This window comes from Acidisarcina sp. (genome assembly GCA_035539175.1).
Taxonomy (GTDB): domain Bacteria; phylum Acidobacteriota; class Terriglobia; order Terriglobales; family Acidobacteriaceae; genus JANXZS01.
Map to the genome: position 1 here is coordinate 1 of DATLIY010000012.1, position 56,808 is coordinate 56,808.

General features: G+C 59.4%; 60 protein-coding genes, 1 tRNA gene and 1 riboswitch (1 of these 62 only partly in view). Of the genes, 21 read left to right on the forward strand and 40 right to left on the reverse strand.

Annotation, left to right across the window (positions count from 1 at the left end; genetic code table 11):
- The 21 genes from VM554_15095 to VM554_15195 form a co-directional block, all read right to left on the reverse strand.
- Positions 1–909, reverse strand: a 909-nt coding sequence (locus tag VM554_15095; protein ID HVJ09702.1) for a phage portal protein, incomplete at its 3' end; no start/stop codon positions are given.
- 8 nt (positions 910–917) lie between these two features.
- Complete coding sequence (locus VM554_15100) at positions 918–2,585, reverse strand: terminase TerL endonuclease subunit (GenBank protein HVJ09703.1); 1,668 nt, start codon at positions 2,583–2,585, stop codon at positions 918–920.
- Between the two features lie 6 nt (positions 2,586–2,591).
- Positions 2,592–3,029, reverse strand: a complete 438-nt coding sequence (locus tag VM554_15105) for a hypothetical protein (GenBank protein ID HVJ09704.1) — start codon at positions 3,027–3,029, stop codon at positions 2,592–2,594.
- 217 nt (positions 3,030–3,246) lie between these two features.
- A complete protein-coding gene (locus tag VM554_15110) occupies positions 3,247–3,513 on the reverse strand; it encodes an HNH endonuclease signature motif containing protein (protein ID HVJ09705.1) in 267 nt (88 codons plus the stop codon).
- Positions 3,514–3,599: 86 nt separating this feature from the next.
- Complete coding sequence (locus tag VM554_15115; GenBank protein ID HVJ09706.1) at positions 3,600–3,839, reverse strand: hypothetical protein; 240 nt, start codon at positions 3,837–3,839, stop codon at positions 3,600–3,602.
- Positions 3,840–4,011: 172 nt separating this feature from the next.
- The gene (locus VM554_15120) at positions 4,012–4,353 is read right to left on the reverse strand and encodes a hypothetical protein (protein HVJ09707.1); all 342 of its coding nucleotides are present in this window, start codon (positions 4,351–4,353) and stop codon (positions 4,012–4,014) included.
- Between the two features lie 33 nt (positions 4,354–4,386).
- A complete protein-coding gene (locus VM554_15125) occupies positions 4,387–4,590 on the reverse strand; it encodes a hypothetical protein (protein HVJ09708.1) in 204 nt (67 codons plus the stop codon).
- Complete coding sequence (locus VM554_15130) at positions 4,590–5,081, reverse strand: hypothetical protein (GenBank protein ID HVJ09709.1); 492 nt, start codon at positions 5,079–5,081, stop codon at positions 4,590–4,592. Before VM554_15130 ends, VM554_15125 begins: the two co-directional genes overlap by 1 nt.
- Positions 5,082–5,336, reverse strand: a complete 255-nt coding sequence (locus VM554_15135) for a hypothetical protein (GenBank protein ID HVJ09710.1) — start codon at positions 5,334–5,336, stop codon at positions 5,082–5,084.
- A 27-nt stretch (positions 5,337–5,363) separates the two neighbouring features.
- Positions 5,364–5,813 carry a hypothetical protein gene (locus tag VM554_15140; protein HVJ09711.1) on the reverse strand — a complete coding sequence of 150 codons (450 nt, stop codon included), beginning with the start codon at positions 5,811–5,813 and terminating at the stop codon, positions 5,364–5,366.
- A 381-nt stretch (positions 5,814–6,194) separates the two neighbouring features.
- Positions 6,195–7,091, reverse strand: a complete 897-nt coding sequence (locus tag VM554_15145) for a helix-turn-helix domain-containing protein (GenBank protein ID HVJ09712.1) — start codon at positions 7,089–7,091, stop codon at positions 6,195–6,197.
- The gene (locus VM554_15150; GenBank protein HVJ09713.1) at positions 7,088–7,441 is read right to left on the reverse strand and encodes a hypothetical protein; all 354 of its coding nucleotides are present in this window, start codon (positions 7,439–7,441) and stop codon (positions 7,088–7,090) included. The genes VM554_15145 and VM554_15150 overlap by 4 nt, the downstream gene beginning before the upstream one ends.
- Positions 7,438–8,124 (reverse strand): hypothetical protein, encoded by a 687-nt coding sequence (locus VM554_15155; GenBank protein HVJ09714.1) that lies wholly within the window; start codon positions 8,122–8,124, stop codon positions 7,438–7,440. The genes VM554_15150 and VM554_15155 overlap by 4 nt, the downstream gene beginning before the upstream one ends.
- Positions 8,121–8,594, reverse strand: a complete 474-nt coding sequence (locus VM554_15160; protein ID HVJ09715.1) for a hypothetical protein — start codon at positions 8,592–8,594, stop codon at positions 8,121–8,123. The genes VM554_15155 and VM554_15160 overlap by 4 nt, the downstream gene beginning before the upstream one ends.
- A gap of 213 nt (positions 8,595–8,807) precedes the next feature.
- Positions 8,808–9,110: a hypothetical protein gene (locus VM554_15165; GenBank protein HVJ09716.1), complete on the reverse strand. Its 303-nt coding sequence runs from the start codon at positions 9,108–9,110 to the stop codon at positions 8,808–8,810.
- A 578-nt stretch (positions 9,111–9,688) separates the two neighbouring features.
- Positions 9,689–10,429, reverse strand: coding sequence for a hypothetical protein (locus tag VM554_15170; protein ID HVJ09717.1), 741 nt, complete (start codon positions 10,427–10,429; stop codon positions 9,689–9,691).
- Positions 10,430–10,473: 44 nt separating this feature from the next.
- Positions 10,474–10,848, reverse strand: a complete 375-nt coding sequence (locus tag VM554_15175) for a hypothetical protein (protein HVJ09718.1) — start codon at positions 10,846–10,848, stop codon at positions 10,474–10,476.
- Between the two features lie 24 nt (positions 10,849–10,872).
- Positions 10,873–11,205 carry a hypothetical protein gene (locus VM554_15180; GenBank protein ID HVJ09719.1) on the reverse strand — a complete coding sequence of 111 codons (333 nt, stop codon included), beginning with the start codon at positions 11,203–11,205 and terminating at the stop codon, positions 10,873–10,875.
- A gap of 301 nt (positions 11,206–11,506) precedes the next feature.
- Complete coding sequence (locus VM554_15185; GenBank protein ID HVJ09720.1) at positions 11,507–13,219, reverse strand: ParB/RepB/Spo0J family partition protein; 1,713 nt, start codon at positions 13,217–13,219, stop codon at positions 11,507–11,509.
- Entirely contained in the window at positions 13,216–13,851 is a 636-nt protein-coding gene (locus VM554_15190; GenBank protein ID HVJ09721.1) for a hypothetical protein, read from the reverse strand. The genes VM554_15185 and VM554_15190 overlap by 4 nt, the downstream gene beginning before the upstream one ends.
- Positions 13,852–14,033: 182 nt before the next feature.
- Positions 14,034–14,110: transfer RNA gene (locus tag VM554_15195), tRNA-Arg, on the reverse strand.
- A 66-nt stretch (positions 14,111–14,176) separates the two neighbouring features.
- Here VM554_15195 and VM554_15200 point away from each other — a divergent pair.
- Positions 14,177–14,410: a hypothetical protein gene (locus VM554_15200; GenBank protein HVJ09722.1), complete on the forward strand. Its 234-nt coding sequence runs from the start codon at positions 14,177–14,179 to the stop codon at positions 14,408–14,410.
- A riboswitch (cobalamin riboswitch) is annotated at positions 14,371–14,577 on the forward strand. (Overlaps the previous gene by 40 nt.)
- A gap of 26 nt (positions 14,578–14,603) precedes the next feature.
- Positions 14,604–17,135: a TonB-dependent receptor gene (locus VM554_15205; GenBank protein ID HVJ09723.1), complete on the forward strand. Its 2,532-nt coding sequence runs from the start codon at positions 14,604–14,606 to the stop codon at positions 17,133–17,135.
- A 115-nt stretch (positions 17,136–17,250) separates the two neighbouring features.
- Here VM554_15205 and groL read toward each other — a convergent pair whose 3' ends face one another.
- Together groL and VM554_15215 are read right to left on the reverse strand one after the other, a co-directional pair.
- Positions 17,251–18,918 (reverse strand): chaperonin GroEL, encoded by a 1,668-nt coding sequence (gene groL / locus VM554_15210; GenBank protein HVJ09724.1) that lies wholly within the window; start codon positions 18,916–18,918, stop codon positions 17,251–17,253.
- A gap of 141 nt (positions 18,919–19,059) precedes the next feature.
- Complete coding sequence (locus VM554_15215) at positions 19,060–19,374, reverse strand: co-chaperone GroES (GenBank protein ID HVJ09725.1); 315 nt, start codon at positions 19,372–19,374, stop codon at positions 19,060–19,062.
- A gap of 302 nt (positions 19,375–19,676) precedes the next feature.
- Here VM554_15215 and VM554_15220 point away from each other — a divergent pair, with 302 nt between their 5' ends.
- Positions 19,677–20,180, forward strand: coding sequence for a carboxypeptidase-like regulatory domain-containing protein (locus VM554_15220; protein ID HVJ09726.1), 504 nt, complete (start codon positions 19,677–19,679; stop codon positions 20,178–20,180).
- 137 nt (positions 20,181–20,317) lie between these two features.
- Positions 20,318–21,043, forward strand: coding sequence for an SDR family oxidoreductase (locus tag VM554_15225; protein ID HVJ09727.1), 726 nt, complete (start codon positions 20,318–20,320; stop codon positions 21,041–21,043).
- A gap of 29 nt (positions 21,044–21,072) precedes the next feature.
- On the opposite strand, the gene VM554_15230 is transcribed toward VM554_15225, so the two are convergent.
- Entirely contained in the window at positions 21,073–21,870 is a 798-nt protein-coding gene (locus tag VM554_15230; protein ID HVJ09728.1) for a CpsB/CapC family capsule biosynthesis tyrosine phosphatase, read from the reverse strand.
- Between the two features lie 30 nt (positions 21,871–21,900).
- Positions 21,901–22,596, reverse strand: a complete 696-nt coding sequence (gene purQ, locus VM554_15235) for a phosphoribosylformylglycinamidine synthase subunit PurQ (GenBank protein HVJ09729.1) — start codon at positions 22,594–22,596, stop codon at positions 21,901–21,903.
- A 124-nt stretch (positions 22,597–22,720) separates the two neighbouring features.
- Between purQ and VM554_15240 the strand changes: the two genes are divergently transcribed.
- The 5 genes from VM554_15240 (at position 22,721) to VM554_15260 (ending at position 27,003) form a co-directional block, all read left to right on the forward strand.
- Positions 22,721–23,206 carry an AI-2E family transporter gene (locus tag VM554_15240; GenBank protein ID HVJ09730.1) on the forward strand — a complete coding sequence of 162 codons (486 nt, stop codon included), beginning with the start codon at positions 22,721–22,723 and terminating at the stop codon, positions 23,204–23,206.
- Positions 23,207–23,385: 179 nt separating this feature from the next.
- Positions 23,386–24,135: a YebC/PmpR family DNA-binding transcriptional regulator gene (locus tag VM554_15245; GenBank protein HVJ09731.1), complete on the forward strand. Its 750-nt coding sequence runs from the start codon at positions 23,386–23,388 to the stop codon at positions 24,133–24,135.
- Between the two features lie 111 nt (positions 24,136–24,246).
- Positions 24,247–24,999 carry an acyloxyacyl hydrolase gene (locus tag VM554_15250; GenBank protein ID HVJ09732.1) on the forward strand — a complete coding sequence of 251 codons (753 nt, stop codon included), beginning with the start codon at positions 24,247–24,249 and terminating at the stop codon, positions 24,997–24,999.
- A 31-nt stretch (positions 25,000–25,030) separates the two neighbouring features.
- Entirely contained in the window at positions 25,031–25,999 is a 969-nt protein-coding gene (gene ftcD, locus VM554_15255; GenBank protein HVJ09733.1) for a glutamate formimidoyltransferase, read from the forward strand.
- Positions 26,000–26,058: 59 nt separating this feature from the next.
- The gene (locus VM554_15260; GenBank protein HVJ09734.1) at positions 26,059–27,003 is read left to right on the forward strand and encodes a hypothetical protein; all 945 of its coding nucleotides are present in this window, start codon (positions 26,059–26,061) and stop codon (positions 27,001–27,003) included.
- A gap of 97 nt (positions 27,004–27,100) precedes the next feature.
- On the opposite strand, the gene VM554_15265 is transcribed toward VM554_15260, so the two are convergent.
- The 4 genes from VM554_15265 to VM554_15280 are packed head-to-tail and all read right to left on the reverse strand — an operon-like array spanning position 27,101 to position 29,881.
- A complete protein-coding gene (locus VM554_15265) occupies positions 27,101–27,490 on the reverse strand; it encodes a hypothetical protein (GenBank protein ID HVJ09735.1) in 390 nt (129 codons plus the stop codon).
- Positions 27,487–28,299 (reverse strand): response regulator, encoded by an 813-nt coding sequence (locus tag VM554_15270; GenBank protein HVJ09736.1) that lies wholly within the window; start codon positions 28,297–28,299, stop codon positions 27,487–27,489. The genes VM554_15265 and VM554_15270 overlap by 4 nt, the downstream gene beginning before the upstream one ends.
- Before the next feature lie 39 nt (positions 28,300–28,338).
- Positions 28,339–29,352, reverse strand: a complete 1,014-nt coding sequence (gene lpxD, locus VM554_15275) for a UDP-3-O-(3-hydroxymyristoyl)glucosamine N-acyltransferase (protein ID HVJ09737.1) — start codon at positions 29,350–29,352, stop codon at positions 28,339–28,341.
- Positions 29,353–29,386: 34 nt separating this feature from the next.
- Positions 29,387–29,881 (reverse strand): hypothetical protein, encoded by a 495-nt coding sequence (locus VM554_15280; protein ID HVJ09738.1) that lies wholly within the window; start codon positions 29,879–29,881, stop codon positions 29,387–29,389.
- A 222-nt stretch (positions 29,882–30,103) separates the two neighbouring features.
- Between VM554_15280 and VM554_15285 the strand changes: the two genes are divergently transcribed.
- Positions 30,104–32,143 carry a hypothetical protein gene (locus VM554_15285; protein HVJ09739.1) on the forward strand — a complete coding sequence of 680 codons (2,040 nt, stop codon included), beginning with the start codon at positions 30,104–30,106 and terminating at the stop codon, positions 32,141–32,143.
- Between the two features lie 76 nt (positions 32,144–32,219).
- Here VM554_15285 and VM554_15290 read toward each other — a convergent pair whose 3' ends face one another.
- Complete coding sequence (locus tag VM554_15290; GenBank protein ID HVJ09740.1) at positions 32,220–32,678, reverse strand: DUF2141 domain-containing protein; 459 nt, start codon at positions 32,676–32,678, stop codon at positions 32,220–32,222.
- Between the two features lie 226 nt (positions 32,679–32,904).
- Between VM554_15290 and dnaE the strand changes: the two genes are divergently transcribed.
- The 6 genes from dnaE to VM554_15320 all read left to right on the forward strand — a co-directional run bounded on the left by dnaE (position 32,905) and on the right by VM554_15320 (position 41,204).
- Positions 32,905–36,420 (forward strand): DNA polymerase III subunit alpha, encoded by a 3,516-nt coding sequence (dnaE, locus tag VM554_15295; GenBank protein HVJ09741.1) that lies wholly within the window; start codon positions 32,905–32,907, stop codon positions 36,418–36,420.
- A 219-nt stretch (positions 36,421–36,639) separates the two neighbouring features.
- A complete protein-coding gene (locus tag VM554_15300; protein HVJ09742.1) occupies positions 36,640–37,491 on the forward strand; it encodes an acetyl-CoA carboxylase carboxyltransferase subunit alpha in 852 nt (283 codons plus the stop codon).
- Between the two features lie 81 nt (positions 37,492–37,572).
- Positions 37,573–38,685: a type II CAAX endopeptidase family protein gene (locus VM554_15305; GenBank protein HVJ09743.1), complete on the forward strand. Its 1,113-nt coding sequence runs from the start codon at positions 37,573–37,575 to the stop codon at positions 38,683–38,685.
- Positions 38,686–38,769: 84 nt separating this feature from the next.
- Positions 38,770–39,945 carry a hypothetical protein gene (locus tag VM554_15310; protein ID HVJ09744.1) on the forward strand — a complete coding sequence of 392 codons (1,176 nt, stop codon included), beginning with the start codon at positions 38,770–38,772 and terminating at the stop codon, positions 39,943–39,945.
- Positions 39,946–40,051: 106 nt separating this feature from the next.
- A complete protein-coding gene (locus VM554_15315) occupies positions 40,052–40,960 on the forward strand; it encodes a glycosyltransferase family 8 protein (protein ID HVJ09745.1) in 909 nt (302 codons plus the stop codon).
- Between the two features lie 64 nt (positions 40,961–41,024).
- Entirely contained in the window at positions 41,025–41,204 is a 180-nt protein-coding gene (locus VM554_15320) for a hypothetical protein (protein ID HVJ09746.1), read from the forward strand.
- A 90-nt stretch (positions 41,205–41,294) separates the two neighbouring features.
- Here the strand turns inward: VM554_15320 and pyrF are convergent, their stop codons facing one another.
- Together pyrF and VM554_15330 are read right to left on the reverse strand one after the other, a co-directional pair.
- Positions 41,295–42,080, reverse strand: coding sequence for an orotidine-5'-phosphate decarboxylase (pyrF, locus tag VM554_15325; protein ID HVJ09747.1), 786 nt, complete (start codon positions 42,078–42,080; stop codon positions 41,295–41,297).
- A 49-nt stretch (positions 42,081–42,129) separates the two neighbouring features.
- Positions 42,130–42,663 carry a septal ring lytic transglycosylase RlpA family protein gene (locus tag VM554_15330; protein HVJ09748.1) on the reverse strand — a complete coding sequence of 178 codons (534 nt, stop codon included), beginning with the start codon at positions 42,661–42,663 and terminating at the stop codon, positions 42,130–42,132.
- Between the two features lie 198 nt (positions 42,664–42,861).
- On the opposite strand from VM554_15330, the gene thiD reads away from it, so the two are divergent.
- The gene (gene thiD / locus VM554_15335) at positions 42,862–43,749 is read left to right on the forward strand and encodes a bifunctional hydroxymethylpyrimidine kinase/phosphomethylpyrimidine kinase (GenBank protein ID HVJ09749.1); all 888 of its coding nucleotides are present in this window, start codon (positions 42,862–42,864) and stop codon (positions 43,747–43,749) included.
- A 7-nt stretch (positions 43,750–43,756) separates the two neighbouring features.
- Here the strand turns inward: thiD and VM554_15340 are convergent, their stop codons facing one another.
- Both VM554_15340 and VM554_15345 read right to left on the reverse strand, forming a co-directional pair.
- Positions 43,757–45,028, reverse strand: coding sequence for a hypothetical protein (locus VM554_15340; protein HVJ09750.1), 1,272 nt, complete (start codon positions 45,026–45,028; stop codon positions 43,757–43,759).
- A 90-nt stretch (positions 45,029–45,118) separates the two neighbouring features.
- Positions 45,119–45,589, reverse strand: coding sequence for a hypothetical protein (locus VM554_15345; protein ID HVJ09751.1), 471 nt, complete (start codon positions 45,587–45,589; stop codon positions 45,119–45,121).
- Positions 45,590–45,876: 287 nt separating this feature from the next.
- Between VM554_15345 and VM554_15350 the strand changes: the two genes are divergently transcribed.
- From VM554_15350 to lysA, 4 genes are all read left to right on the forward strand, one after another.
- Positions 45,877–47,112 (forward strand): hypothetical protein, encoded by a 1,236-nt coding sequence (locus tag VM554_15350; protein ID HVJ09752.1) that lies wholly within the window; start codon positions 45,877–45,879, stop codon positions 47,110–47,112.
- A gap of 128 nt (positions 47,113–47,240) precedes the next feature.
- A complete protein-coding gene (locus VM554_15355) occupies positions 47,241–47,588 on the forward strand; it encodes a PspC domain-containing protein (protein HVJ09753.1) in 348 nt (115 codons plus the stop codon).
- 35 nt (positions 47,589–47,623) lie between these two features.
- Positions 47,624–48,424: an alpha/beta fold hydrolase gene (locus VM554_15360; protein HVJ09754.1), complete on the forward strand. Its 801-nt coding sequence runs from the start codon at positions 47,624–47,626 to the stop codon at positions 48,422–48,424.
- Positions 48,425–48,568: 144 nt separating this feature from the next.
- A complete protein-coding gene (lysA, locus tag VM554_15365) occupies positions 48,569–49,801 on the forward strand; it encodes a diaminopimelate decarboxylase (GenBank protein ID HVJ09755.1) in 1,233 nt (410 codons plus the stop codon).
- A gap of 24 nt (positions 49,802–49,825) precedes the next feature.
- Here lysA and VM554_15370 read toward each other — a convergent pair whose 3' ends face one another.
- From VM554_15370 to truA, 6 genes are all read right to left on the reverse strand, one after another.
- Positions 49,826–50,314, reverse strand: coding sequence for a peptidoglycan-binding domain-containing protein (locus VM554_15370; protein HVJ09756.1), 489 nt, complete (start codon positions 50,312–50,314; stop codon positions 49,826–49,828).
- Between the two features lie 143 nt (positions 50,315–50,457).
- A complete protein-coding gene (locus VM554_15375; GenBank protein ID HVJ09757.1) occupies positions 50,458–52,095 on the reverse strand; it encodes a Do family serine endopeptidase in 1,638 nt (545 codons plus the stop codon).
- Positions 52,096–52,245: 150 nt separating this feature from the next.
- Positions 52,246–53,163 (reverse strand): DMT family transporter, encoded by a 918-nt coding sequence (locus VM554_15380; GenBank protein HVJ09758.1) that lies wholly within the window; start codon positions 53,161–53,163, stop codon positions 52,246–52,248.
- Positions 53,164–53,291: 128 nt separating this feature from the next.
- On the reverse strand, positions 53,292–55,073 hold the full coding sequence (locus VM554_15385) for an amidohydrolase (GenBank protein HVJ09759.1): 1,782 nt from the start codon (positions 55,071–55,073) through the stop codon (positions 53,292–53,294).
- An 82-nt stretch (positions 55,074–55,155) separates the two neighbouring features.
- Entirely contained in the window at positions 55,156–56,412 is a 1,257-nt protein-coding gene (locus VM554_15390) for a M20/M25/M40 family metallo-hydrolase (GenBank protein ID HVJ09760.1), read from the reverse strand.
- Positions 56,413–56,457: 45 nt separating this feature from the next.
- Positions 56,458–56,808, reverse strand: partial view of a tRNA pseudouridine(38-40) synthase TruA gene (truA, locus tag VM554_15395; protein HVJ09761.1) — the final stretch only. Its footprint extends 510 nt past the window's final position; only the last 351 of its 861 coding nucleotides appear in the window; its start codon lies off the right edge, out of view — the gene reads right to left on this strand; its stop codon occupies positions 56,458–56,460.

Below are 56,808 nucleotides of genomic sequence, written 5' to 3' on the forward strand. Positions count from 1 at the left end.
GACACCCCAGAGAGCACATATCTCCTCACGTTGAAATTTTCTGGACTCGATAAACTGAGCATCGCGCTGAGAGATAGCAATCGGCTCATACTTCCAATTGCCTGCGACGAAAACGGTCTTACCGGCTGATCCAGATCCAGCTCGCTGCTGATCCCACGAAGTTTTAGCCGTGGTTAGTTCCGCAAGATCGATGTCATCCGGGGTGGACATGATACCCCCGGGGTCGCCACCGGTGCCAAAGTAGCTGGCAGCATACTTCTCCGCAGCTTTAGCTAGTCCCAATCCCTGTCGTGCGAGATCGATCGGACTATAGCCTTTGAGCCCATCGAAGCAAAACAAGGGTACATGGATGATGTCCGCAGGAGCTATCTGAGTCTCAGCATGACTCTCAGGGTCGGTAAATGTATAGATGAGGGACTTTTTTTTGCGCTTGGGCTCGATGAGGCGAGGCGGGATCGGCCATAGCGCTACTACTTGTCCCGCTGGGTTGCGCTCTATGAGGGCGTAGCCATTGCCTGTCAGAGCCATAGCCCCGGAGAGGGCGGTAAAAAATGTGAAAGCCGTCATCTCCGGGTTTGGCTCTTGCGTGAGCTTGTAGTACAGCGGGTGGTCTACAGCCTCGGTGTGATTTGCACCATCGATGGAATACATCTTCGCTGGCATGCCTGCTACACCGTTACCTATGACGCGGATGCAGGCATAGACAGCGCCGATGCGTAGCGCCGACTCTGTATTGATCGACTCGCCGGATACTGTGGGATAAGATCCGGAGAGTAGCTGGTATGCAGCGGGGGACGACAGTGATACAGCAGGATTTTCGAGGCTGAGACCCGCACCGCGCAACGTGATGGGCGCGGCATCGCGCTCCATCGATTCGCGTGCCGCCTGGATGGCTGAGAAGATTCCCATTTGTGTCCTTATGCGATGAGGAAAGCGTGTTTCCGTTTCGGAGCTGCCGGCGCGACGATCGCCCGCGCCAATGCATCGACGAGGGCAGCGATACCATCTATTTTTTCTCTACTTGCGGCTTTGTCAGGCTTAATGCAGCCGGCCGCGTCGATCGCCACCATGACGTTCGAGGCCATCCAACGCAGAACGGGATTACCGCCATGCGCTAATACTCCAGTGAGCACCAGCTCCATGAGCCGCTTGGTCGGCGCGTTGAGACTCAGAAACCCCTGCCTCAATACGACCATCTCAAAGCCATCGCCAGTGAGCTGCGTGACGAGCTGCTGCGCGTTGTAGGGATCATAGGCGATCTCCTTGATCTCATATTCGGCGGCCAACTCGTTTACCTGGGAGCGGATGAAGTCATAATCGATCACATCGCCAGGCGTGAGCGTGAATAACCCCTGTCGCGCCCAGACATCGTACGGCACACGGTCGCGCTTGCTGCGGGACTCGATCGCTTCCTCTGGCAAAAAGAAGTACGGGATGACATACCATTGTTTGTCGTCACCCTCGGGAGGGAACACGAGTACGAACGCGCTGATATCGATGGTCGTCGATAGGTCGAGGCCTCCAAAACAGCGGCGGCCTCGGAGTGCGAGCCGATCCACCTCAGTGGCGCATAAATCCCACTTGTCCATCGGCATCCACGCGGAATGCGAGGATGTCCAGACCGATAGGCGGAAGCGCAGAAAACTATTCAGGGCCGATGGATCCGCCTTTGCCTTGGCGGCCTGCGACCGCATGTCCTCGATGCGGACAAGGAAGCCAAGAGCAGGATTGGCCTTGATCCAGTTTCGCTCATCCTCCCAATCGTCGCCGTCGTCGAGGCCGCAGATCCATGCAAACCAGGTGTCATCTTCGATGATGCCGAGGAGGACCTTGGTTGAGTACTCGCGCTGATTCCAGCAGACCGAGTGGCGGTCGTACCCGCTGTTGGTGATAGCGAAGAGCAGGGGATTGCGCCGCTTGCCCATCGCAGTTACAAATACGTCCCATACACCCGAGGTGCGATGCGCGTGCAACTCGTCGAGCACGACAAATGACGGGCGGAGGCCCATCAGATTCATATCTTCAGAGGCGCATGGTTCAAACTTCGAAGCCGTGCCAGCAATGCTCAGATTGTCTCGTGAGCAGAGAATCCGCTCAGAGAGCCACTCCGATTTTTTGACCATCAAGTCGGCGGTATCGAAGACCAGCTTCGCGGTCTTCTTGTCCGTTGACGCCGAGTAAACCTGTGCACCTGGTTCACCGAAGAATTTCAGCTCGTAGATGCAGAGGCCAGAGGCGAACGCTGATTTTCCGTTTCCGCGGCCAATCTCGTTATACGCGAACTTGAAACGCCGATATCCGGTGGCCTTCCACTTCCACCCGTACAGTATCCACAACTGCGCCTGCTGGAATGGCAGCAGAACAAATGGCTGATCACAATACTCGCCCTCTGTGTGCAACAGGTAGAGCGGAAAGAAATCAATTACGTGCTGTGCCGCTTTGCGATCGAAGATGAGCCCGCGCGCGGCGCCGTCCTTGAGATCGCGTACATGGCGCTCGATCTCAAGGCGCACAAGCTTTGACGTGAGGATCCGGCCAGCGAGCACGTCTGCGATGTACTTCTCCGCGACTGATCGCTTTGCCATAAATCATCATCCGTGCTTAGCACCCCGCTCAAACACGTCGCGTGGATCGCTGGTCTTAGGCGTGTTCGGCGCAACATTCACCTTCACGCGGTCTGAGGGATTGAGCCCGCATTTTCCGCTGAGACGCCCCAACTCGGACCGCTCACCGGGCTTGATTGCTCGCCGGCGCTCCAGGAGCTTCAGCTCACAGATGCTCTCGACGGTCCATCGATCTGCTGACGTCAGCCAGGGCGCCATCTCCTGGACCTCGCGCCAGAGTTCCCGCAGCTCACCGCAGCGCTGATAGTCAAACTCGGGGAACACAGCAGACCAGCGCGACGGAGGATCGCCCAGAGGACCATCCGGTGTCGGCTCGCCTGCGCGAGCTGCCGCACGCTTCGGGTTTTTCTTATGCGCGCCGGTGAGCTGCAAAAGATTGGTTGGTTTTGGTGGCCGTCCAGCCATTTAGGAACTCATTTCGAGTGTTACCTGGTCTATCGCAGCGGTGCGGATACCGTACCGCATCAATGGAGGCTATCGGATACCGAGCATGATCGAACGCTTATATCCATGCCCTATTTCCCTGAAAACTCCATTTTGTGGATGTATAAGGGAGGGCCCCCATACGGTCTCGGAACTGCCGCTTCTGCACTATCTCGACCCCCCATCCCTACCAGGGATCCTATTCGCCCCTGGCCGTGCGCGCGTTGTGATGTTCCTCGCACAGCGGCATCAGATTGCTCTCCGCGTACTTCAGCCTGGGATGCTCCGCCAGCTTCTTGATATGGTGAACGTGCCTCGCCATCGCCACATGGCCGACTGATTCACAGTCCACACACAACGGGTGACGCCGCAAGTATCCCGCGCGAAACGTGCGCCACTTGCTGTCGTATCCTCGACTCGCCGCACTGCCACGATATCGATCCGGCTCGCGCACCTGCCGTTCCATCGGCCGATGCTGGAGACAATACCTTCCGCCAACAACCAGCGCAGCACATCCAGGATTACCGCACGGGTGCTTGCTGCGACTCGGCATTACAGCATCGCCTCCACCGCCTCGTGAATCTCCCGACAGAATCCACCCATCGAATAGAAGTGTGGTGCGCTTACCACTGTGAGCGTCAGCACTGGCGCGCAATATGCAAACCTCACGTCTGCACCGAACTTTTTAATCTCGCCTTCTGTGCCTGCGACCTGCAGGTCTTTCGCTTGCAGCGCTGCGATGACCTTCGCGAACTGATCCGGCGTTACCGGGCTGAATATCAACGTCTGCATCGTACCGTCCTCGCGCGGGCCGGACTCACCCGATTACCCGCGCTTGCCATCGACTGCGGCTGCTTACTGTGGTTGTTGCTGGTGAATCCCAATCTTAAAAAATCGGGCGCTGCTTGCTTCCGCCGACAGCGCCCATCTGCCCTTCAATCCTCGCCTCTATGGGCGAGATCCCTTACAGCTTGATACCCAGCGCCTTGAAGTCGGAGACAATCGTCGCTTCACCCGCCTTGAAGTCGGAGACAACCTGCTTTACCAGGCTGATCGTCGTCTCGCTGAGCGTGATCGCACTGACCACATTTCCTGACTGCGCCGAGGCCGCCGCCGACTCGGCCGCATTCACCGTCTTCACCACGTCATAAAACACCGCGCTCGCAGCCGCCAGGACTGGGCCCGAAAGCGCGCCCCAGATCGCCGACAACGTCTTCGCGCCCTTCACCACGCTAATCAAAAAATCTTCCACTTTTTTCCCAGCGGCGACCAGATCGCCGAAGAACGTGCTCATCGGATTGCTCATTAGCTCCTCTTTCGCCGATTGCCAACCGGCAGGTTATTTTCCTGGTATAGGAGACTGCGTAAGATAACCCGCAGCCCCAAAGAGCGCGCTCACTCCCGCGACGGCAGCGAGATGCAGCAATCCACTCCTGTTCGCCGCGAACGCACTTGGATCCACGATGACCGCTGTTGTCGCCGCGGCCGCTCCGTGCACAATTGCAGCAACCAAACCCTTGATCCAGATCCGCAGATCATCCATCACACCGCCTCCGGCATTGCCACATCGTTGTAGTAGTGCACGCAGTCTGCGATGTACTTCTCGGGAACGCTGCGATCTCGCCACGTTCCCGAGTTATATGCGTCTGCGATCTGCTCAATCGTCGTCGCCTTCTGGGCTCGTATGATTCGCATGTTGATATAGCTCGCCGTCTCCATCGCGCAGCGATCTACACGCACAAAATCTTCCGGCGTCGTAAAGCTCGACGCATTCACCAAGAGCAGCTGCCATGGTCCAAACGAGCAGTGCGCGTCATGCCCAAACTCGCGCGTCAACTCAATCACCCGCGGATCGTGCGAGTAAATACCGATGCAGTAAGCCATCTCATGCCGCGGCGTGCAATTCGCGCCGAAGCTCGACTCGCAGCCGCTCAATGCCCATAAGAGCCGCGGCCCGTCGATGCTCTCTGGAACCCAAAGCTTCGCGCCCCAGCGCTTGCACGCGTCCGCTACTTGCTCCCTTACGAAGCTCATCTAGAATCTCGTCTCTGCGATGCCGAGCTTTGATTCCACTACCGAGATCCGCGCCCCATGATGGTTCAGCAGATCATCGTGCCGCTCGAATTTGACATCGAGTTTTTCGAACCGCATCTCGTGGCCGGCAAGTTGATCCGTATGCTGGGCCACCTTTCCGACCAGCTTTCCATAGAGAAACACCTGGCCGCAGACCGTGATAAATACCAGCGCGATTCCGACAAGCGCCGAAATCATGGCCCAATTAACAATCACGCGATACCCCCAGAGCTACTTCGGCTGTTACACCCGTACCGCTTGATCGTCGCCAATTTGGCGATAGTGCTTCACCTTGAACGCAGCCTCTTCGACCGCATCCGCGTCGGGCAGCCCGATCCTCTGGCCTGCCCTGCGCAATTCATCCCGCAACGCGACAGAGAGCGATTTCCCGTCCGCGAAGCATTGCCCCGCGTTCAGATCCATCTCGCCTTCTGTTATCGTGGTCGCTACCGGAATGCCGGGCAGAACTGAGCGGTCTCTCTGCGGAGCCCTTAGCGGCTGATAGCCGAGGTGCGCGCCGCTCACTCCGTCATAGACGCGACGCCATTGGCCCAGCCGCACCTTCTCTTCGCCCATGGCGAAGCTGACATGACCGCACTCTGGATCCATCCTCCAACCCAGAGACGTGTTGTAGAGATAGAGTATGAAGGCCCGTTTGGCCGTTCGCGGTTTCTTGTAGGGCGACTTGGCCATCTGCCAGTCGCGAACACAGCCAGGGCGTGCTCGACTCTCAGCAATACCGGGTACTCCCGGTCGAGGGATCGCTGAGAGACAGGATTGCTAACGTGTACAACAGCGGGCTTTCGTGCCGCCAGGACCGATGCTCTGAATCCTTCGTCGCTTGCGCGAGCGTTTTCCTTGCTACATCCACACCCTATACGGGTTTTGCGCTTTTACAAGATGTGTCTAGACACTTTTCTTGCGCACTGTCGATCAGGCGATTGAGCACCATCGTCAATGTGCGATTCCCAGCCATCCGGCAGAGCTTGGCATAGCGCTCTTCGGTGATTCTCAAACCCAACTGCTTGCCCTTGCGCCGCGTCGGCCTGCGAGTAACTACGCTGATTCCCGGTGTCATAGTCCAGCCCTCGCTCCACGTCGCATGTCAATGCGTTGCTGATCGATCGGCCATCCCTGCCAGTTGATCCAATGGCCATCACCGAAAAACTTCCTAGGCCCCCAGGTGAAGCGCAAAAACTCGCCCATCGTGACGTATTGCCGATAGTTCTCGATCATCTCATCGGAGATCGCCGCAACCTCGATCGCTTCGTGTCCCGATGTCCGGGATCGCTTCTCGCGCTCCAGGCTTAGCGCAGCGGAAACCACGGCCCTGAGCCGCGAGTTGGAGAGAATGAACCCACACTCGCGCATAACTCTCTCTGCCTCGGCATCGATGCCGCCAGCAATAGCGCTGACACTCTCCATACGCCTGGCGCCCGCTTTCGTCGCGGCTTCATCCTTCGCTGACCCGTTGCCTTCCGCATGTGCTTCGTGCTCCTTTTCTTCGCAGTCCCCCTGCAAGGGGGTAGGGGGGATAATACTTGATGGTTCATGGTGGTTCATGATGGTTACACCAAATAGGGGGTCTGGGGGAATGTCGTGGATGTCACCCTTTTGCGCCAGGATGTCACCCTTTCTGTCGTGGATGTCACCCTTTTGCATCTTCGTTTCGCCCGCTGAAAGGGTGACAGGGTGACACCCTTTCAGCCTTCGAACATCGATCGTGTAACTTGAGAACACGCCTCTTCCTCCGGCCCGCTCCACCGTCATCCAGCCGTCGGCGACGAGCGATGCAATTGCCCTCTGCACCGTCCGCTCGGAGTAGCGCAGCATCTTCGCAACCCGCGCGACAGATGGAAAGCAGTTACCGCCGTCGTCGTTACAGAAGTTGGCCAGAGCCACTAATACGGCACACTGCGCCGCATCCTCGGGCCCGTTATCCCATACATCCGCCATCACCCGCACACTCATGCCGCCGCCTTGCGCCTCGCCACGTGCCGCCGCACCGCGTCCAGCAGAGCGGCGACGGAACCATCTCTGACGACCTCCTGCGCCGTCCATCCGCTGGTATCGACAGGCTCGCCCCGCGTCCAGGCAACTACGGGCGTCCCCTCTGCCCACTGCGCGATCGCGCGCACCGGTGTCGCCGTTGCCGCCACCACAAGTACCAGGTCCGCGCGCCGGCCAAACCCGTCTCGCATATGTGCGTCGTCACGCGGCGCCCGGTCAACCTTATAGCCACAGGTCCAGAGCACAAAGCCGATGCGCTCCGCCTGGTCCTCGTCGGAGCAGTACAACAAAAGTCGCTTCTTTGGCCTCACCTCCCGGCACTCCCCAGCAACGCCAGCAGAGCGAGCTTCTTGTCTGCCTCGGTTAACCCGGCCCACATGGCATCGAGCCGTTGGCCCACAGGTCCGCGCTGCGGCGCGAGGGGCAGATCATCGACAGCACGCTCCGTGGGATCAGCAGCCATTGCACATTGTTCTGCGGATTTCTTCACGACCGCGGATTCCTTCACGACCGCGGATTCCTTCACGACTGCGGATTCCTTCACGACCGCGGATTCCTTCAGCTTGGAAACTCCAGCCCTCGCGCGGATGTAATAGATAGATCCGTCGGACAGGCCATACTTACGCGCCAGCTTTGCACCCGGCGTATCCGGATGTTCGGCGAGGATTGCTTCCTTCACCTTTTGCGCTATTCTCGCGCCCTTCGGCTTAGTCGTCTTGATTCCCATTTCTTCTCCCTGAGTATTGCCAACCCCATGATCGTCGCCTGGCGCATCCCCTCCGTGGGTCGCGGGCGGTGCGCTTAACGCCTCGCCAAAGATGTCCACGGGTATGGCACCCGCCTGCTTCTTCTTTTCCACGCGATCGAACGAGCAAGGCTCACAATCTGCGCACTCCATGCATAGCGCCTGCCCATCCACAAAGATCTGCGCCTGGCAAACATGCCCACGCTGCAGACAATCCACGCACGCCTCGCGCGCAGTCGGCCTTGTCATTGCACTTTCCTTTCCGCCGCTGCGTCGAGCGCGGCTAGGTATCCGTCCATCTCCGCGACTATCTCTTTCCTGCGGGCGGCGCTCCCAGGGTGCCCATCACGAAGATGCAACCCTATCCACTTCTCATTAAAATCGCGGGTCTTCTGGATGTACTCCCGCAGGTTCTTCAATGGCGTATTCGGTTCTGACGTGTATTGCCCGAACCCTACTCCGAGTTGCTCGCTTTCCATCGGCTTGCGAAGTAAATCGCGAATTTCCTCCGCAAGCTCGACAGCCGACTTCTCCAAGTCTTTGGGCATCAGGAGCACGCAGTGGAACTTTCCGGCGATGTTGACTTGCAGTGCTAGGCAGTCCTTCCATCCCTTTTCCGGGCTGCCATACTGCGAGCACGTCAAGGCGTGGTGACAGTGCTCGGGCGGGGTAATCACGCGCTCAAGCTCTTTCATAACGTCGATCAGAAACTGGTGCATTTCTCTCCTTTTGCCACTACCCTCGTGCCAGCGTTGTTCTGCCGATATACTTGCGCCCCTATCGCGACATTACTTAATAAGGGCTCGTCTCGTTCCGCTCTTCTTCAGCGTATTCATCACGTTTTTGAGCACGTTGTAGCCGGTCAATTTCTGCGGCAATTAGCGCCCCCGCGATAGTGAGTTCGCGAATCCAAGAGCCACGGTGTTTCGCCACTAGCCCCCACGGTCAACCCTTACCCATTCGACCCCTGGATGCAGCACTGACACGTCTGTGCCGTCGAGTGCCAATGCAGCGGCTTGGATCGCCATCACGGCGTCTGTGTGCCTGTCGTCGTGTTCCGGCGTCCAACCTTCGACATCTATCTGCCGCGTGCGCTCAGCCGCGATCAACTCCACACCGCTCATCGTTTTCGGCATCGGCGGCTTCGGGCATCCACCGCTATAGCCGTGATACTTGAACATCTCTTCGCCTTGCGGCATCGGTTCGCCGCACAGTTCGCATTTCGTCACTTCCATCGTTTCTCCTTGTACCCTCGTGCCAGCGTTGTTATTCCGGTATACTTGCGCCCCTGTCGCGACGTTACTAATCAGCGATTGGCAAATTCGATCAACACGGCCGCATGACACGGCTGATCTGGCGGACAAAAACACATCAAATCTTTCCCCCGCAGTTGCTCCAAATGCTTCCGCATCCACGCTCTCCGGGAGTCACACTCTGGCCCTTGCCACCAATCCGTATGGCCGGAAAGCCACGATCTGAAGCACTCAACCACCAACTTCCTCGCGCCGGATTCATCCTTGGCGTACCCGCTTTCAATAGCGCCAGCGATTGTGAATGGATTTCCCCAAGGGCCGGGACGGGTGACACTCACTGCGCCGGCAGGAGCCTTCCAGCCCTTCGTTCTTCTGCGTTGAATTCTGATTGGCATATGTACCCTCGTGCCAGCGTTGTTATTCCCCTAGCGAGCATCCCTTCTATCCGAGTTTGCTGCAGCGGAGCTGGCCCGCCTGGGGAATGTGGTATCAGCCATTGTTCCGGCCCACCCGCAGCCCGCTGCATCTTCCAGGGTGTCTCGCTCACCCGGGAAACTTGATTACGCGATCACCGTGGATTCCGGCAACTCGTACTTGATCCACTTGGTGATGCTCCCGATCGTGTCGAGCTTCCACTTCGCATCAATCTCGTGGAGGACTACAGTCGGGATGCCGTCTTTGACGTTCTTCATGCGCAGCAGAAATTTCGATTCAACTGGATTCACTTCGCGGAAAGTGCGCCAGGGAATTAGTGACACGCCCTCTGCCGGCAGCTTGATCGCCTCGCGTGTCACTGCGCCAACCTTCAACACGACGCTCTGCGACATGCCGTCGTCGGCCAGCGCGACTGAATTCTCGGCCGACACGTTCGACGCTATCCGCTGTACGAGCACGGCATTCTCGTTGAAGAGAAAGCTCGCACGAAATGCGAGCAGGAAATCTTCCGGGGTGTAGTAGGTGTCAAACCTGAACGGGATCTCATCCGCGTGCCGCGCCCGTGCCCAGACGTGACGGCGACCGAAGCTATCCGCCTCCAACGCGACCAGTGCAACGGTGCGATAGTCCTCAATCTGAACTGCGACCTGCTCCGGAAATCCATCGATGTTCGCCTTGTACGCGTCAACGAATCCCGCGAGCGTACTGACGTTCAAGGTTGGAGCGTCAAACTGCGGCGGCAGATCGCGGATCGGCGCGCCCAGGGTGCCATCACTCTTGACTGCATACGGCTGCCCGCCAACTTCGCGAACAGGCTCAAACGGCTGCTTTAGCCGCGCAAATAGATACTCCAATATCTCCTGCATGTTTCCTCTCTTTCAGTTGCACCACGTTGCACCGCGTAACAGCACTACTTACCAGCCGGAGTGAACTGCAATGGCTTCGGAGCCTCGACCGGCCTGGGAGGAGTAAAGAAGCTGAGCTGGCGCGGATCGGAGTTGAGCGCATACAGTCCGCCGTCCTTGTCCTGCCCAAGAAAGATCCGCGAGGTGTTCGGTGTGATCGACGACAGCTTCGCGACACAGGTAAACTGCGTGTCGATCTGGACGCGATCCTCTTTTGGCCTCAGCTCCAGGCGCAACACAATTTCGCGCTTCGCAGTTGCCGAGGTAGTCGGATCGGCTATGTTGGCGAGTACTTCCCTCAGTTTCAAATCAAAGGCTTCGACGAGAGCGCCATCGGAGACGTTCCCAATATTGATCGTGATCAATTCCTCAGCAGCCACGTATTCCCCTTTCCGCGAGACGACTTAAAACAAATGTGAAAACAACAGATGCAGCGCCCACCGCGCCGCCGTTATAGCGATCGACCAGATAGCGGCGCCCACCGCACCACAGACAAGCGCCGTCACGAGGACAGTTCCATCCATGCCGGAATCGTCCTCGACCGCGGCGACGATCTTTACTCGAGGTAGAGAGCCAAACAAAGAATCCATGCGCGTGGAGACCAACTCGCGCTCAGCATACGTCGCCTCCATCTCCGCCTCGCGCCGTGCGCACTGGTCGCAGTAGTTCACCGACCAGGTAAGGTCTCCGCATCCCGGACAGATCCGTAGCGAACCAACCACCGAATGAGCATTCATGCCACACGACCTTTCCGCGACTTAGCCTTCAGGCGATACTGCCGCCGCTTCTCGCGTTGCTCCTCTGCGATCAGTGCGCCGATCTCCGCGGGAGTCCGCTTTCGCTTCCACTCCGACTCCATGCGCATCCGAGCCGCGTGCTCTTCGTTCCGTGCGCGAATGCACGCCGGAGCGTTGCAGCAGTTACGCGCCTTCGCAATCCAGACCGGCCCCTCGCTGCGGTGAAAACTACACGGATCCTCCTCGCTGCACCTACAGAATCGGCAGACACCCGGAGGCGCTATCAGCTCCCCCATGTGCTTCATTTTTTGCCGCCTTTCTTTCCCGCGGTTTTCTTCGCGGTCGATTGCTTCTTTGGTGCCGCCTTTTTCGCTGGAGCTTTTTTCGCAGGACGCTTCTGATCGGGCTTTCCACTCACCTGGTTCTCGATCGCCTCGGCGTCGATACCGAGAGATTCCGCTAAGGCCCACAGCTCTCTGCGATCTTTCCCCATAGCGCGGTTACCCCAATCAGGGATAGCCAGAGGTCCGACTGCGAGGTCGCAGATGTAGCCCTCCAATTCGTCGTCCTTGGATTGCTTCAGTAGCGCAACGACCGTATCGTGCCGATGTTTGTCCTCGGCCTGCACCCAGCCGAGGAACTCGGAAAGCTCCCAAACGTTACTTTCCTCAAACAACCGGCTCATGGCCACGCGAAGCAGCTTCGACCCTTTGGCTTTTCGCCGAATCGCCGCATAAACGGCTTTCCGGATCGGCAACTCAGCGACCAACCACGCCGCCTCTTCGGCCTTCTCGCGCTTCTGGCGAACCTCCCAGCTTTCCTGCTTTGGCCCAGGAGCGGCCTTCACCGCGGGCGACGTGACTATGTGCGGGTGCACCTTGCATTTCGGATCGACGCAAACGTCGAGCAGCTCGCCTTCGTCCGTAATGCCTTTCTGCACGCTGCCACACTCGCCAGGCTTAGCCGAGAGCCACTGGCCTTTCTTGTAGCTCTTCTGCCCCTCGCGCACGCCCATGTAATTGGCCTGCATCGAAAGCTTCAGGAGCGGCTTGCCCGATTTCTCTGCGGCCTCGGCAGTGATATGGATGAAGGTTTTCTTCTTTTCCGAGAAGCAGTCAGGATCAGTGCACACATCGGCCTGCGCCGTCAGATCGGCGAAGAGCGCCTGGTCTGCCCCGGTCCTCTTCGGGCAATCCACGCATGCACCCGCGACGGGATGCATGTTCTGCGCATCCAGCGGCCACGGCGCCGACTTCAGATCGAGCAGAATGTGATCCTCGATCCAGGCGCGTAGGACCCGCTCCGAGATTGGCTCGAACGCATCGCAGTAATCGTCCGGCGACTTGCCTTGCGCGATCATCTTGGCGCGGCCAGATTCAGCGTCACGCTTTTCTTCGCGGACTTCGTTGATTACGTCTGGCAACATCTTGCCAGCGTTGTGCATGTTCAAGGCGCGATGCGTCGCCTGTACCTGCTGCTGCGGCGTCAGCTTCGCAATCAACAGCGCCGCGCCGAATGCGATCAGCCCCTCGCGCGCACATTCTCGAGCCTCGGGGATCAGCTCCAACAACCGGCGACGCGATCGCACATAGGCCGCCGGCTTTCCTACTTTGTGTGCCAGGGCGTCGTCTGGAATAACCAGACCCTCATCCGCCGCGCGCTGGATGAGCATCTCGTAGGCCTCAGCCTCCTCCATCGGGCTAAGATCGGCGCGCTGCAGGTTTTCCACGAGCTGCAGCTCGCGCGCATCAGCATCGTTCAGCTCGCGGACGATTGCGGGAACCGTATCGAGACCCAACATTTTCGCCGCACGCCAGCGACGCTCGCCGCCTAGAATTTCGTACCCGTCACCCAGAGGCCGCAGCTGCAGCGGGACCTTGATGCCGCCGCTCTGTATAGACTCGGCCAGCTCACGTAGCTGCGACTCATCAATGGACTTGCGCGGGTTTGTGGGCGAGGGAACAATCAGCGCGACGGGTATTTGCCGTACCTGCAGATCGATCGTGGTGGTCATTCCGCACCCCCGCCGATCTCGTTGGTCTGTTGAAATGCCGGCGGCCAGGGCGACACGTCAGCCCGATGATTGCCGCTATGACCCTTCTCCTTTTCGCATCGCACAGCGGATCCGAGCACCGGCAACAATGTGCCGCACCTCTCTGGGGCGCCCATCCGGTCGTTGGAATAGCCGTGCAGCCGCAGGGTACGCTCGACGATCTCCTGGATGGTTTCCACCTGGCGCGGGTCAAATGGGCGCGCGTGCCCCTCAGCACTCGCGCCCGTCGCTCCGGCTGCTTCGCATTCCTCCTTTTTGCTGGATTCGACTGCAGGGTGGATCCCTTTAGCTGGTTCCGTGGATTGCGTCTGTTTGATGACGAGATCGACAAGATCGAGCACGCGGCCCGTACGGCAGTGGGAGTAATGCCCACAACCTGGCCACACCTGAACCATTCGACACTCGACACATACGCGGCGATCAGGGCTCCCGATTGAACGGGTTATATTCCGTTCCGCCAGATCCTTCGCTGCAAAGATCAACTTCGCCAGCGCAATTTGTGTCGCAGCCCATCCTGGACGACGGACTGGCATCTCTTGCCCGAAATTGGGCGTTTCTAACGATTGCGATTGGATGCTGCGAGAATCATCCATTTGCGCTCTCCATAGCGTGAGCGCTCGATACCGCATGAGCGCGAGGCGATGGTAGAGCTACGGTTGCTGGTCTGAGCTACGCGCATACAACCGTAGGTCAGACCCCTCTCACATGCTAAATATGGGAGAGATTCCGGGCAGACTACCACCTGTTGCGCTTTGGAGGGTTGTTGCGGTGAAAATGGTGACCCCGGGAAGATTCGAACTTCCGACCTGCGGTTTAGGAAACCGTTGCTCTATCCACCTGAGCTACGGGGCCATCGGCTGGTTGCTTTGACGAGTCTTAGTCTATCGCATTGCATTCCTCTATAGTCATGGATCGATTGTGCTCACGACGAAACTTTCCAAGCAACGAGATCCGGGCAATTCCCGCCTGTCCCGCTTCAACCTGTTGATCCCATCACCGCTTTTGACAGCAGAATTTCATTCTGCTAGAAACAGAATTTCCGGGGAACTTCATTTCAACGGCATATCCATGGGTTTCCGGGTCTTTTCAGTCGATCGGGCGATCCATATCAACTTCATTTTCCACAATGGGATGTTCGAGAAGGCGGTGTAATTCCGCCACTGCCCCGCAACTGTAAGCGCGTATCTTCCGGTCCAGGTGCCGGAGGATGTTTCGACCGACACACCACTGAGGCAGAATGCTTCGGGAAGGTGGCCGGAGCAGTTCCCGCACGGGGAAGCGCGTAAGTCAGGAGACCGGTCCTATTGCGACATCAGCCGCGTTCCGAGGGGGAACGAAGGAGCCTATGCGTATTCATCAGCGGCATATCGTCCGCAGTCTCTTCTTTTGTGCGCTCGCACTTCTTGCTGGAATTCCTGCCAGTTCCGCACACGCTGCAATTGTGCGCGGTACAGTTACAGATCCGCTGGGTGCTCCGGTGGCCCGCGCCGAGGTGGCCCTGGTGGCAAATGGAGCCGTGCTGACCAGTGCAACCACCGGGCCGGATGGAAGCTACCAACTCACAACTCCAGAGGCGGGGCGCTTCTATGTGGTCGTCGCTGGCCGGACGTTTCATCAGATGACGACAGCCGGCTTTTATGCGGGCAGGCTGGATGCTGTTGAGCAGAACATCGTCCTTGAGCCGGAGTGGGTTCGTCAGGAGATCGTAGTCACAGCAACCGGGACACCCTTACCGCAGGAGCAGGTGAGTTCCTCGGTGACGCTGATTCCGAGGGCTGGCTTTGAAACGCATTCCGACCTGGTGGATACTCTTCGCCAGGTGCCAGGCACGTCGGTCGTACAGAGCGGGCAACGGGGCAGCGCGACGTCGCTCTTCGTGCGTGGAGGCAACTCCGATGCGAACAAGGTAACCTACGACGGAGTGACAGCGGAGGACATCGGCGGCCGATTCGATTATGGATCTGTTTCGACCAACGGGATCTCGAGCCTTGAGGCATATCGCGGACCGAACAGCGTCCTGTACGGCTCGGATGCCGCATCGGGCGTGGTAGACCTTGCGACGCCGCGGGGAACCACGGCCACTCCTTCCATCTTCTACGCAGGCGACGCGGGCAACTTCAGCACCTATCGAAATGAGGTGCAACTGGCCGGAGCACGCGGCAAGGCCGACTACTACGGCGCGTTTTCGCGGTTGAATACCTCCAACTCGCTACCGATGGACAAGTATCACGTGGCCACAGCCGCAGCGAACCTTGGCTGGCAGCCCAGCGCTGCGACACAGCTTCGGGTAACCGCGCACAACAGCGTCTCCGCAACCGGCCTGCCCGGCGCTTATGATTTCTATCTCTTAGCAAACGATGGCAAGCAATCCGACCAGGACACTTATGTGGGCGCGACAGTCGAGAACCAGACCAGCCCCGCATGGCACAACCTGGCACGCTATGGACTGGCGCGGAAGCGAGAACAGTCCGTGCAGTGGTATCCGGCTGGAATTCTCACCCAGTCGGGAGGCGCTTATCCGACCTCGAATTACTACGGCTTGCCGGTGACCATTCACGGCGCAAACGGATACGCGGTAAGTGGACAGGCGCTGCTGAACTACACCACGGACAACTTCGGCGTTTATCCCAACCGGTTTGATTTCGTCTCCAACCGCGATCAGCTCTACGCACAAAGCGATTACCGCTTCGGCCCTCACATGGTTGGGCTCGTAGGGTTCCGATTCGAAAACGAACGTGGCTCGGAGCGCTCGTCCGCATACTTCATCGATCAGTCGCTGGAGCGGACCAACTACGACTACACCGCACAGATCCAGGGCGACCTTCGCAATCGTCTCTTCTACACCCTGGGCGGCAGCCTGCTGAAGAATGAACTGTATGGAACGGAGACCAATCCGCGGATCGGGCTGGCCTACTATGTCGTGCGGCCTGGGCCGCGCATCTTCCGCGGGACCAAGGTGAAGTTCAACTTTGCCAAAGGGGTCAAAGAGCCGACTCTTACCGAGCAGTTCGGATCCCTCTATGCCTTTCTCGCCTCGCAGCCGGGAGGTTCGGCGGCGATCCAGAGCTTCCATATTTCGCGCATTGGAGCGGAACGGGCTCGCTCGTATGACGGTGGTGTGGAGCAGAATCTCTTTGGACAGCGGGTTCTGTTGCGCGTGACCTACTTCCACAACGAGTTTGGCAACCAGATTGAATCGGTGACTCCGGGAGTGATTCCGCAGTTGCTCCCCAACCTGACAGCCGCGCAGCAGCAGCAGCTTGAGGCATTGCTGCAGAACACCTATTCTTCGCTGAATCTGAACTCGCTCGACTTCCGTGCGCAGGGGCTGGAGGCGGAGACCGAGTACAGCATCGGCAGAAGGATCTTCCTTCGCGGCGGATATACCTACCTCGATGCGAAGGTGCAGCGCTCCTTTTCTTCCAGTTCGCTGTATCCGACGTATAACACGGGCCTGTCGACGGGACCGGTGCCGTCGTTCTCCAACGTGCCGATCGGCGCGTATTCGCCGCTCACCGGAGCGCGCCCCTTCCGCCGTCCTCCGCATACCGGCTTCGCCAGCGCCAGCTACACCAGCGGAAAATGGTCGGCGCAGGTTCTGGGAGCATTCGCCAGCCGGAGCGACGACTCGACCTTCCTCGCCTACAGCGATATCGAACAGGGGAATTCGCTTCTTCTGCCGAATCGCAATCTCGATCCCGGATTCGCGAAGATCGACCTGGGAGGCAGCTACCAGGTGCTTCCGTGGGTGGGGATTTATGCGCAGTTGGATAACCTGCTGAGCGATCAGCATCTCGCCCCAATCGGATACCAAAGCCTGCCCTTGAGCTTCCGTACCGGAATCCGGCTGGCATTAGGGAAGGGAATGACGAAGTAAATTGGGGGGATAGGAACTGTATCGGTTACAAATAGCCTCAGCCTTAGGCAGCCGAGGCAAAAGAAAAGCCCCGCGATGAGCGGGGCTTTTCCGTGTAACGGTGTTTCCGTGAGTTTTAGTACATGCCTTCCATGCCGCCGCCGTGACCACCGGCAGGTGCAGCCGACTTGGGCTCAGGAATGTCGGCAACCATGGCTTCGGTCGTCAGCATCAGGCCGGCGATGGAAGCAGCATTGAGCAGGGCAGTGCGGGTGACCTTGGTCGGGTCGATGACGCCGGCCTTGACCAAATCCTCGAACTTGTCCGTGGCTGCGTTGTAGCCATAGTGGACGTCCTTGCTCTCGTGGATCTTGCCCACAATGACCGCACCTTCGATGCCGGCGTTGCCAACGATCTGGCGCAGAGGCTCTTCGATCGCACGGCGGACGATCTGGGCGCCGATCTTCTCGTCGCCTTCAAGCGTCTTGATCAGAGAATCCACTTCGGCCGTGCAGCGGATCAGAGCAACACCGCCGCCGGGGACGATGCCTTCCTCAACCGCGGCGCGGGTGGCGTGCATGGCATCCTCAACGCGGGCCTTCTTCTCCTTCATCTCGGTTTCGGTAGCAGCACCGACCTTGATGACGGCGACGCCGCCAACCAGCTTGGCAAGGCGCTCCTGCAGCTTCTCGCGGTCATAGTCGGAGGTCGTCTTCTCGATCTGGTTGCGGATCTCCTTGACGCGGCCTTCGATGACCTTGGAGTCTCCGCGGCCTTCAACGATCGTGGTGTTGTCCTTGTCGATGGTGATGCGCTTTGCGCGGCCGAGGTCTTCAACCTTCACGTTCTCGAGCTTGATGCCGAGATCTTCCGTGATGGCCTTGCCGCCGGTGAGCTTGGCGATGTCTTCGAGCATGGCCTTGCGGCGATCGCCAAAGCCAGGAGCCTTGACGGCAGCGACGTTCAGTGTGCCGCGCAGCTTGTTCACTACCAGGGTGGCGAGTGCTTCGCCGTCAACGTCCTCTGCGATGATGACCAGCGGCTTGCCATTGCGGGCAACCTGCTCGAGCAGGGGAAGCAGATCCTTCATCGAGCTGATCTTCTTCTCGTAGATGAGGATGTAGGGCTCTTCGAGCGCCACTTCCATGCGGTCCGGATCGGTGACGAAGTAGGGGCTCAGGTAGCCGCGATCAAACTGCATACCTTCGACGACTTCCAGCTGGGTCTCGAGCGTCTTGGACTCTTCGACCGTGATCACGCCATCCTTGCCAACCTTGTTCATGGCTTCGGCAATGATCTTGCCGATGGTGGAATCGCTGTTGGCGGAGATCGTTCCCACCTGGGCGATCATTTCGCCGGAAACCGGCTTGGAGAACTTCGAAAGCGCGCCACCGGTCACAACACCCTGGTCGTCGCGCTTGCCAATGATGGCCTCGACAGCCTTATCGATTCCGCGCTTGAGTGCCATCGGGTTTGCACCCGCAGCAACGGTCTTGACGCCTTCACGATAGATCGCCTGTGCCAGAACCGTCGCGGTCGTGGTGCCGTCACCGGCTACGTCCGAGGTCTTGGAGGCAACTTCGCGAACCATCTGCGCGCCCATGTTCTCGAGCGAATCCTTCAGCTCGATCTCCTTGGCGACGGTAACGCCGTCCTTGGTGATGGTCGGCGAACCAAACTTCTTCTCAATGACGACGTTGCGGCCCTTGGGACCGAGCGTCACTTTGACGGCATCCGCGAGCGTGTTGACGCCGCGCAGGATTGCCTGCCGTGAATCTTCTCCATGCAGAATCTGCTTTGCCATTTCTATCCTTCTCCTTACGCCTGAAAGCAGTGGCTCTCAAGCGGCGAATCTTCTGATTTCCGTTCACCCGGACGCGCCGGCGTGAAGGATTGCCAGGTTATCCCGACACGAAAAAAGCGCATCGGAAGAAACCAGGTGCGCTTACTTGGACTTGAGTACGCCCAGGACCTCTTCCTCACGCATGATGAGGAAGTCCTCGCCGTCGATCTTGATCTCGGTGCCGGCGTACTTGCCGAAGAGAACGCGATCGCCAGGTTTGACGTCGAGCGGGAAGATCTTGCCTTCGTCATTCGACTTGCCCTTGCCTACCGAGATAACTTCCCCTTCCTGGGGCTTTTCTTTTGCGGAGTCAGGAATGATGATGCCGCCACGAACCGTCTCGCCTTCGTCAATGCGACGGAGCAGGATGCGGTCGTGCAGGGGAGTAAAGCTTGTCGCTACGGTTGCAGATGCCATTGCGTTACTTCTCCTTCGCGCGAGGGTTCGCCTCGCGAGTTTGCAACTTGAGTTCGAGATGGGTCTCGGGATGGATTGCAGACCTTCTAAAGTGCCGTCAGTGTCCAGCGCTTTAGCACTGTCGCCATCCAATTGCTAAAGATAGGCACTGGAAGAAGCGTTGTCAAGGGGTAGGCTGTGAATATCTTAGCGAATCTCACTCATGTATTACTACTGTGTAACTGTAAGATCCTGGACTGAAGGGCTTGCAGCGACTTGGATGCATGCGGCGCTATTCCCACCCGTCCACTGGATTGCATACAATGGCACCCATGCTGACCTCGCGTTTCCGCAACCTCTCCTGGTGCCTCCTTCCGCTTGTTCTGTTGGTTTTGCTTTCGCCGGCATCCGCCTTCCAAACCCAGGTGAAGCGTGGCCGCAAGTATGTTCCGCCACCGCCCACCGCCAAAATCGAGGTCACGGTCCTCCGCGCCTCCAGCGGCAAGCCCATTCCAAACGCCGCGGTCATCTTTCACGCCATGGAGGGCGAGAAAGACAAGGGCAATATGGAGTTGAAGACGAACGAGGAAGGCAAGGCGATCATCGACGTGATGCCGATTGGCGACGTCGTGCGGCTGCAGGTGATTGCCAATGGCTTTCAGACCTTTGGAGACGACTACAAGATCGAGACCGCCGAAAAGCAGATCGTGGTGAAGATGAAGCGGCCCGGCGAGCAATACTCGATCTATAAGCCCCATCCGGAGCAGGAGCAGCAGGCTCCCGCGGATGCAACGGCTCCCGACGCAAAGGATGCGCCAAAGAAGTAGCTCCTATCCGGTCATCCCGCAGGGCGGCGGCTTGTTAAGCTGCCGTCCTACCCTGGGGATCAGCCCTTCCAAAGGTCCATTTTTCTAGAGAGATGCGCCAGCTTGCCACCGGCCCGATTGCTTTAGACTTGCAAGATATGGATACGCTACTGGGAAAGGTTGCGCTGGTCACGGGCGCGGCGAAAAGGATTGGTCGCGCACTGGCAATTGGCCTGGCGCAAGCCGGAGCGGACGTCGCCATTACCTATCGCGGATCGGAAGCCGAGGCTCTGCAGACGGTGATGAACCTCGAGAGTCATGGACATCGGGCGATGGCGATACGCTGCGATGTTCGTTCGCCGGAGAGCATTACGAATGCCGTCGCAGGAGTGGTTTCTCACTTCGGCAGGCTCGATCTGCTGGTGAACAATGCCGGAGCCTTTGAGACGGCACCGCTCGAAGGAATCACCGTAGCGCAATGGGACGCCATGTTTGAGACGAATACTCGCGGGCCATTTCTGATGGCACAGGCAGCGTATCCGCATCTGAAAGCCAGCGGGGGAAGGATCATCAACCTCGGCTCCCTGGGAGGCCTGCATCCCTGGCCGACGCATGGTCACTACTGCACCTCCAAGGCGGCGCTGCATATGTTGACGCAAACCATGGCTAAGGGATTTGCGCCGGAGATCAGCGTGAATTGTGTCGCTCCGGGGATGATCGTGAACGACGAGGTCTCGGCGGAGTATGCCCATTTCGCGGCTAAGACGCCGATGCGGCGCAATGGGACCTCCGAGGACGTCGCCGCGGCTGTCCTCTTCTTTGCGACGGGACCCCATTTCATCACCGGACAGATTATGAGTGTAGACGGCGGCCTGGGTTTGTAAGCGAGCCAGGCGGATGCACCCTTCTGAACTCAGCGAGAGAAGAGGCGGCTGAGGAAGGAGCGTTTCTTCGTCTTGTCGTGTTCTTCTTCTGGGTAGAGTCCGATGGGCTCGGGCTGCTCGGGCCAGTTCTCTCCAAAGAACGCGGCGCGGGGGTTGGAGATGCACAGGCGATCGGCTGTCTCCTGACCATGGCGGTTGGCGATGTACTGGTAAGCGTGGCTCAACTGGGGTGGCCGGGAGGTCAGGTTGTGCGCATCGCTGGCGATAAAGTGCACCCAGTTTTTTCGCAGTAATTCATTGGAGAAGTGTTCAGCGGTCTTGCCGAAACGACCGGTCAGGGCGCCGGCTGTTACCTGCACGAGGCATCCGTTCCGCACCCACTCGGCCAGCCGCTCGGGCTGATGGGTGATGGTGGGATTGCGCTCCGGATGCGTGATGATGGGCGTCATCCGCGCCAGTTCCATCTCGAAGAAGGTTTCCGACATATTGGGTGCAATGCCCAGGTCAGGGAACTCCACCAGCAGGTAATTGGTCCCGTTAATGGTGTATTTGGTGGGGTTCTTCAGCGCGTCGGAAACATTGTCCCAGGAGAGGTGGAAGTCGCAGCCCAGCCCCAGGGTAATGCGGTCCTTGAGGCGGAGTCGCAACTCCGCCAGCCGCTCCTGGTTGACGTCAGGCCGATAGGCATAGGTGTCATTTGAGTGTGGCGTGCATACGATGTGCGTCGTGCCATCGGCAGCTGCGGCCTCCGCCATGGCGACCGAGGTTTCAATGTCCGGCGATCCATCATCGAGGCCGAATAACAGGTGGTGATGAATGTCGATCACTTAAAGGGCTCCGCAGCCGTTCTTATTGGTCTAGCGCGCTGCCAGCGCTGAAACCATCGATTGAAAGATTGCCAGACCATCGGATGAGCCCAACAGCGATTCGCTCGACCGATCCGGATGCGGCATCATGCCCAGTACATTGCGGCCTTCGTTCAGTACACCGGCAATATTCTGGATCGAGCCGTTGGGATTGGCCTCCCGGGTAATTTCGCCTTCTGGCGTTGAGTACCGGAATACGATGCGGTCCTCGCGCTCCAGTGTTGCCAGGGTCGCGTCATCGCAGAAGTAATTGCCTTCCATGTGTCCGATGGGAATCTTGAGGACCTGTCCTTTGGTCAGCCCCTGGGTAAAGGGAGTGGCGGTTGTCTCCGTTCGCACATAGACCTGCTTACAGATGTATTTCAGCCCCTCGTTGCGCATGAGCGCGCCGGGCAGCAGTCCGGATTCGCAGAGGATCTGGAAGCCATTGCAGATGCCGAGGACCAGGCCGCCCTTGGCTGCAAACTTCTGGACCGACTGCATCACCGGCGAGAAGCGGGCGATGGCTCCCGTGCGCAGGTAATCGCCGTAGGCAAATCCCCCGGGGATGATGATCGCATCGCAATTCTCAAGGCTCTCGGAGTCGTGCCAGAGAAAGGCGACCGGCTGGTGGACAAGCTCAGCGATCACGTTGTAAGTGTCATGGTCGCAATTGGACCCTGGAAAGACGAGGACGCCGAATTTCATACCTCTAGGCTAGCAGTTTCAGGGAGAATTGCGGTGTGGATTTGTATGGCCCTGCGGATTCGTACCGGGAGATGGATCCTCAGCCGGGTGTCGCGACTCTAAGAGATGAAGAGGTCGGTGATCGATGGCTATTGACCTGAAAAAGACCGGCGCCACAGCTGGCATGGCTTTGGTGAACTGGTGGCGTGCAGTTTCAATCGAGGCTTTATGCGTGGCGGTGATGTGGCTGATTGGCCTCTGGCTGCTACATGTGCCGCTGGCTCCGGCGTGGGCCCTGGTAGCGGGCCTGATGGCCTTCATTCCCAACATAGGCGGGGTAATCGCGCTGTTCGGTCCCGCGTTTTCGATCCTGCTGAGCGGGCACGATGAGATCCGTTTCTGGTATCTGCTCGGCATTTATGCCGTGATCGTGGTAATCGATCAGTTGCTGCTGCAACCTGTTTTGCTGAAGAGGACGAACCGGGTCCCGATCTGGGCGTCGATCCTGGTGCCGATCGTGCTGGGCATTGTGATTCCGTTCTGGGGCGTTCTGCTGGCTCCCCCGCTGCTGTCGGTTTTCTATGCGTTTCGCAAGCCGAAGGAGCTTCCGCCGCCCGGCGGGGTGGTTTGAGCTCAAATTCAGTGTGCCGGTTCACGCTGACAGTTCACGCCGTTGCGGCGGTCCGTGTGGATGAGGCTAAGGCAAGCCTCAGCATGGTATACTTCAGTGTTTGCGGGACGCGGTGAACAGAGTCTGTTTTTCACCCGATCTCCGCACAAATACCCCAAAACAAAGCCTCAGAGGTTCCCATGTCCGGCCATTCAAAATGGGCAACAATCAAGCATAAGAAGGGCGCGGCAGACGCCAAGCGCGGCAAGATATTCACCACCCTGATCAAGGAAATCACCGTAGCCGCCAAGGCGGGTGGGGGAGATCCCGACGGTAATCCGCGTCTGCGTACAGCCATCGCAGCGGCCAAAGCCGAAAACATGCCAAACGACAACATCAAGCGCGCCATCCAGCGCGGCACTGGAGAGATCGAAGGCGCGAGCTACGAAGAGATCACGTTCGAAGGCTACGGCCCCGGCGGAGTGGCAGTGATTATCGAGGTCTTGACCGACAATCGCAACCGCGCCGTCAGCGAAATCCGTCACTCCTTCACGAAGAATGGCGGAAATCTCGGCGAATCCAACTCCGTACGTTTCATGTTTTCCAAGAAGGGGCTGATCGCCATTTCCAAGAACGTGGCCGATGAAGAGAAGCTCATGAACCTCGTCATCGAGAACGGCGGCGAAGAGCTGAACGACGAAGGCGATACCTGGGAAATCATCACCGAACCGGCGGCATTCGAGGCGGTCCACAATGCGGTCAAGGCTGCCGGGATTCCGACCGAGATGGCGGAGATCACGATGCTGGCCACCACCTATACCAAGCTCGAGGGTGCCCCGGCCGCGCAGATGATCCGTCTGCTGGAAGCGCTCGAAGAGATGGATGACACGCAAAATGTCTACTCCAACTTCGATATGGACGCGAACCAGATGGAAGAAGTGGCGGGCTAAGCGGTCAGCTCTTGCATAAGTACAAGAGGCCGCCTTTCACGGCGGCCTTCTTTTTGGCCGGGTTACCCCGGATGCTGCACTTTAACTTTTGAAAAGGCACGAACGTATCTCATGAGAATTCGCCCGCTCGTTATTTCTGGTCTTGCTGTGACCCTGTCTATAGCTTCTTTAGCATCACCGAAAGTTCTGGCCCAGACTGCGGTCCCCGCGCCGAACGCGGCGCCGGAATCCAAGGCGCCAACGGCTCCCAAGGTGCCAACGGCTCAAGGGGCGTGGGAGTTCGGTCCATTCGCCAATGGCGGTTTTGGCGATGGGAATCGCTCCTCTTTCAAGTTCTTTGACGTTGGGGTTCACGCAGGCAAGGTGCTCACGAAGCCGTGGGGTCCGGGCCTTATGAACGGGCAGTTTGAATACGCCGCCGAGCTGGTTCCTTTCTGGCAGTCGTATACGCCGGCAGCGCATCTGGAGAACGTGAGCTATGTGCAGAATGGAGTTACGCACTTTACGCAGGTCCCCGTCAGCGGAGGTACGTATACAGGTGTCAGCATCACTCCTATTATCCTTCGGTGGAATTTCAAAGGCACAAAGAAGGTAGTTCCATTTGTGCAGGGAGCTGGCGGCTTGATCTGGACCAATCACAAGTATCCGCCTGACTATATGGTGCCCAAAGGAGTTCCGGGAAGGACCAGCGTATTTAATTTCACGCCACAGTTCGGGATTGGATTTCACTACTTTGTGAGGCCGAAGGGCTCGATCACCTTTGGCGCGAACGCCGTGCACATCTCCAGCGCAAGTCTGGGAGACCGGAACCCTGGGGTGAATGCCAGCGTGCAGTTCCAGGTTGGCTACACCTGGTGGAGGTAGAGGCATCGACAGCATAACCATGCAAGGCGCAGTGGCTGATACGCAGAGAAACGGCGGATCCGTTGAACCAGGGACGGGACCGGTTCTCGAATGCGTCCCCAATTTTTCCGAGGGGGAAGACGAGTCGAAGGTCCAGGCCATCGTGGCAGCCATGCGGGTCGATGGAGTGAGCCTGCTCGACTGGTCGCTGGACAAGGACCACAATCGCTCCGTGGTAACGATCGCGGGGCCGGCGCAGCAGGTGGTGGAGGCGGCAGTCCGCGCGGCAGGGAAGGCTGCGGAGTTGATTGATCTTACCCGGCAGCAGGGCGCGCATCCCCGCATTGGCGCAGCCGACGTGATCCCGTTCGTTCCGCTTTCCGGCTGCACGCTGGTGCAGTGCGCAATGCTGGCGCGCCAGGCCGGGATGGAGATCTGGAAGCGTCATGGCATTCCTGTCTATTTTTATGAAGCTGCGGCAGCCAGGCCGGATCGGGCATTGCTGGAAGACGTCCGCCGCGGGCAGTTTGAAGGACTGCGTGACGCGGTTCGCAAGGAGGCTGCGCGGCGTCCGGACGTGGGCGGCCCCGATCTGCACCCGACTGCGGGAGCTTCTGCCGTGGGAGCGCGCAAGTTCCTCATCGCCTACAACATCTATCTGGAATCGAATGATGTCGCAGCCGCCCGCGCGATTGCGCGGGAGATTCGTGCCTCCAGCGGCGGATTGATCGGGGTGAAGGCGATGGGCGTGCTGGCGCAGGGGCATGCTCAGATCTCGATGAATATCACGGACTTCAATGCAACGCCGGTATCGCAGGTCTTCAACGCGGTCAAGCGACTGGCGGCGCGATATCACACGCGTCCCGTATATGGGGAGTTGATCGGATTGATTCCTGAAGCCGCATATGAGCGGGAGAGCGAGTGGGCGCGTCAATTAAATGGGTTTGATCCAGAGGAAAAGATTCTCGAGCGCAAGCTTAAGAATCCGATGCCCTGGCCGGCAAGTAAAATAGCAGGGTAAAACGGGGATTTGGAGCGCTCCGCTCCGGAAGGTGACGAAGAGTGAAGATCTGCAAGAATATGATTCGACAATGCGCCATCGCTACGGTGGGCCTGATGCTGGCCGCACCAGCCTTTGCCGCTCAACTGGGCGGCGATGCACGCTCCGCCATTCCCAAGGATCTGCAGCAGCTAATCGTGGTCGACTATCGCGCGATGCAGAACTCGGCTGCAGCGATGCAGTTGAAGAGCCGCGTACTGCCGCCCGAAATCAAGCAACTGGAGCAGGCACTCAAGGTATCCGGTCTGAACGAAAACCATGACGTGGACCAGCTCGCCTTCGCCGCGTTCCGCCTTGGCGGCAGCAGTGAAAACACGCGCACAGTTGGCATTGCGCAGGGGCAGTTCTCGGTCGCGGATATCCTCGCCAACTTTAAGAAGAAGAAGATCAAGCCGACACTGCTTCGCACCAATCGCATCTATCCGATGGCCAACAGCGGCATGGTCGTCACCTTTGTTGATCCAACCACAATGGTCTTTGGCGCAAGCGACGCCGTGCGCTACGCGCTGGACGCACGGGACGGTCTGTCGCAGAGCATGCTGAACAACAGCACCATGCTGGAGATGATGCAGTCGGTGGATACGGAGCCGCTGTGGAGCATCCTGGACCAGAAAGGCACCCAGACGATGATGCGGTCGGTGCTGGGTGATGCTGCGCAGTTGGCGGACTACGAGACCGTTAAGAAGCGGCTGCTGAGTTCGCGCTACACCATGAACTTCCAGAATGGAGTGAAGTTCAATATGGACGTGATTACGCCGGATACCTTTACCGCTGCAACCATGTCCTCACTGCTCAATGCTGCGGCCCTCTACAAGAAGATGAGCGGATCGGCAGCAGAAAAGCAGGCGATCGAGAGCACGAAGATCGACTCCGACTCCGGCAAGCTTGAAGTGCGCTTCGCCGCCTCGGACAGCCAGTTCTCCAGCCTGCTCCAGTCGCCGCTGTTCCAAACCGTAGTGCGCTAGAGAGTGCGCTGGATCATTAGAGAATCTCAGCAAGATAAAGGAGGCGCCTTGGCGCCTCCTTTATCTTGCTCCAGCGTTTGTCTTGCTCCAGCGTTGCTTACCTGCTAACCGTCAGTTGGGGAGCCCAGGTGACGTCGCCTGCCTCATGGATGGTCACCAGCAGCGTCCCCTCCTGCCCCTCATCCAACTCGGGTCCCACCGCGTGGTGCGCCTTGCCCTGCGCATCGGTGAAGTCGAGCTTTGCGGAGCCGGAGCCCTGAATCTTGAAGCGGTAATGGTAATTTGCGTTCGCCTCCAGGTTGGTCATTCCGAAACTGGCGCTGGGATAATCCAGCTCGACCAGCCGCACTGGTCCTCCCGCGTGGTTCACGATCGTTACTTGTACAAAGGCGGAATGGCAGCCGGAGATGGCAGAGAAAGCCGCGATGGCGGCAAGAAGCGCTGCACGCCTTGCGGCGCGAGCACAGCGAGGCCCGGTGAAGATCATAGAGAAGTCTTACGTTCGAGAACCCTCGCCGTCAAGACCACGCCGGTGCGGTTGTTGTGCAGCGTGATCGAAAACCCGAGCACGTTCCACACCCACTCCTCTCCCTTGCGCGGAAGATTCAGCAATCCCCGGTAGGTGCGGTCAATATAGGTTTCGCGCGTTGTGGCGACGTTGCGCAGGATTTCACGCCAGTCCGGGGCGAGTTCCGGAATCTCCTCAAACATATTGCGGCCGGGAAACCACTCGCGGGGGTGGCCCAGCAGCTGGGCGCAGGATTCGTTCACATACTGCCAGTTGCCCTCGGCATCGAGGATCTCCAGCACGACATCGTCGCCCATCGCCATATTGATGCGGGAATAAAAGAAGTCCCGGGCATCGACAACAACGGGCTTGCCCCGCCGCTTGGCTTCAAAGGAGCGGAGCGCAGTGACCAGGTCGTCGATGGAGCTGTACCCCTTGAGAAGGTGCATGTCCTCCACTCCGCCAAAGCGGCGTTCGAGCGTAGCCGAAAGGATGATGATCGGGACCTCCGGCCTGCGATCCCGCAATTCGGCGGCGACCTCCGTTCCGAACTTGCCCGCACCCAGGTGATAATCCAGCACCGCGATGTCGATGCAGTCCAGCATTGCCTCGGCTTCTTCAATGGTGCTTGCCGTCTCGGTCAGATAGCCATATTTGCGGAGGATTGCCGAGCGCAAGAGCAGGTTGTCCACGTCGTCATCCAGCAGAAGCACGCGAATGGGTTTGCCGATGCTTTGCTCGCTGACGCTGCTGCCGGGCTGTCCAATTCCTGTTTCGTCTTTGGGCATGCTGCTAGCTTGGATGCGAAAATCGCGCTTGCGTTGGGTTCACTCTTCCGGAGAGATTTTGCGCTGAAGGCGCTTTACTTCGCGCATTAGTTCCGGCAGGCGGGGAAAGGCATTGGAGGCCCGCATCCACTGATTATGATCGAATCCCGGAGTGCCGCTGATGATCTTTCCCGGTTCGACATCCCCATGGGTGCCGGATTGGGCCGTGACAATCACGCCGTCGCCGATTGTACAGTGCCCCGCAATTCCCACCTGGCCGGCCAGCACCACGTTCTTGCCAATATGCGTGGAGCCGGCGAGCCCAACCTGGGCGCAGATCAGGGAGTCTTCACCGATGGTCGTGCCGTGGCCCACGGTTGTCACGTTGTCAATCTTGACGCCGCGGGCAATACGCGTTTCTCCCACTGCCGCTCGGTCCACGCAGCTCTGTGCCTGGATCTCGATATCGTCTGCCATGCGCACAATGCCGGATTGCAGGATCTTATGCCAGTGTCCGGCATCGTCTTTGGCAAAACCGAAGCCGTCCGCGCCGATCACGACGCCGTTCTGCAGGGTAACATTGTTCCCCAAAATGCAGCCTTCGCGGACGATTGCGTGAGCATGCGCGAAAAAGCGATTGCCAATCCTGGTGTTGGGGTAGATCACGACGTGAGGTAGCAGAGTAGCATCGTTCCCGATCACCACTCCCGCGCCGACGACGGCATACGCTCCAACGTGCGCGTTCTGGCCAAGGCGGGCTGTGGGATCGATGACGGCGGTAGGGTGGATGCCGGGTGCGTAAACGGGTAGCTGGTAAAACGCTTCGATCGCCCGTGCAAAACCAAGATATGGATTGGAGGTGCGGAGGGTTGCGGTCGGAATCTCAGGGAAGTCCGGTTGGACCAGGATTGCGCCGGCGCGCGTCGTCCGGGCGTGAGCCGCGTATTTGAGGTTGGCGACGAAGGTGACCTGATGCGGGCCTGCTTCCTCAATTCCGGCAACGCCGGTAATCTCCAGATTGCCATCTCCGCGGCACTCTGCCTGCAAAATGCGAGCGAGCTCTGCTAGCTTCATGCTCAAGATTGTAATCGCCTCCTTCGAGCGATGGTCAGGCGGAGAGATTCTGCGGGAATAGAGTCTCCTGCTCCGGTGCGGCGCCCTTGCGTTTCGCAGCTCCGATGACAGCCAGCACCTCGAACTCGACCACTGAGCTTCGTGGAACAAAGATGCGCTGCGTGTTCGAGCGTGTATCCGGCGGAGTGAGGAAGAGGCCCTCCTGTTCAATCAGGCTGACGTCGTTTGCCGCTAATCCCTCGATCAGGTCTCCATCCTGCAATCGAAGCCGCAGCCAGAGGCCTTCGCTTCGCGGGCGGGCAGGGAAGTTCTTGCGCAGCAGCCGCTCAGGATTGTTTAGCTCGCCGGAGTTGAAATCCCGGACAAAGCAGACCCATTTCAGGTCCTTGAGGTCATAGCTGGCGACCTTGCCACTTAGATCGAGCAACTCCAGCTTGCCGCCGGAGACGAAGCCGGTGGGCTCCAGATAGCCCGCCACCCAATCGCGGCTCAGCTTGCGCAGGATCGCTTTCTTACGGCTGGCAGACATTGGAAACTTCTCCATTCCACGAGGTGAAAGTGTTGGCGGCCTTGAACTACGGATTGTCGCATGTGTAGAGGAGCCGCAGCGAAAATTGTGCAAAACGGTAGCCAACAGCGTGAACGTATGATAAGTTATTGCTTTGCGATAAGCAGTAGCCAGCTTCTAAGCTATTGTAAGAAATAAGTTTAGAGGTACACAGCGCGACTGTTGGAGTCGTACGTACAGGCCATGCCCGACTACATTTATCTCCTCGAAAATCGCCTATCCCCCGGACAGCAAAATGCTCTGAAGGTAGTTCGTGACGCCGCTCGCGATGCCCAGATGACTGTATTTCTTACCGGTGGGGCCGTGCGTGACCTGACCAGCGGCTCACCTGTCCGCGACCTTGATTTTTCGGTTCAGGGAAATGCGTTCAAGCTAAAGAAAACATTGGAGAAAGCAGGCGGTGTTCTCGCCGGGGAAGAAGAGCACTCTCACACCCTGTTTTTCCATTTCGGCGGGGGGACGCGCACGGAGATCAGCAGTACGCGCCACGTTGAGTACCCAAAACCCGGCAAACCTGTTTACCACCTTGCTAGTATCCATGAAGATCTGCGGCGGCGTGACTTTACCGCCAACGCGATGGCTCTTTCTCTGAATGAGGGCTCCTATGGACTCCTCATGGACCCGCTCAACGGGGTGGCGGATATTGAGTCAAGACTCTTGAGACTGGTGAGCAATTACGGCTTTCTGGAGCAGCCCGTCCTGCTGGTTCGCGCCACTCGTTTTGCCGCGCGGCTGGGCTGGGAGTTGGAAGAGAAGACCCGTGTCCGTTTTGACAATGCCAGGGAGGAAGGGGTCATCAGCCATCTCTCCGACTGGCATCGGGGCTATGAACTGGAAGAGATTGGGCATGAGGAAGATGGTCTCCGCATCCTGAAGGTGATGGAAGAGGCGGGCTGGATGAAGTACCTTGACCCGGCCTGGACCAGCGCCAAGGCGGACGTTGCCGGCCTGGAAAAGCTGCGCGAGGTATTGAATCAACTCCAGATGCAAGGGGTAAACCCGGATACCTCTACCGCCCAAATGACCTTGCTGACGGCGAAGATGTCGCCTCGCGAGCTGGCGGATCTGAAGAAGCTCTTTGTGCGCCCGGGATTTGTGGAAGAGTGGAACGCCCTGGACGGTCAGGCAAAGGAATTTGCCAAGGTACTGACATCCAAGCCGGTCGCGACGCCCTCTGCGACCTGGAAGCTGCTGACCACGAGCAGCCCGGAGGCGGTGCTCTGGCTTGGTTTTACCAGCAAGAGCTCCGCAGTACAGGAGAAGTATCACAACTTCTTCTCCGTATGGCCGGAGGCGCGGCAGAAGATTCCCTATGCGCTGATGCAGGAGATGCGCATCCAGCCGGATCTTCCTGGATATCAGGAGCTGCTGCAGAACCTTTTCTTTGAACTGATAGATGGCAAGCTGGAGACCCAAGAGCAGATTCGCGCCTATCTCGAGCCTTTCTCTCCTCCTGCTCCGCCTCCTCCTGTCATCATTCGCCGCCCGAGGGGAAAGAAGTCTGCTGAAGCCAAGGCCAGGGCAAAGGCCGAAGAGGCCGAAGCAGAAGAGATGGCGGAAGAGAATCTGGAAGAGTTGCCGGAAGGCATGGACCTGAAGCTCGGCCTGGATCATGCCGATCACGCCGAGGATGAGGAAGAAGAGGAAGAAGAAGCCGAACTCAAACCTGCTCCCAAGCCTGCGACGCGGACCAAGGTAGAGCCGAAGGTCGCGATGAAGGCCGATACCAAACCGGTGGTTGCTGCGAAGGCCGTCGAAAAGCAGCCTGTTGCTAAGGCGCCTGCTGCGAAGAAGGCGCCAGAGCCGAAGCCGGCAGAGAAGGCTGGCGTGGCGAAGGCGGTTCCGGTAAAAGCTGCGGCAGGGAAGGTGCCTGCAAAGGCAGCGCCTGAGAAGAAAGCCGCCAAGCCAGCGGAAAAGAAACCAGCGCCCGTGGTGAAAAAGGCTGTACTGGCCAAGCCTGTATTGGCAAAGGCCGGGGCAAAGAAGGCCGTGGCTAAGCCGGTGGTTCCTGCCAAGCCGGCGACAAAGACGCCAACAGGAAAAGCTCCGGCAGCAAAGCCTCCGGCCGCAGCAAAGAAGGCTGCACCGAAACCGGTTGCGAAAAAAGCAGCCAAGCCGGTAGCGGGTAAGGCCAAGGTGGTTGCAAAGCTTTCCAAGCCTGTGACCAAAGCTAAGCCAGCGACGAAGCACGTCCTTGCGAAGGCGGCCAAGAAGAAACGATAGCTTGGGAGATTGCTCGAAGCGAGGGGTGCTGCATCGGCGGCACCCCTCGCTTTTTATTTGCGAGTTATGTGGATTTTTATTTGTAGGTCATGTGAATCGTGATCTCGGTTACCGGGCAGGCGACGTGGACGAGAGCCTCCTGAAAAGGAGGAGCTTTCAGCAGAACTTTTGGATTATTGGCAAAGCCGAATCCTTCGAGCGGCCATCCGAAAATGTTGCGGTCCATCTTGCGGTTCCCGTTTTCGTCATGGATCACGGCGACGGCGTAATCCCCCGGTGGCATATCAGCGAATGTGGCTGTCCCGGTGCTGCCCATGATGGGGTATGGGCCGTGGCGAAAGGCCTTGTCGGTGTTCTCCGGCCATCCGTCGGGGGAGCGGAATATGGTAGCGCCGAGGGCCCCCTTCTCATTGCGAATTTTGTCCACGTGGATGACCAGCTGACAGCCGGAGCTGGAATCCGCAAAGCCCGGACGGGCCACGAACAAGAGAGAGAGAACCAGCAGCGCTGGCAGTCTAAGCGCGTCGAAAATCATTCGGCCACCTTTTTGATATCCAACAGAACCATTCGCAACCTTTCTAGAACCACCTGGCTATTTTTTCATACAATCCTGGCAAGGATAGTCCACACTGCTTCGATATGCAGGCGTGCCTTGCAAGGGACTCTCGCGGTTAGGAACGGCTTTTCCTCAGCAAAGTGTTCGATCCCTGGCTGACATTGCTCGACCATGGCTGCTGACGGAATAGAATCAGATCAGCGCCATGGCTGAATTTACCCACCTGCATCTTCATACGGACTACTCCTTGTTGGACGGCGCCTGCGACGTTGAAAAGCTGGTGTCGCGTGTTGGCTCCATTGGCCAGAAGGCCGTCGCCATCACCGATCACGGCAACATTTACGGCGCGGTGCACTTCTTTGACGCAGCTAAGAAGCAGGGCGTTAAGCCCATCCTCGGCTGCGAACTCTACATTTGCCAGAAGGAGGATCACCGGGCCGACCCGCAGGGGGATGACTACAACCATCTCCTGGTGCTGGCGGAGAATGAGGAAGGGTACCGCAACCTGGTGCGGATTACCTCGGAGGCATCGCTCCACGGCTTTTACCGTAAGCCGCGCATCAGCAAGAAATACCTTGCAGAGCACGCCAGCGGACTGATCGGTTTCTCCGGCTGCCTGGCGGGAGAGTTGTGCCAGGAACTCCTGGAGGGCAAGTACGACGAGGCTCGCCACACGGCGATGGAGTACAGGGACATCTTCGGCAAAGGCAACTTCTTCCTTGAGATTCAGGATCAGGGGCTGGAGCTGGAGAAGAAGATTCACAACGACCTGTTCCGCCTGGAGAAGGAGCTGGAGATTCCGCTGGTGGCTACCAACGATAGCCATTATCTGTGCGAGGATGACCACCACGCGCACGAGGTGCTGCTCTGCGTGCAGACTGCGGGATCGATCCACGATCCCAAGCGCTTCAAATTTGACAGTGACCAGTTCTACGTCAAATCCGCCGAGGAGATGGAGCGCACCTTCGCGCACGCGCCCGAGGTGGTGAGCCGCACGATGGAGTTTGCCGAACGCTGCACGCTGAAGCTGCACAAGGTGGAGAATCCCTTTCCCGCCTTCGCGGTTCCAGAGGGGCACACGGTAGACAGCTACTTCGAAGAGGTCTGCCGCGCGGGTTTCCGCAAGCGCATGGATACGGCGGTTCGCCATCTGCAGGATCGCGGCCAGTTGCGTCGAACGATCTCGGAGTATGAGCAACGGCTGGAGACAGAGATTGCGATCATCAAGCAGATGAAGTTCTCAGGCTACTTCCTGATCGTCTGGGACTTTATCCGCTACGCGAAGGAGCAAGATATTCCAGTGGGTCCGGGACGCGGATCTGCGGCGGGTTCGCTGTGTACCTACTGCATGGAGATCACCAATATTGACCCCCTGCAGAATGCGCTGCTGTTTGAGCGCTTCCTGAACCCGGAGCGCATTTCGATGCCCGATATCGACATCGATTTCTGCATGAACCGGCGCGGCGAAGTGATCGATTACGTGACCCGGAAGTATGGCCGCGAGCAGGTGGCGCAGATTATCACCTTCAACACCATGGCGGCTAAAGCTGCCATCAAAGACGTAGGCCGCGCGCTCGATATGCCGTATGGCGATGTGGATCGGATCGCCAAGATGATTCCGGCAACGATCGGTGTCACGATCGATGCGGCGCTGGCGGAAGAAGGTCCGCTGAAGAATGCCTATGACCATGAGCCGCAGGTTCATGAGCTGATCGATACTGCGCGCAAGCTGGAGGGGCTGGTGCGTGGCGCCGGAGTACACGCGGCAGGCGTCGTGATTGCGCCGCAGCCGCTCACGGAGCTGGTTCCGTTATCGCGCAGCAAGAACGATGAAGTCGTCACCGCCTATGACATGAAGGCGGTTGAAAAGATGGGCCTGTTGAAGATGGACTTTCTCGGCCTGACGACGCTGACGGTGATTGACGATTGCTTGAAGTTGATCAAGGAGCACCGCGGCATCGACCTCGATCTGGCGAAGATCGCCCTCGACGATGAGGAGACCTATGAGAAGGTCTTTCATCGCGCGCTGACCTCCGGAGTCTTTCAGTTTGAATCGGGCGGCATGCGCGATGTGTTGCGCCGCTACAAGCCCACCTCGATCGAGGACCTGACGGCACTGAATGCTTTGTATCGGCCGGGTCCGATTCAGGGTGGCATGATCGACGACTTCATCGAGCGCAAGTGGGGACGCCGCAAGGTCACGTATGAGCTTCCTGAGCTGGAACGGATTCTGAAGGAAACGCTGGGCGTGATTGTCTACCAGGAGCAGGTGATGCAGATCGCCAACGTCCTGGCCGGCTATTCGCTGGGAGATGCCGATCTGCTGCGCCGCGCCATGGGTAAGAAGAACGCCGAGGAGATGGCAAAGCAGCGCAACCGCTTTGTCGCTGGTGCGGCGGAGAAGGGGCATCCCAAGGATACGATCGCGCACATCTTCGACCTGATGGAGCAGTTTGCCGGATACGGCTTCAACAAGTCGCACTCCGCGGCGTATGCGCTGCTGGCCTATCAGACGGCCTACTTGAAGACGCACTATCCGGTGGAGTTCATGGCGGCGCTGCTGACGTCGGAAACTTCAAAGCCGGAGAATGTCGTCAAGTACATCAAGGAGTGCCGCGAGATGGGCATCCCGGTTGAGCCTCCCGATGTGCTGTTCTCGCACGCACACTTCACTCCGCATAACGAAGCGATTCGCTTTGGCCTGACCGCGATCAAGAACGTCGGCGGCAATGCGATTGAATCCATTCTGAATGCGCGCCGCGAACTGGAGCAGCAGGGGCACACATTTACCTCGTACTGGGAGTTCTGCGAGAAGGTCGATCTGCGTTTGATGAACAAGCGCGTACTGGAGTCGCTTATCAAGGCGGGTGCGCTTGACTCCCTGGGGCGCAGATCGCAGTTGATGGCCGCCGCCGACCGGGCGATGGAGCGCGCCCAGAAGGCGCAGAGAGACGCCGCGGCAGGGCAGCACGGGCTCTTTGGCCTCTTCGACGATACGCCAGCGGCCTCGCGCAACGGCGAGGATCTGCCGCAGGTGCCGGACTGGAGCGAGAATGAGCGACTGCAGGCGGAAAAAGAAGTGCTGGGTTTGTTCGTCTCCGGCCACCCCCTCGACAAATATGCGGAGAAGCTCCGCAACATGAATGTGGTGGATACCCAGACCGCAGCCGAAATGAAGCCAGCACCCTCCAGCGGGCGGCGAGGGCAGCAGCCGGAGAACCTGATTGGCATTGCCGGCGTGATTGCCTCGCTCAAGGTGGCCAAGTCCAAGCGCACGGGCGAGTATTATGCCCAGGCGAGCCTGGAAGACACCGTCGGCAAGATCGACCTGATCTGCTTTCCGAAGGACTATGAGCGAAACGCCGAGACGTTGAAGATGGATGTTCCGGTGCTGGTGAAGGGGACGTTGCGCGCAGAGGAAGATGCGGCCCCGAAGCTTTGCGTCTCCTCGATACAGGCGCTCGAAGATGTGAAGCTCAAGCTCCCGCAGAATGTACGCATCCGCGTTGCGCTGGAGCGCTCGAGCGACCAGACGCTGGTGGAGTTGAAGAAGCTGATCGAGGGCGCCCCAGGCCCTGGACACATGATGCTGAGCCTGGAACAGACGGGCGACTTTGAAGCCGTTCTCGAATTGGAGCGCTTTACGGTGAGCGCGGATCGCGCCTTTGTAGAGCGCGCCGAGGAGCTGCTGGGAAGAGGCTCGGTTCAGGCGGTAGATTAGCCAGTCAGCCGGTCAGCGAAAAGCGGAGAAGTGGTCAGGGAAAGTGGTCAGCAGTGAGAAGAAGGTCGCCCGGTTTAAGAGATGCCTTGCTCGCTCGCTAACTTGCTGAGCTGCTAACTCGCTGACTTGCTAACTTGCTGCTATACAATCAGAGAGATGTTCTGTAACGGGGCATTGTGCTGACGCAATCTCCGGGGCAGGCAGCGGTAGAAGCAACTCATGACAGAGCAGGTAGAGAAACTGGAGCAAGTGCAGGCAGTGGCTGCACCGGTACCCGAGGCGTGGAAGGCCACGGAACTGGCACGGCATCCGCAACGGCCCGACCCCATGGACTTCATCAGGCGTCTCTTCACGGATTTCAGCGAAATTCACGGTGATCGCGCCTTCGGCGACGATCTGGCGATGACCTGCGGCATGGCTCGTTTTCACGGCGAAGAAGTGCTGGTGATTGGCAACGTGAAGGGGCGTGGCATCAAGGACAAGATTCGCCACAACTTTGGCAGTCCTAACCCTGAGGGCTACCGCAAGGCGCTCCGCACGATGAAGATCGCGGAGAAATTCGGGCGGCCCGTCTTCACGCTGATTGACCTGGTGGGAGCGGCTCCCGGGCTGGGCGCCGAGGAGCGTGGGCAGGCGGAAGCGATTGCGCGGAACCTGCGCGAGATGTCGCGGCTTCGAGTTCCTACCATTGCCACCATCACCGGTGAGGGCGGCTCCGGCGGCGCACTCGCACTGGCCGTGGCGGATCGCGTGCTCATGCTGGAGAATGCGGTGTACTCCGTGATTTCTCCCGAGGGATGCGCCTCGATTTTGTGGCGGGATGCGGCCCACCGCGCACAGGCCGCGGGTGCCATGAAGACCAGTTCCTGCGATGTGAAGGCGCTGGGCTGCGTGGACGACGTCGTGCCCGAGCCTCCGGGTGGCGCGCATCTGGACGAGGACTCTGCGGTAGCTATGCTCGACGAAAAACTGCACTGGCATCTGAACGATCTGCGCTCACTGCCGGTGGAGGAAATGGTGCGCAGGCGGCAGGCAAAGTTCCGTAACATCGCGCAATTCTTTACCTCCTGAGAGGATGCTGGTGTTGCAGATGGCAAAGACCCGGATCGTGTGCCGGGGATACCGCAGCTTGGTCGATCGAGGGGGTTCCTGTTGAGTGAATTCGGCCCGCGTAGGAACCTTGGACGCCTGGACAGGCTTCGCGCCTTAGGCTTCTTCATCGTCGCGATGATGTACTTCCTGTTCGCGCAGGTGCTCTCTGCGAGTGCGGCACGGGGACTGACCAGCGGGGATTGGCGCGAGCTTATATCGCGAACTCTGCTTTTGTTCCTCCTGGTGATTGGCTACGCGGGCATGGGGTACGCGTTCCAGTTGCAGCGCGAGCCGGTCAAGGCGATGGGCCTGTTCCGGCGTGAAGGCTGGAAGCGCGAGTTTGGCCTTGGCGTTGCGCTCGGGTGGGGAGGCGTGCTGGCTTGTGTCCTGCCGATCGCGCTCGCCGGTGACCTGGTCATCACTCTCTGGAGCACTCCGCGTCAATTCGGAATCCTGTTGCTCAATATTGTGGTGCTCGCCATTGCGTCTCTTGGCGAGGAAGTAGCTTTTCGCGGATATCCCTTTCAGCGCCTGATCGAAGCGATTGGTCCCACTACGGCCACGATCCTGATGGCTCTCTTCTTCGGACTGATTCATCTGCGCAATCCGGGTGCGACCAGCGCGAGCACGCTGGTAACGGTGCTGAGCGGAATCCTGCTGGCGACGGCCTACCTGCAGACGCGGGCACTCTGGCTTCCCTGGGGATTTCATTTTGGCTGGAATACGGTGATGGCGGTGCTCTTCGGACTGCCGGTCAGCGGCCTGAATTTTTCCGCTGTGATTGAGAGCAATTCGATCGGCCCAAGGTGGTTGACCGGGGGCAGCTACGGACCCGAAGGCAGCCTGACCGCTGTAGTGGTGCTGGTGGTGGCTCTGGTGGTCCTGGTAAAGACCACACGCGAGTACGCGTGGAAGTACGCGCAGCCGGTGATCGTGCCCGGGGGCATTCCGGTTGACCTGGATGCGGCCGCGACGAGAATGCATCAGGCAGCACAGGTTCAATCCGCGGAGCCAGCCGCGTCGAATCTGGTGCAGATTGCAGCCGTGACCTCGCAATCCCCGTCGGTGATCGCGCCGTCTCCACAGAAGATGGAAGCTGGAACGGAGCCCCGGTCTGAAGCCCCGGGCAAGATCGAAGCCGAATTGCCGGCGGAGACCGAACCCCCGATCTAGGGTCTACTGCAACACTTCAACGACTTCGGCTCCTCCTCTTGCCATCAGAGCGGAATCGCGCGATTCTTAGCGTGAGTGAGGACTATGACCCGCCTCCCGGTGCGCCGTCTGCTTCCGCGTGGTACGCCGATTCCGATTGCCTGTGGCGTGATGCTGCTGGCGATGGGTATTAGGGATTTGCCTGCGCAGATTTTGACGATCGGTCCCAATTCGACGTATGCCCGTTATGCGACGATTCAGCCCACGCACATCGATCTGCCGAACAATCGCCTAACCGGAAAGACACGCCAGGAGCTGCTCCGCCTGCTGCAAGCAGAGCAGGGGTTCGCGGTGCGCCCCGTCCCCAAGGGGAGCCGCGGGCTGGTGCTGCGGGCCAACGGGAGTTTCGATCCCGATGGAACCAACTATCTGCACGCGCTGGAGGAAAAGGGCGTTTCGGTGAAGCCGGGGGATCGGGTGGTGATCACCGATGTGAAGATCGAGCATAACCGGATTGTGTTTGACCTGAACGGCGGCCCCGATCGCAAACATAAATGGCTGCGGCATATAGAGATTGGCACTTCCACGACCACGCCTATCGTCAATGATCAGGCGGAGGAGCCGGTTGGATCGCGGGTGACGCTTCTCTTTGAGCGGGAGGTGCCGGAGCTGACAGGGGCGCAGGTCAAGGCTCTGTTTGGGCCGATTCTCGACTTCACCTTTAAGACTCCGTTGCAGGCGTTTGTCGATCCACTCCCCCCGAAGTTGAAAAACGCGATTCTGAATCACGAGGTGCTGGTGGGCATGAGCACGGAGATGGTGATCTACGCCATCGGCAAACCGGACCACAAGTCCCGCGAGATTGAGGGACAGATGCCCTACGAAGAGTGGATCTATGGCGAGCCGCCCAAGGACGTCGAGTTCGTACGCATCAATGGGAACCGCGTGATTCGCGTGGAGATCGCCAAGCTGGGGCAGGAGCTGGTGATTCGCGATAAGAATGAAGTGGAAGGGATGGTGCAGCCCGAGGAGGCTCACACCCATCAGGTTCGGCTTGGCGATGTCCCGTCTGACCAGGATACGGCGAGGCAGGCTCCGCCTTCCCTGAAAAATCCCGGCGAAAAGCTGCCCAGCGATACCAGCCCCGGCGCGATGGGGCCTGTCCAGTTCCCCAAGGACCTGGGGAAGGATCGCCAGATTCCCCCGGATCTACAGCAGCCTCCTGTCACTTCCGATCCAGCCTCCTCCAATCCAGCCTCCAACGATTCGGCCCCCAAGTAGTTACGTCATCGCTAACTACGCCAATCGCCTCGTTTACATTGTGTAGAGTGGCTGGTTGTTCTTGCTGCTGCGCCGGCGCCACGCCGCGGTTTGGGGGGCACACCAATTGAAGTTCGACGTAGCTTTCTGTGCAGACAGCAATATGGAAGCGCCGCTGCACGTCGCGGCGTCCTCGCTGCTCGCGCGGACCGGGGAGGGCTGGACGGTTGTCTTCCATCTCCTGCTGCCGGACTTTGACGAGGCCCGGCGCGCCAAGCTGTGCCGGACCCTCGATCTGGTGCAGCGTCCCTATGAGGCTCGATTTCTGCCTGCGCCGCCGGAGAGCATGTTTGCGGGTTTTCGCCCGCTGCACGGAAACAAGATGGCCTACTACAGGCTGGCGCTTCCGGATCTGATCGACGCGGAGCGCCTGCTCTACGTGGATTCCGACACCATCACCTTCACGGACGTGGCTCCGCTTGCGCACCTCGACATGGCACACTGGGCCGCCGGATTTGTGCCGCGGTCGAGGGTCGGTTACTACCCGGAGAGGGCCTTTTATGCGCGGCTGGGGCTCCGGCCGGAGACCCCTGGCCTCAATTCCGGCGTAATGTTGTTCAACTTGCCGGAGTGGCGGGCGCAAAACTGGACGGAGAGGATCTTCCAGTTTTGCCGCAAATATCCCAACGATCTGGTCGCGGCCGATCAGACGGCGCTGATTGCGACCTTTGCGGGGAGGTTTGCTCCCCTGGATCAGAGGTACAACGTGCACCTGTTTTCCTATTCTGCGGCGGAGGATCCTGCGCAACTGCCCGGAATCTATCATTTTGTCGGCAGTCCCAAGCCATGGGATCTGGGCGGAAGCTGGATACATCCCGCATATTCGCTCTATCGGGAGGGGTTATCGGCCACCGTCTTCAAGGAAAATCGCAATGGTTTTAGGAGCCTGGCAAACTGGCAGAGGGCCTATAGGATTCGCGGCGGATATTATCGCACGCTTAGAAACCGAATATCGGGTAGTCTAGAGAAGTCGTAGCCGCGCAGAAGGGGATCCCCGCTGCGTGTGTGCAAAGACAATCTTGAGGAGAACTGAGTTTCCAATGGCCAAAATTGCCAAGATCGCTAATCGTCAGAAAATGATGGACACGTCGAAGTCGACGGATTGTCCGAAGTGCGGAAAGCCGACGCGGATTGTGAAGCGCGTCAAGGACCGCGAGCGTGGGGTTCCGGGCGGAGTGTATATCTCCTGCTCAGCTTGCGAGTTCAACGAAAAGCTTTAAGCGAGAGCTGGTTGTACGAGTCAGCGATCCGATAAGAGAAAAGCCCGGCAAACGCCGGGCTTTTTGCTGTCTATAGCCCGCCTTTGGACTCTATAAATCTGAAGTCTTGCTGACTGGCTGGCTGACTGTCGCGATCTCGTCCAGAATGGCCCGGGCGGCGGCGGCAGGATCAGGCGCCTGCGTGATCGGGCGGCCCACAACAAGATAGCTGGCTCCGGCGGTGATGGCCGCGCCTGGAGTAGCAATGCGTTTCTGGTCTCCAACCTCGGCGCCTGCGGGGCGGATTCCGGGGGTGACAAGCAGAATCTCTGGACCGAGTGCGGACCTGAGCTGCGCCACCTCCTCCGGCGAGCAGACAAGACCACGAATCCCGCTGGCAACGGCAACCCTGGCCAGACGAAGCACCTGGTTTGCCGGGGAGTCGGTGACGCCGACGGACTGCAACTGGTTGTCATCCATGCTGGTGAGCACGGTGACGGCGAGCAAAACGGGACCATTGGGGCTATCGGCGACGGCCTTTGCCGCGGCCTGAAGCATGACCGGGCCGCCGGAAGCATGCACCGTGAGTAGATCCGGACCGAGCGCGGCGACCGACCGAATGGCTCCAGCGACAGTATTGGGGATGTCATAGAGCTTGAGATCGAGGAAGACGGAGTGGCCGCGATCCCGCAAAGCCTGGACGATGGAGTTTCCGGCTGCGAGATAGAGCTCCAAGCCAACCTTGAACCACTGGCAGACACCGCCCAGCCGATCGACCAGGGCCAGCGCCTCCGAGGCAGAAGGGAAGTCCAGGGCGACAATCAGCCGCTCCCGCGCCTCAGACGGCAATACAACTGGCGCGGGGATACCTGGCTGAAGTCGCTCCGTGGAAGTCATAACTTGATCGATTGTAAATCGAAAAAAGCAGTCGCTGTTTGGCGCTGCTCTAGCGTTGCAGGGCTGGGCGCAAATCGAAGGGCGCCATGGCTCCATTTTCAGAAGAAGCCAGAAGTTCCAGCCGAACTGGTGCAATGCCTCTTGCGGCGAATCCCAGACTACGGGCCGCAGCATACGATAGATCGATGACCCGGTCATTGGGGATAGGCCCACGGTCATTCACGCGCACAACAACCGTTTTGTGGTTGCGCAGATTGGTCACGCGAATCAGGGATCCAAGTGGCAGGCTGCGGTGTGCGCAGGTCAAGCCATTCATATCGAAGGATTCCCCGCTGGCAGTGGACTGGCCCTGGAAGAAGCGTCCATACCACGAAGCGCGTCCGATCTGGAACCAGCGACGATGCGGTTTCTGCGTCTGCGGAGTGGTAGCCGCCTCGGGTTGTTTTCCTGCCTGCAACTGCTGGTTAGTGGTGGTGGCCTTTTCAGCGGCCTTCACGCCGGTGAGACCAAGAACTGTGGTCAATAACATTCCGGCAATAAGGGGCAAACGGATACTCGGACTGGTGATTGCGATAGCGCTCATAACCCTCCAGACACGATTGTATGGATATGGAACAACATAAGTCAAATAGATGCAATGATTTAGTCATGTTTCTCCTTGCCGGATCGCAGGAACTGTGCTAGCCATTCCGGCCCATCGCATATTACTGGGATGCAACAAATGGGGAGCGTGGCCTGATACTTTGATGGAGTGTATTGCGACGGTTTCAGGAGGATCGACATGAACCAACTCCCGGAAAATCAAGGAATTCTACTACCAGACGCGGAGAAACGTCATCCTCCTGCCGGTCTGACGATCGCGGGGTTCGATCCATCTTCGGGCGCCGGCATCACCGCAGACCTGAAAGTCTTCGCCGCACATGGCGTCTACGGCATGGCCGCGATCACTGCGCTAACGGTGCAGTCGAGCCTCGGCGTACGGCGTTGCGAGCCGGTGGAGGCCGTCCTGCTGGCGGAGACGCTGGAGTGCCTCTGTGCGGATGTGCGCTTTGCCGGGATCAAGATCGGGATGCTCGGGTCAGCGGCTGCGACGCGCACGGTTTCCAGCTTTCTGGCGGAGAGTGGGTGCGCCCTGGCGGGGCGGAGCCGCGTGGTTCTCGATCCTGTACTGCGCTCGACCTCAGGCCGCGCGCTGCTCGAGAGCAGCGGGGTCTCTATTCTGCGGGATCAACTGCTGGCGAATCTCGGCTGGATTACGCCGAACCTGGAGGAGATTGAGGTTTTGACGGGAATGCGTCCCGAGGGCAGGGAGGGAACGGCGGCCAGTGCACGCAGGTTGCAGGCGATGGCGGCGGAGAGGGGCAATCCTGAACTGAACGTGGTGGTTACTGGCGGGCACTTGGAACGGCCTGACGATTTTCTGCTGACCGCGGCTGGAGAAGAGATCTGGTTCGAGGGCGAGCACGTCGCCACCAGTGCGACTCACGGCACGGGATGCGCCTTCTCCACGGCGCTGTTGTGCGCACTGATGGCGGGTGATGGAGCGGTTGCGGCTGTGCGCAGTGCCAAGGCCTACGTGACCGCCGCCATGAAGGCCGCCTACCCGATGGGGCAAGGGAAGGGGCCAATGAACCATCTCTTTGGGTTCCGTTCTGGCCCCAGGGGGTAGCTGATCGCTACCGCGCTGCCAGGTCAATCTCGACGCGGGTGTTTCTGGGGAACGAGACGTCTTTACCCCGGGCGATCCAGCGGCGATAGACGTTCTTGGCCAGCGCGTAATAGGCGAATCCCGAGGCGACATTTTTATCGGCGAGGGCCATTGATACGAAACGGCCCATCATGCCGAAGCCATTGCTCACGACGGCAGAGTTGAGGAGATTGCCGCCGTCGTCACCCTGGGAGGCAGCGGCCAGTACGGCGAGGGTGAGTGTGCCGAGCGCGCGGTTGGGAGTGGTGGCGCGGGTGCCGCCTTCTGAATCGATGGCGATATTGGCTCCCTTTGCGCCCTCGGCGCCAACCACAACCCCATGGGTTGGGATCGAGTTCTCCGCCATTTCAATCTTGCGGAAGGAGAATCGGAGCTGCCCATTTTTCCCAAACATTCCGGCGGGATGGGATTCAACCACCGAGCCCGTGAGAATCGTCCCCTCCGGTAGAAGAAGGTGCTCATGCTTCTGATCGAAGAGGGGCTTGGACAGGACGGCTTCCACGGGCATCCCTACCGGACTCTTCGCAGAAGTCAGATCTTCGGTTAGCCGGGCTTCGATGGTTCCCGTGGGCGGCTTTGTCCCGGAAAGCTCAGCGAGGGGCAAAGCGGCAGCCGTATCTTCGGGTTGAGGGATCGCCAAGGGCCTTGCCAGCTCCGCGTCAAACTGGTCTCCGGTCCACAGGTTCTGTGGGTGGTACGGCATCATCCGGTATACGACCTGACGCAGCCGCTCACCTCTTCCCGGACTGGCGTATTGGTGGAGGAAGTCACGCCTGCGGACGTTCCACTCTGTCTTCACGCGGCCCTTGGGAGAGTTATCGGGTGCCGCGGTGGACATGTGGACGACAACTGCGTTCCGCTTGACGGCGGTGGCGGAGAATTCCAATTGGCTGCCATCCGGCAATTGCAGCCGGTCGAATTGAACTTCAGGCTCGGCCAGCGGGGTGAAGTCTCCGTCGAGCATGGCGTTGATGCGGAGCCCTCGCTTTACAGGATGGCGGCCGGTGACCACTCCATACACAGGGGTATCGACCGGTAGAACGATGTGATCGACGAGATAGAGAGCTGAGGTGAGACGCCCCTCTACCTGGGTGCCGGTGCGGATCGGGTAGCGATGGTCGAGGGCGATGCGCAGCGGAAAACCTGCGGGCAGGGTCGCGGCTGGGGACCCCGTTTGTGATTGCAGCGCATGGGGAAACAGTAATAGGGCAGCAACGCCTGGAAGCAGTCGGCCGAGCATGTCCAATTCCTCTCGAAGCGCAGAGGAAGACCCGCGGCATGCGGGGTTCTCCGGCCATTGCTCTCACACTAGCGAACTACGGAAAGCACGTCAAACGTGGTTTTTTGTCTTTGTGGAAAGGTGGGACAGGTGCCGCTGGTCCCGGCGGGGGTGGTCCGGACTCTTCAGATCCTCCTGTACGGGAAGGAACCGCCGCAGGTAGAGGAGGGGGTCCTCGGAGACCGCCATCTCCCGCAGGTGATACCGCCAGACATCAGCCTTTAAGGTTCTCCGGGTAAATGCCTTGCGGGTTACGGTGACGATCTGGCCGTTGGGGTCTCTGCGGGTATAGCTGACGGCAGGGACAACAAAACTCATCTGCGTACCCTGCTTCCAGAAGCAGCGGGCAAAGGAATGCGAGAAGACAAGGGCATAGTAGCGTGAGCCCTCTGAGAGCAGGTCGATCGCAGCACTGGAGCCGGGCCACTCCCGTTGCAGATTCGTCCGAAACCATTTGCGAAACTCAAAACCATTGACCTTGGCGTGACTTATCAGGATGCGGAGCATGGCTTGACGCGTCATTCTGAATCCTCGCACGATCGTTGTGCCACGCAGAGCTGGTCACGCAGCCAGGCCATTGACTGGGCGCCGGCCAGCGGAAGGCTAAGAACCACAAAGGAACACGCTAAAATATCCGGGCCATGATCTTCCGTCAAGATGACAAAAGGCTACGCCAGAATCCGAAGTGTTAACCATTTCTACATCTACCGGCCATAAGGCTTTCCCTTTGATGCGATGAGATTAGACTGGATGGCAAGCGGTGGAACGGCTTCCTGCTGCCAGGGCCCGGTTGCCTCGCTTGAGGGAGAGTGGCTCTGAGAAGGAAATGGACGCGCAGTGCGGCGCTCGTCGCCGGTATCCTGCTGCTGATTGCAGCCAGCAACATTTGTATTGCGGCGAATGGCGGCGGTGTCAGCACGAACCCGTTGAACTATGATCCGCTGGTTCGCGAGGCCTACCAGCGCTTTTATATCCTGGATTATGAAGGTGCTCTAACACGGTTTCAGCACGTGGCGGATACACATCCCGATGAGCCGCTGGCCACCGATTACGTGCTGAATGCCAACATATTCCGCGAACTTTATCGCCTGGATCTGCTGGATACGACGTTTTATGCCAACGATGGCTTCCTGACGGGAAAGCATCCGGCGCCAGAGGATCCCCAGGCGCGGCAGCGCATCTTCGCACTGACCGATCATGCCGTGGATCTGGCGAACCGTCGTCTGAGCGCGAATCCGCGAGACGTGGATGCCCTGTTTTCGCGAGCATGGGCGCGCAGCCTGAAGGCGGCCTACATCGCCATGGTGGAGCGGGGCTTCAGCGGCGGCTTCCACCTTGCCAATCAGGCGCGCAGCGATGATGAAAAAGTGCTCGAGATCGATCCCAACTATGTGGATGCCAAGATGGTGCTCGGGATCTATCAATATGTGGTGGGGGCTCTGCCGCTGCCATTCAAGATCATGATCGGCTTCGTCGGGATTCATGGGTCGAAGGACACCGGCATGCGAATGCTGCGGGACTGCGCCAGCCGGGGCGTAATCACGCAAGTGGAATCGAAGACGGTCATCGCTCTCTTTCTGCGGCGCGAGGGTAAGTATGGGCAGGCCGTCGAAGTCGCTCGCCAACTGAAACAGGCGTATCCACGAGGTTTTCTGTTTGGGGTAGAGGAGGCCAACCTGCTGAAGGACGCGGGCCAGGGAACGCAGGCCATTGCCGCCTACCGGACACTGCTGGAACAGGCCCGCAAGCCGGGGTACTATCCGTCGGCGCACGTGGATTTGGCGTGGTTCGGGCTGGCGGATTCCCTGCGAGGACAGAAGCTCTACAGTGAGTCCGCCGCCGCATACCAGCATGCGGCATGGGAGCCGGGAACGGGAGCGGAGTTGAAGCGCCGTTCCCTGGTAGCTGCGGGAGAAGTTTTTGATCTGATGAAGGAGCGGAACCGGGCGCTCGATAGCTATCGTGCGGCAATCAACGCTGGACCGGATTCGACCCAGGCCGACCTGGCGCGCAAGTATATCCGGTCACCCTACTCGGGCAGGTAGAAGCTGATTGCCGAGGGCTCGGAGCCACCGACAGCAGAGGCAAAAAGGCGGTGGAACTTTCCTGCACAAGCGTGCGTAACTGAAAAGACAGGGAGCGCGCGGCTGACCGCGCGGATCGAAAGGAATCTATGGCAATGTATTGCAAGAGTTGCGGCGCCAGCCTACCTGAAAATGTTCGCTTCTGCTCGTCGTGTGGAACGGCGACCGGTTTCTCCGGGCAGCCTGTACCGGCTGTGCGGAGTCCGCTGACGCGTCCCCGGGAGGGGCGGCAGATTGCAGGCGTCTGCGCGGGGTTTGCAAGAAGCTACGGCTGGGATATTCTGCTGATCCGCATCCTGATGGTTGTGGGCGGCATCTTCATCTTCCCAGTGCCGGAGGTTGCCTACATCGTGGCGTGGCTGGCCATGCCGGAAGATCCGTTGAGCCTGCCATCGACGACGAGCGTGCCACCGGGTAATGTCTCCCCATCATCGTAGTAGCTGCCTTAGAATTCGATGAGGGGTGACGCGGCATGATCTACCGCTCGGGAGAGACAGAGCTTTTTTACGCCACCAGTGGAGATGGACCTGAGGTAGTGCTGCTCCATCCAACGCCGGTGGACCATCGCTTCTGGCTGCCGATGGCTGCCTTTGTCGAGGGCTACCACCTGATCCTGCCGGATCTGCGGGGACATGGCCGGTCGCAGTTGGGAGATGCGACGGGACGGGCCCCTTTGTCGATACGGGTGCTGGCGGAGGACGCGCTGCGGCTGCTGGACAAGCTGGAGATTGAAAAGGCATTCCTCTGCGGCTGCTCCATCGGTGGGTATGTGCTCTACGAGTTGTGGCGTCAGGCTCCGGAGCGGATAGCCGGCATGGCCATCTTCTGCAGCAAGCCCCAGCCGGACAGCCCGGCAAGCAAGGCCAGGCGGCAGGAGACGATCGCGGAGATTCAGGCACACGGGACGGATAAATTCTTCGATGCGATGGCGCAGTCTCTGCTGGGCGCTTCTGCCAGGCAGCGAAACCCCGCGCTTGCGGGAACGGTTCGCGAAATGATGCGGATGGAACCCGAAGCGGTGATCGAGATCCAGCGGGCGCTTGGAGACCGGCCGGATTCCATGCCCACCATCAAGACGATCGACGTACCGCTGCTGGCCGTGGCAGGCGGTGAGGATACTTCCAGCTCGCCGTCGGAGATGGAGGTGCTCGGCCAACTGGTTCACGGCGCGGAATACCACATGATCTCCGACGCCGGTCATTATGCAGCGCTGGAACAACCAGAGCGCGTCGGCACGATGCTCGGCCACTTCCTGGACCGGAAGTATCGTTAAGGTCGGACTGGGAAACAGCCGGAAGCCGGTTTGGAAAAATCCGTAATCCTCGATAGTCTCAAAGCAACTCTTTGTAAATTTGCGTTGCGCTGAGGCTCCTTGAACTCGAATCGACCTTTTCTTTATCCCGGAAAAAATGCACCGTTGCACTGCGGACCTTTACGGATGGACAGCCTTGTCCGCAAGTTTGGCACGCCTCTCTATGTCTACTCCGCCGATGAGATATTGGGGCGGCTGGAGATGTTTGGCAAAGCCTTCGCCAGCACCGACCACCTTGTCTGCTACTCGGTGAAGGCGAATTCCAGCCTGGCAATCCTGCGGCTGCTGAACGAGCGCGGCTCCGGGTTCGATATTGTTTCCGGTGGTGAGCTGGAGCGCGTGCTTGCGGTCAGCAGGGAAGCGGCAACGCGGGTGGTCTTTTCCGGAGTGGGCAAAACCGCCGCGGAGATCGACCTTGCGCTGGATGCGGACATTCTCATCTTCAACGTGGAAAGTGCAGCGGAGCTTGCCGTGCTGGCCGAGAGGGCGAAGAAGAAGAAACGGCGCGCACGCTTTGCCCTGCGGGTCAATCCGGATGTATTCGCGGAGACGCACCCGTATATTTCCACGGGTTTGCGGGAACACAAATTCGGGATCGACATCCATGCCGCTCGCCGCATCTATCGCGAGGCAGTGGCGTCGCGCTGGCTGGAGCCGACAGGTGTCAGCGTCCACATCGGCTCGCAGATCCGGTCGGCGGAGCCGTTCGGTGCGGCGATGGCGCGTGTCGCCAGGCTGGTGCGGGAGCTGCATGCCGACGGAATCCAGATCAGGAGTGTGGATGCCGGAGGGGGACTTGGTATTGAGTATCGCGCGGGATACAGTTTTCACGCTGAGGAGAAGGTGGCGGAATATGCCGCGGCGATGACGGGCGCGCTGGAAGGAGTTCCCGTGAAACTGCTGCTGGAGCCGGGCCGTTTTCTGGTGGCGCAGGCAGGAGCGCTGGTGGCACGAGTGCTCTACGTGAAAAAGAATGGCAAGAAGACGTTTGTAGTGACGGACGCGGGAATGAATGACCTGATTCGGCCCTCGCTCTACCAGGCGCACCACGAGATTGTGCCTCTGCTGCCGAGGGCTGGTCGCAAGCGCGTCGTCGATGTCGTGGGTCCCGTCTGCGAGTCGGGAGACTTCTTTGCCCGGGATCGCGAGATGCCTCCGGTGGAACAGGGCGATCTGGTCGCTATCCTGGATGCGGGAGCCTACGGCATGTCGCTGAGCTCAAACTACAACACGCGCCCAAGACCTGCCGAGGTTCTGGTTGAAGGGAAGAAGGCGCGCCTCATTCGCCGGAGGGAGACGATGAAGGATCTGCTGGGGCCTGAGCTGGATCTGGCGTAGGCCCCGGAGGTTCTTATCGGCCCATTACCGACCCTGGGATCGAGTAGCCGACAGGGTGTTGGATTCGTCCAGCAGGCTGGAAGTATCTTGTGGCCGGGGTGTCGCGTCCAACGTCGTCGCATCCGGAACGGTGCGGGAACCACCTGGATTCGACGGTCCCAGTCCCAGTTTGATGAGCGCGCGCGAGTCGGGCATGATCTTGGTTTGCCAGCCGTGGTCGGCCTGGAAACGCCGCATCGCATCCTGCGTCTCTGCGTCCCACTGGCCGGAAGGCTCACCAGACAGATAATTCTCGTGGATCAGAGCCAGTTGGATCTCTCTCGCACGATCGGGATCGATTTGCCGCTGCCCTCTGACCTTGGAAATCTTGGGTTTCTTGCTCTTATGACTGGTGGTTGCGGTCGTTCTGCTGTGCCTGCCGGTGGGTGCGTGGCGGTAGTGGCTGGCGTACGTGGCGGGAGCAGCGAGCGCAATGAGGAGCGTAAGGGATAAGCTTGCCCGAAGAAGGAACATCTGAAAAAACCTCTTTTAGATACAAATTATATCGAGCACCAGGCAGAGCAGACTACAGCTTCCTAACTAGAATGCAGGAACGTGTACCGGCGCTCAAGGAAAATCCTCGGGCGCCGGTGTCACTTTTGGGGCAGGCACTACGGTTACGGCAGCGTGCCACCCACGTAGTTCACGCCTCCTTTGGGCTGGCGCGGATCGACTATCTGGAAGACAACGTCCGAGCCGGACTTAAGCCCGTTGACCGCGTTGCGGAACTGCTCGACGTTTGCAACCGGCTGTCTGTTGATCTGGACGATGACCAGTCCAGATACAAGATTGATCTCGTCGGCGAACGATCCTGGTTTCACGGACTGGATCTGGACCCCGTGAAGGCCGGTCTTCGAGGCCATATCGCCTGGCAGATCGCGTACCGAGATGCCAAGTTTGGCCTGTCCAGCGTCATCGGATCCGGGAGCGTTCTCCTGACTGTTGTCAGCCGATGTGCCGGGAGCGAAGACCTTGGTGCGGTCGCCGATCATCACGCTGGCAGTGGCTTCCTTGCCGTCGCGAACATAACCGAGGCGGACCGAGGAGCCGATTTTGCGGCTGGCGATCTCGGAGACAAGCTCATCGCCATCCTTGATCTTCTTCCCATCCACGCTGGTGATGATGTCGCCCGCCTTGAGGCCGGCCTTATCCGCTGGCTGTCCGGGCTGAACCGCGTTGATCAGCACGCCGTTCTTAAAGCCATAGACACGGCCTACGGCACTGGGAAGATTGGGCTGGAAGGAGATTCCGATCGATCCGCGAGTGACCTTATGCGTAGGACCGATGAGGTCGTTATAGGTAGCGATAACGGTGTTGGAGGGCATGGCGAAACCCACACCCTGATAGCCAGCTGACTGCGTATAAATGGCGGTATTGACGCCGACAACTTCGCCCGCCATGTTGACCAGAGGGCCGCCGGAGTTGCCGGGGTTGATGGCCGCATCGGTCTGAATGAAGTGCTGGAACTGACCTGCGGCACCGGGCTGAATGGTCCGGTTTTTCGCCGAGACGATTCCGGCGGTGACGGTTTGCGAGAGGCTGAACGGGCTGCCAATAGCGATCACCCAATCTCCCACCTGCGCGGCGTCACTGTTGCCCAGCTTCACGGTTGGCAGCGGTTCCTTGCTGTCGATCTTGATGACGGCGAGATCGGTGTCCTTATCGGTGCCGATTACGCGAGCCGGACGGCCCATATCTCCGCCATCGGGATCGGTGGACAGCTTGACGTAGATCTTATCGGCCTTCTCGACGACGTGGTTGTTGGTGATGATGTAGCCCTTGGGGTCCACGATGAAGCCGGAGCCGAGGGATTGGCGCATGCCGCCGCCATCATCCATGCCGTCCTCGCCATCACCGCCTCCGAAGAAGCGATTAAAAAAGTCCTGGAAGTTCTGGCCATCCTGGCCGCTGCCATCGCCTTCTTCATCGCCGCTGTCGGGGCCATTGGGAGTCGGCATTGCGCGTCCATGGGGATTCCGCCGTCCGCGGGCACTCTGCTGCTTCGGCAGGGTCTCCGTATTGATGTTGACGACGGCAGGGCCAACCTCTTTCGCGATCTGCGAAAAGGTGTTGGAGAGGGTAACGGGATTGGGGACCTTCAACGGGGTGGCATCCGAGCTATCTGCCTGTACCTCTTTCCCTTTGACGCCGTGGGTGATGACCGAGCCAACGAGGACACCGACAGAGAGCGTGGCGAGGATGGTGAAGACGGATGCAAGCCGGCGAACACGGAAGCGTTCGAGCAACGAATTCATTCAGGTCTTACCTCATATCTTTCGAAACGATCTTGTAGTCAGGACTTTCCGGGGAGTCCACAGAGCACAGCGTCCGTCATAACAGTATAACGGCCCACCCCGGAGGGTTCACGCACTGTTTCCCATTTAGACGCGAAACGGGGGAAACAGTCACAACGATCCCCTCTCTTCCAGTGGAACCCCTTCGTGAGCAGTTGGTTGTATAGGCGTCGGAATCAATTCGGTGAGACCAATAGCGCCGAGAATGAGAATCGCGCCGATGGAGCCGCGAAGCCCCAGACGCTCATGAAGAAAGACGAAGGATGTCATCGAGGCGAAGACCGGTTCGAGGGTCAGAATCAGCGCAGTATGCGTGGCCGGAAGATACTTCTGGGCCCAGGACTGGATGGTGAACGCTGCTGCGGTTGCCAGAACGGCAGCCAGTACGATGGCGAGAACCAGCCGCGAGGTGAGGTGCATCCAGGGATGCTCGAACAGCGGCATGCTGAGGGCCATAAACAGCGTGCAGAAGCCGATCTGCAGCACGGCAAGTTGTTGAAACGGAATCCGCGGAGAGGTATGCGACAGGGCGATGACATGCAGGGCGAAGCCCAGTGCGCAGAAGATGGACAGCACATCTCCCAGATTGATGGCGGCAAAGTCAGAGACCAGGCGATGGCCTGAGGATGGCGGCGAGGTTAGGAGCACAATTCCCGCGAAGGCGAGGAGGGCTCCAATCCAGACATTCCAGCGGGGTGCGTGCGCTCCGCCGGCGCGAAGCCAGGGAACCGCGGAGAGCAGCGGAACCATGACAACGACCATTCCCGTAAGAAACGCCGATTTTGATGGCGTGGTGAGCTTAAGGCCAGCCGTCTGGAACTGATATCCGATGGCAAGACACGCTCCGACGAGCATTCCGCTCCACCAGGCGCGGCGGGTGAGACCGCGCAGATGGCGGCGATAGACCAGCGCGAGGCAGATGGTCGCAAGCAGCATCCGCAACAGGTTGAAGAGTAGCGGTGAGATGTCTGTAAGTGCGTTTTTGACGAGGACGAAGGTACATCCCCAGATGAAGACGACACCGAGCATCAGGATGTGGGCGCGAGTGCGGTAAATAGCGGAAGCTCCTGAATTTCTGCTGACTTTATGGTAGCGGATACGGCCCGAGAAGGGGGAGAGGCGGGATGGCTTCGCTCGTCCGATTGCGGGAGAGCAGGCTACTTGCTGCCCGCGATTCTTATGCCGCCGGTAGCGACCTGGTTGCCGCCTACGATGGTGCGCAGCACCTTCGTCTTCAGTATCTCAGCCGGGGGAATAGCGGTCAGGTCGCGATCGAGAACGATGAAGTCCGCGGCATAGCCGGGGGTGAGCTTGCCCTTCCACTGCTCGGAGTGCTCCGCGTAGGCTGAGCCCTGCGTGCAGGCATAGAGCGCCTGAGCCAGGGATAGTACGTTTTCTGGATAGAAGGACTGCTTTCCGGCTTCATCCTTGCGGGTAACCGCGGCATACACTCCGCGAAATGGGGTGACCGGCTCAATCGGGTAGTCGGTTCCAAAGGCCAGTGGAACGCCAGCGTTCAGAAATGCCTTCCATGCGTAGGCATGCTTCGCATGCGCTGGGCCGAGGCGGGCCTCCGCCCAGCGCATGTCGGTGAGCAGATGATTGGGCTGCATGGAGGCGATGACATGAAGCGAGCGGAAGCGCGAAATATCCGCCGGGTTGACGACCTGTGCGTGCTCGATGCGGTTGCGCGTGGATTGCCAGAGTGATGCGTTGGGTTGCGGAGCCTTCTTCGCAGAGGCTTCGGCGGCTGCGAAGGCACGGAGCGCCATCTCCGTAGCGCGGTCGCCGATGGCGTGGAAGCCGATCTGGAAGCCGGCCTGCGCCCGCTCCGTTGTCATCATGTTGAGCGTGGCCTGGTCGTAGCGGAGCAGGCCGGAGTTCGCGGGATCGTCGGTATAGGGCTCCAGCATCGCCGCTGTTCTGGAGCCGAGAGAGCCATCCAGGTAGCCCTTGAGCATGCCGGTATGCAGCATGGGATCGTCAGCGGGGTGGGCGGCCTGCTGCTGCTTCAGTTGGTCGAGCGGGGCATCGAAGGGCAGCCACTCGGTGACCCGCAGCGGCAGCTTTCCTTCCTGCTCCATCGTTTCCATAACCAGGAAGTCCTCCCAATCGGAGTTGTCCTGGGCCGAGGTGACGCCATGAATGACGGCATCGGCCATGGCCAGTTCCAGACCGCGACGCCGTTGTGCCTCGGTGGGTTTCGGGGCGTGGTCCCAAACGAGCTTCATGGCAGGCTCTTCGCGCAGGATGCCGGTGGGTTCTCCGTGTGGGTCGCGATCGATGCTGCCGCCGGATGGATTGCCGGTATTGCGGCTGATGCCAGCGGCGGCGAGAGCGGCGGAGTTTGCCACGGCGATGTGACTGTCTACGCGCGTGAAGATCGCAGGATGGCCCTGTGTGACCGCGTCAAGGTCCGAACGTGCCGGCAGAACCTTGGCGGGCCAGAGGGTCTGGTCCCAGCCGCCTCCGACCAGCCATTGCCCGGGCGGAGTTGCCATAGCTGCGAGCCGCACGCGCTCTTTCATATCGTCGAGCGAGGTTGTTCCGGTGAGATTGACGGCGAGCTTGATGCGGCCCGCCTCGGCCAGATGCACGTGAGCATCGTTAAAGCCGGGCATGACAAAGGCTCCGGCGAGGTTGATCTTTCGGGTTGCGCTGCCGGCAAGCTTCAGGGCGGCATCGTCGCTGGTGGCGGCAACGATCTGGCCTCGGCTGAGAACCAGGGCGGTAACGAATCGGAAATGCCCTTCACCGAGCCCCTCGCCGGTAAGAATGCGGCCATGGTAGTAGACGGCATCGGGCGGATCAGCAGGGGCCGGTGCGGCGGAGGGTTGTGCGAGCGCGGGATCGACGGTGCAGGCGATCAGAACCAGAACAGACAGCAAGGGAGCGGCGAGCAGGAGAGAAGCCAGAAGGGAAGCGGAGTGCAGTCTCATGCGGAAGATCCTCTCCGGCGATAGAGATCGCGGGTGAAATAGTGCGAGCAGCAAACGGACGATCCACTCGGCGCAGCATGCTTCACTGACCCGATGCATTTTCAAGCAGCGCGAGCACTAGCAGAAGGACGCGGCGCAGGCCCAGATCGCGATGAGCGGAGTTATACCACTCGGCGCGGGTATGCACGCTGCCGCCGTCTCCCCCAGCACCCATGCTGATAGCTTCGATACCCATGGACAGGGGGATATTCGCGTCGGTGGAGCCTACGCGGAGCTCGGTGCGGAGCTTCAGATGCCGGTCAACCGCGCGCAGCGATTCAAGGATGGCGGCATCCGCAGGCAAGCCGGCGGCAGGCCGGTCCCCGATGGTATCGATCGTGAACTGAAGTGGGCGGGCGGGTTCCAGCCGATTGGCGGTGAGGACGGCGTCTTCGACGGCGCGGTGCAATTCCACTTCCATCCGGATCAACTGCTCGGGATCTGTGGAGCGGAAATCGAAGCGTGCCGTGGCGCGCTCGGGAATCGAGTTGACCGAAGTGCCGCCTTCAATGGTGCCTACGTTTACCGTGGTACGCGGTTCAGCAGGCAGAGAGACCATGCTGAGGCGGGTGATTGCGGCGGCCAGAACCATGATGGGGTTGGGGGTTCCGGCATCGCTCCACGAGTGGCCGCCGCGGCCGGTGATGGAGACGAGGAAGCGGCGGCTGCCCAGGGCCTGCGCGACGACGACTTCATGGCCTGCTCCATCGAGCACTACGTTTGCGGCGATTCGTGTTTTATAGCGGGAATGCTGGTACAGATGGCGAATTCCGCGGAGATCTCCGTCGCCCTCCTCTCCCACATTGGCGGCAAAAAGCAGGTCGCAGGCGAGGGGCACCGAGGCATGGCGCAGCGCAGCGGCGATCGCCAGCAGGCCGGCCACTCCAGCAGCGTTGTCGCAGGCGCCGGGGGCCTCCAGCCGGGCTCCTTCGATCCTGGGGTTGAGAGGTGTCTCCGCCGGGAAGACCGTGTCAATATGCGCGGAGAGGAGAATGCAGGGACGCGCCGCGCTGCCCTCATTGCCGGGTTTGGCCCCCTCGGGGCCGGGGAGATATCCGAGCACATTGCCAATCTCATCGACGTGCGCGTCCATCAGACCAAGCTCGCGAAAGCGCTCCAGAACCCACGCGGATCGGGGGCCTTCGCCGAAGGGCGGCGCGGGGATGGCTACCATCTCCACCTGCCAGCGCATGATCTGCGACTCGTGCAGATGCAGCCACTGGAAGGCTGCATGTACCGGGCGCAGGGAGGCCAGGCGGGCGATGCGGGAGAATGCCGTGGGTGCTATCGGAGAAGGCATGCGGGTTTCTTCAGGGTAGCATCGGGTGGGGTAGCATCTGGGTCTCTACATGGCGCTGTAACCGACAGAGACGAGAAACAATCCGCGAGCGGGCGCAGTGGGGCCTGCGGCGGCGCGCTCTCGCGCGGCGAGGATGCGCGGAAGCTCTTCGGCAAGGATCTGCCCGCGTCCGGCCTCAAGAAATGTGCCGACGAGGTTGCGCACCATGTGGTGAAGAAAGCCCGAGCCGCGGACGCGGTAGAGGAGCAGGTCACCCTCGTATCCGCCGTCGGAGGCGCGTTGCTCCCACGCCGATTCATAGATCGTTCGGATGTTGTCGCGATCCAGGTTTTCGGAAGTGCCGCTTTCGCGAGCGCCGGATCGCTGCGCCAGGTCGGGATCTGCGGCAGCGAAGGA

Coding starts and splice junctions, on each gene's coding strand:
- VM554_15240 (HVJ09730.1), top strand. CDS start 22,721: ATGGCTATTGACCTGAAAAAGACCGGCGCCACAGCTGGCATGGCTTTG.
- VM554_15220 (HVJ09726.1), top strand. CDS start 19,677: ATGGCACCCATGCTGACCTCGCGTTTCCGCAACCTCTCCTGGTGCCTC.
- VM554_15100 (HVJ09703.1), bottom strand. CDS start 2,585: ATGGCAAAGCGATCAGTCGCGGAGAAGTACATCGCAGACGTGCTCGCT.
- VM554_15130 (HVJ09709.1), bottom strand. CDS start 5,081: ATGAGCTTCGTAAGGGAGCAAGTAGCGGACGCGTGCAAGCGCTGGGGC.
- VM554_15270 (HVJ09736.1), bottom strand. CDS start 28,299: ATGCCCAAAGACGAAACAGGAATTGGACAGCCCGGCAGCAGCGTCAGC.
- VM554_15145 (HVJ09712.1), bottom strand. CDS start 7,091: ATGAGTGTGCGGGTGATGGCGGATGTATGGGATAACGGGCCCGAGGAT.
- VM554_15280 (HVJ09738.1), bottom strand. CDS start 29,881: ATGTCTGCCAGCCGTAAGAAAGCGATCCTGCGCAAGCTGAGCCGCGAT.
- VM554_15375 (HVJ09757.1), bottom strand. CDS start 52,095: ATGAATTCGTTGCTCGAACGCTTCCGTGTTCGCCGGCTTGCATCCGTC.
- VM554_15170 (HVJ09717.1), bottom strand. CDS start 10,429: ATGCAGGAGATATTGGAGTATCTATTTGCGCGGCTAAAGCAGCCGTTT.
- VM554_15180 (HVJ09719.1), bottom strand. CDS start 11,205: ATGAATGCTCATTCGGTGGTTGGTTCGCTACGGATCTGTCCGGGATGC.
- VM554_15120 (HVJ09707.1), bottom strand. CDS start 4,353: ATGAGCAATCCGATGAGCACGTTCTTCGGCGATCTGGTCGCCGCTGGG.
- VM554_15370 (HVJ09756.1), bottom strand. CDS start 50,314: ATGTTCCTTCTTCGGGCAAGCTTATCCCTTACGCTCCTCATTGCGCTC.
- VM554_15390 (HVJ09760.1), bottom strand. CDS start 56,412: ATGCCTTCTCCGATAGCACCCACGGCATTCTCCCGCATCGCCCGCCTG.
- VM554_15190 (HVJ09721.1), bottom strand. CDS start 13,851: ATGGATGATTCTCGCAGCATCCAATCGCAATCGTTAGAAACGCCCAAT.
- VM554_15225 (HVJ09727.1), top strand. CDS start 20,318: ATGGATACGCTACTGGGAAAGGTTGCGCTGGTCACGGGCGCGGCGAAA.
- VM554_15360 (HVJ09754.1), top strand. CDS start 47,624: ATGATCTACCGCTCGGGAGAGACAGAGCTTTTTTACGCCACCAGTGGA.
- VM554_15285 (HVJ09739.1), top strand. CDS start 30,104: ATGCCCGACTACATTTATCTCCTCGAAAATCGCCTATCCCCCGGACAG.
- purQ (HVJ09729.1), bottom strand. CDS start 22,596: ATGAAATTCGGCGTCCTCGTCTTTCCAGGGTCCAATTGCGACCATGAC.
- VM554_15125 (HVJ09708.1), bottom strand. CDS start 4,590: ATGGATGATCTGCGGATCTGGATCAAGGGTTTGGTTGCTGCAATTGTG.
- VM554_15185 (HVJ09720.1), bottom strand. CDS start 13,219: ATGACCACCACGATCGATCTGCAGGTACGGCAAATACCCGTCGCGCTG.
- VM554_15140 (HVJ09711.1), bottom strand. CDS start 5,813: ATGGCCAAGTCGCCCTACAAGAAACCGCGAACGGCCAAACGGGCCTTC.
- pyrF (HVJ09747.1), bottom strand. CDS start 42,080: ATGACTTCCACGGAGCGACTTCAGCCAGGTATCCCCGCGCCAGTTGTA.
- VM554_15155 (HVJ09714.1), bottom strand. CDS start 8,124: ATGACAAGGCCGACTGCGCGCGAGGCGTGCGTGGATTGTCTGCAGCGT.
- VM554_15265 (HVJ09735.1), bottom strand. CDS start 27,490: ATGATCTTCACCGGGCCTCGCTGTGCTCGCGCCGCAAGGCGTGCAGCG.
- VM554_15355 (HVJ09753.1), top strand. CDS start 47,241: ATGGCAATGTATTGCAAGAGTTGCGGCGCCAGCCTACCTGAAAATGTT.
- VM554_15245 (HVJ09731.1), top strand. CDS start 23,386: ATGTCCGGCCATTCAAAATGGGCAACAATCAAGCATAAGAAGGGCGCG.
- dnaE (HVJ09741.1), top strand. CDS start 32,905: ATGGCTGAATTTACCCACCTGCATCTTCATACGGACTACTCCTTGTTG.
- groL (HVJ09724.1), bottom strand. CDS start 18,918: ATGGCAAAGCAGATTCTGCATGGAGAAGATTCACGGCAGGCAATCCTG.
- VM554_15215 (HVJ09725.1), bottom strand. CDS start 19,374: ATGGCATCTGCAACCGTAGCGACAAGCTTTACTCCCCTGCACGACCGC.
- VM554_15320 (HVJ09746.1), top strand. CDS start 41,025: ATGGCCAAAATTGCCAAGATCGCTAATCGTCAGAAAATGATGGACACG.
- VM554_15345 (HVJ09751.1), bottom strand. CDS start 45,589: ATGACGCGTCAAGCCATGCTCCGCATCCTGATAAGTCACGCCAAGGTC.
- VM554_15165 (HVJ09716.1), bottom strand. CDS start 9,110: ATGGAAGTGACGAAATGCGAACTGTGCGGCGAACCGATGCCGCAAGGC.
- VM554_15385 (HVJ09759.1), bottom strand. CDS start 55,073: ATGAGACTGCACTCCGCTTCCCTTCTGGCTTCTCTCCTGCTCGCCGCT.
- VM554_15160 (HVJ09715.1), bottom strand. CDS start 8,594: ATGCACCAGTTTCTGATCGACGTTATGAAAGAGCTTGAGCGCGTGATT.
- VM554_15380 (HVJ09758.1), bottom strand. CDS start 53,163: ATGCTCGGTGTCGTCTTCATCTGGGGATGTACCTTCGTCCTCGTCAAA.
- VM554_15105 (HVJ09704.1), bottom strand. CDS start 3,029: ATGGCTGGACGGCCACCAAAACCAACCAATCTTTTGCAGCTCACCGGC.
- VM554_15260 (HVJ09734.1), top strand. CDS start 26,059: ATGATTCGACAATGCGCCATCGCTACGGTGGGCCTGATGCTGGCCGCA.
- VM554_15340 (HVJ09750.1), bottom strand. CDS start 45,028: ATGCTCGGCCGACTGCTTCCAGGCGTTGCTGCCCTATTACTGTTTCCC.
- lpxD (HVJ09737.1), bottom strand. CDS start 29,352: ATGAAGCTAGCAGAGCTCGCTCGCATTTTGCAGGCAGAGTGCCGCGGA.
- VM554_15300 (HVJ09742.1), top strand. CDS start 36,640: ATGACAGAGCAGGTAGAGAAACTGGAGCAAGTGCAGGCAGTGGCTGCA.
- VM554_15115 (HVJ09706.1), bottom strand. CDS start 3,839: ATGCAGACGTTGATATTCAGCCCGGTAACGCCGGATCAGTTCGCGAAG.
- VM554_15310 (HVJ09744.1), top strand. CDS start 38,770: ATGACCCGCCTCCCGGTGCGCCGTCTGCTTCCGCGTGGTACGCCGATT.
- VM554_15205 (HVJ09723.1), top strand. CDS start 14,604: ATGCGTATTCATCAGCGGCATATCGTCCGCAGTCTCTTCTTTTGTGCG.
- VM554_15330 (HVJ09748.1), bottom strand. CDS start 42,663: ATGAGCGCTATCGCAATCACCAGTCCGAGTATCCGTTTGCCCCTTATT.
- VM554_15290 (HVJ09740.1), bottom strand. CDS start 32,678: ATGATTTTCGACGCGCTTAGACTGCCAGCGCTGCTGGTTCTCTCTCTC.
- VM554_15250 (HVJ09732.1), top strand. CDS start 24,247: ATGAGAATTCGCCCGCTCGTTATTTCTGGTCTTGCTGTGACCCTGTCT.
- thiD (HVJ09749.1), top strand. CDS start 42,862: ATGAACCAACTCCCGGAAAATCAAGGAATTCTACTACCAGACGCGGAG.
- VM554_15110 (HVJ09705.1), bottom strand. CDS start 3,513: ATGGAACGGCAGGTGCGCGAGCCGGATCGATATCGTGGCAGTGCGGCG.